We start from the raw sequence: 57,671 nt of genomic DNA, 5'->3' as shown, positions 1-57,671 counted from the left end.
GAGAAGTTGCAAGAACTGTTAAGAAAAAAGGAAAAGGAGTATTAGTTGCTTCTATCGATTACAGTTTCTTAGAACCATAAAATAGTATAATACTTATATACAGAAACCGCTCTTAGAGCGGTTTTTTATTTTTCAATCAGTTGCTGCTGTACCGCAAGATTGATCAGTTCTGTTGAGTTCTTTGCCTGAAATTTCTGAAGCAGATTCTTACGGTGGGTATCTACAGTAAGCGGGCTCAGGAAAAGTTCTTCGGCAATTATATTACTTGTTTTTCCCTGTGCTACCATCTGCAGGATCTGTTTTTCCCTTTTGGTAAGGCGGGGAATGGGTAGATCATGTTGAGAAGGACGGCTGATAATCTGTTTGGTTTCATTGCAGAAAACAATATCTCCGGAAAGAGCCCCTTTGATGCATATTACAAGCTCATCAATAGAAGTGTTCTTGAGAAGATAACCACTTGCTCCGTTTTGTATAGACTGCATAATAATGCTCCGTTCAGAGCGGTTACTGAACATAATCACTGAAGTATTGGGAGATATTTTTTTTATTTCTCTGCAGAGTTCAGTGCCGTTGGCATCAGGTAGAGTAATATCAAGAAGAATAATATCAACTATTTCTGATTGTATAAAACTGATCGTTTCTGCGCCGGAAGTAAAACTTCCCGCTATATTAAAGAAAGGCTGGCTGTTCAGCATCATTCTAAGACCTTCAATGACAATAGGATGATCGTCTACGATGATGATATTTATTTTCTCATTCTCCATGGGTGTTGAGTTCTATATTAATGGTAGTTCCCTGATTATCTGAATGTATTTCCATTTTCCCTTTCAGGTAATTGACCCTGTTTTTCAGGTTGCGGAGTCCCATACTTTTGGTCGTGTTTTCAATATTTTTATCAAAACCTTTTCCGTTGTCTTCAATGGTAATCAGAAAATTTTCACCGGATTGCGAGCATTGAAATAATATGCTACTGGCTTCTGCATGTTTTACTGCATTGGCTAGTAATTCCTGTACAATTCTGTAAATATTAAGCTGAATATTTAAAGGTAATGCCTTACTGATATCAATAGCCTGAAAATCAATTTCGAGGTTTTTCCTGATGTAAAATTCGCACAAATCATGTAAAGCGGTTTCCAGTCCAAAATTAAGCAGTGATTCAGGCATAAGATTTCTTGCTACATGCCGGAGCTCACTCACAGAGTTGTCCAGCTGGCCTAAGATTTTATAAAATTCCTGATCTTTTTCGGGTTGCAGATGATTGGAAGACCATGTAGAAAAATTGATTTTAACGCCTGCCAGCATTCCACCCAGGCCATCATGAAGATCTCTTGCAATACGCTCTCTTTCCCGTTCTTCACCATCAAGAATGGCTTTGGTAAGAGATAGTTCTTCCTTTTGTTTAATGTCTTCTATTTTCTGCTCATTTATTTTTTTATTTTTCCTGAAAATGATGAAAAGAAAGCCCAGAAGGCTTAGTGCGAGTAATAAAAAAAGACTCATTCCCCATAAGTAAGAGTTCTTCTTGTTGACCTCCAGATCTTTTTGATTTTTTTCAGCATTTAAAGTCGCTATTTTTCTTTCCTTTTCAGCAGTATTGAACTTAGATTCGAGTTTGTTAATTTCAAGCTTTACATTCTCAGTGTTCAGGCTGTCGTTGAGTTTAGAATATTTCTGCTCCCATAGAAGTGCTTCTTTGGTATTTCCTGTTTCTTCATTGAGTAAAGAAAGCTGTTTATAAAACGTTTTCCTGTTGTTAAGATCAATGGCCAAGGACTTTTCCGCTAAAACATCTTCTAATGTGGTTTTAGCTTCGTTATACCTTTTAAGTTTCTTTAAAATATCAAACTTATTAAAATAAAACATCTGAGCCAGAAGATTCTGATTGAACTTTTTTGCATAAAAAATTCCTTTTTCTATAACCGGGAGAGCTTCTGCATTTTTTTGCCGGGTAATATAGAAAAGTGTTTTACTGTAATAATAGAAAGCATTAGATGAAGACTCAGGATAAGGACTAATGAGGTTTTCTGCTTTATGCAAAAACTTTTCAGCCTCATCTCCATTGGCCTGATAGCAGAAATTGTTGGCAGAATTGAGGTAAGTGAAAAATAATTCAGCGGACCCCAGATATTGTTTTTCAAGAATTTTCAATGCTTTATTATTGTAATCTTCTGACTTTTTAAACTGTGCATTATAAGTAAGGATCACCGCAAGCTGAGTATATAAGAAACCTAAATTTCTGCTGTTTTCATATTTTTCAACCAGAGGAATACTTTTCTCAAGCATGATTTTGACTAAAGGAATATATCCCTCTTTATCTTTTTGGGTAACTCCATAGCTGTACCAGGCCAATGCCTGAAAAAAATCGGATTCTTCATTTTTAAATTTAGATAAAGATTTGATAGCCTGCTGATAAGAAATACCCGCTTTCCTTTTGTTCCTGTCCAGGTTATATTGTCCCTCGTAATAATAATATTTTGCTGAAAAGAAAGGATTGTTTCGGGCCTGTATCTTCCCATTTTCAAGATATTTTTTACTCAAAATAGAATCACTGTTTCTATAATAATTAGATAAAAGAAAAAAAGCCGTTGCTTTTGACGTATCCGGAAGATTTCCCTTTGTAATACTTTGTAAGCTGCCTACATAAGATTTCTCATTAAGCGGAATGATTTGCTGGGATTGCAATTTAAAAAATAAGAATAGGCTTAGTAGGACAAGTAATCTCTTCATTATGGATCAATTCTAAAAAATATTTTTTTAAAAGCTCAATTTAATTAAAAATTTTAGCATAAAAAATACCTGAATTTAGGTAGAAAAAATTACTGGTTTTTTAGGATTGATAGAGATAAGTGATGCTCATAGCTTTGCAAATATCAAATCATTAATCATAGAATATTCAATATAGTAACTAAAATTTAAACAAAAAGATTATGAAAAAAATGAGAATGAATCAGCTGTTAAGAGGTGCATTGGTTGCAGTAATGGCGGCAATGCTTATAGGATTTACAGCTTCATGCAGTAAAGATGATGATGACAATAATGTGAATGGAGCAGGGAAAAGTCATAAAGTGGTTTTTAAAGCAATTGCTTCTTCGGGAAGTAATATAGATGTAGCGGCTTACGGAATTGATGGTAACCCTACAACCGCAACAAGCCTTAGCGGAACTACCTGGAGCAGTCCTGAAGTGACATCAGAGCCGGGCGCATACAGTGCCAATGTTGCAGTAAATGCTATCGGGCCGGACGCTTCTGCTACGTTGAAGGTTCAGATCTGGGTAGACGGAGAACTTAAGAAAGAAGGAACTTCCAGCGGACAGTATTTATCAGCTTCTACAAGCTATACATTTTAATATCAAATTTTTAGGACATAAAACAGGCGCTGAGATTCATCTCAGCGCCTGTTTTTATTTTTATGTGGTATTTAAGATTAGCCTACCTTAACAATAAAGTAGCTTTTCTTACCTTTTTGCAACAATAGAAATTTACCGTCAATAAGATCAGTTTCATTGGCTGTAAAAGTATCATTTACCTTTTGCTTGTTGACAGAGATTGAGTTTCCTTTGATCTCTCTTTGTGCTTCACTCTTAGACTTTAAGAATCCTGATTTTTCAGAAAGAAGATCTACAATATTCACTCCTAAAACATCAGCTTTTGCAATTTCTTTCTGAGGAACCCCGTCAAAAACTTCAAGGAATATTTCCTCATCAAGGCTTACCAGATCTTCAGCAGTAGAACGTCCGAAAAGAATCTCAGAAGCCTTCAAAGCCTTTTCATATTCTTCTCTTCCATGTACCCAAACTGTAATTTCTTCAGCTAATCTCTTTTGAAGTTTTCTTTCGTGCGGAGCCGTTTTGTGGTCTTCAATTAGAGCTTCAATCTCTTCTTTGCTTAAAAAAGTATAGAATTTAATAAATCTTTCAGCATCATCATCAGTAGCATTCAGCCAGAACTGGTAGAATTTGTAAGGAGATGTTTTCTTTTTATCAAGCCAATAGTTTTCCCCGCTTTCAGATTTCCCGAATTTGGAACCGTCAGCTTTTGTAATCAAAGGAACCGTTAATGCAAAGGCTTCTCCTTGAGCTTTTCTACGGATCAGTTCTGTTCCTGTAGTGATATTTCCCCACTGGTCAGAACCTCCCATTTGAAGCTTCACGTTGTTATTTTGATATAAATGAAGGAAATCATATCCCTGAATTAATTGATATGTAAATTCCGTGAAACTCATTCCGTCAACACCTGCGTCTCCGGAAAGTCTTTTCTTTACAGAATCTTTTGCCATCATGTAATTTACAGTGATGTTCTTACCAATATTTTTAGCAAAATCAAGGAAAGAAATGTTCTTCATCCAGTCATAGTTGTTCACCAATTCAGCTTTGTTAGGCTCATTTCCATCAAAATGTAAGAACTTTGAAAGCTGGTTTTTTAAACAGTCAACGTAGTGTAAAAGAGTGTCCTCATCCAAAAGATTTCTCTCAGCTGATTTCCCTGAAGGGTCACCTATCATTCCTGTAGCACCTCCTACCAAAGCAATTGGTTTGTGGCCATGCTGCTGGAAGTGAGCTAAAATTTTTATCTGGATAAGACTTCCGATATGTAAAGAATCGGCAGTAGGATCAAAACCAATATATGCAGTAGTTACCTCTTTATTCAGTTGTTCATCGGTTCCTGGCATCATATCGGCAAACAGACCACGCCATTTCAGTTCTTCTATAAAGGAATTCATTGATTGTTAACTTTAAAATTTTAAGAAGCAAAGATAGTAAATTCAGAAGGAAGAGAAAAAGGCGAAACAGTAAATAAGCAAAATCGTAAAATCCATAAAATGCTTTGATGGTAACCTCGCAAACAGGAGCAGATACGTTATCTTTCTCTTTTGCAATTGTGCTTCAAATATTCTATATTTGTTATTAATGAACGACGAACAGCTATTCCTGCTCATACAGAAGGCCAAGGATAAAGATCAGAAGGCCCAGACTAAACTCATAAATGTTTTTTGGGTGGATGTTTTCTCTTTTGTTATGAAAAAGGTAAGGGATGAAAATGATGCCGATGAAATTACCGTAAATGTTTTTTCAAAAGTATTATCGAAACTGGATATGTTTGATCCTCATTTTCAGTTTAAAACCTGGATACTCACTATTGCCCAGAATACAGTAATCGATTTTTGGAGAAAGAAGAACCGTGACAATGAAGATGCCGTTGAAAACTTAGATGAGGTTAAAAATCAATACGCAAAATCTCCTGAGGAACTTCTGATTTCTCAAGAAGAACAAAAGAAAATCATCAAAACCATAGAATCTCTGGATGCCAATTATCAGGATATTATCAAATTGAGATTTTTTGAAGAAAAGAGCATCAAAGAAATTGCTGAAGAGCTGGGAATCTCTGTTGCCAATACCAAAGTACGGGTAATGCGTGCCAAAAAAGTCTTAGCCGAACTCTTGAAGAATAATGAGTTTGATGATAATTAAACGTCAGATAAATTAATGGTATTCAATAGAAATAGGCTTTAGTCCGTTTACTAAAAATTCAAATTCAAAATTGGCTGAAGCCAAAACTTAAATTTCAAAGGCATTAATTTAGAAATAAACTTCTTCCTTTGTTTTCGGAAGAATAATTTTCCGTTGCTTTTCCTGATTTCTGTTTTGGAGATTGATCTTTAATCCTTTCTGAATATAAGTTTCCTTTAAAGATTTACCATGCTCAGCTGTATTTTCCACCTCTTTTGAATAGTTCAGCTGTCCTGTGGAAAGGTTGAAATCTACCTCTTTCCAATAATCTCCGGGTCTTCCGGAAGTAGTGGATGTACCGATTAATTCAAAATGTCCGTTTTGAAATCTATATTTGTCTGTAACGTCCCATTTCCAGCTGCTTCCGCCATTTTGAGAGATAATCAGAATTCCTTTTTCTATTTGAGTTTCTCGATAAGGATCACCCATCATACCTCCGGCACTGCTTTCCATAACGGCATTTCTTGATTTTTCAAGAACCGTCCATTGTCCACCGACTTTTTTCAGGATTTGTATTTCACGAATTTTTCCCAGCTCACCCTCATCTTTTGTGGTGTAGATCATTACTTTTTCAGGAATTTTATCACCATCAAGATCTCCGTCTACTGTTTCAAGCAGGGTAGAACCCGCTGGCTGAAATTGTTTTTGAGCAAGACAGAATGTTCCGGCTGCCATACATAAAAGAAATACTGTTTTTCTCATAAAGAATTTTGAAAACTTAAATGTACAATGAAATTTTGAATTATCAGTTTCATCAATATCTCTGGTTGATGGTTTCCATTAAAAAATCCTTAACTTTGAACTTCAATTTTAGAAATGGAAAATTCAGTTCAAGACACTACCGTTCAAAAACCAAAATGGATCCGCGTAAAACTTCCTACCGGAAAGAATTACAGAGAGCTGAGAACTTTGGTTGATAAATATAAATTAAATACAATCTGCCAAAGCGGAAGCTGCCCGAACATGGGAGAATGTTGGGGTGAAGGTACAGCAACTTTCATGATTTTAGGAAATATCTGTACTAGAAGCTGTGGATTCTGTGGCGTAAAAACAGGAAAACCGCTGGATGTAAATTGGGATGAACCTGAAAAAGTAGCAAGATCAATCAAATTAATGAAGATTAAACATGCCGTTCTTACTTCTGTAGACCGTGATGATCTGAAAGATATGGGATCTATTCTTTGGGGTGAAACAGTGAATGCTGTAAGAAGAATCTCTCCGGGAACAACGATGGAAACGCTGATTCCGGATTTCCAGGGACTTACAAAGCATCTTGACAGATTAGTAGATGTAGCTCCGGAAGTGATCTCTCACAACATGGAAACGGTAAAACGTCTGACCAGAGAAGTGAGAATCCAGGCAAAATATGAAAGAAGCCTTGAAGTATTAAGATATCTGAAAGAAGCCGGACAAAGAAGAACCAAAACAGGAGTAATGCTTGGATTAGGTGAAACTAAAGATGAGGTATTTCAGACGATCGAAGATATCAGAAACGCTAATGTAGATGTTATTACCCTTGGGCAATATCTGCAGCCAACTAAAAAGCATCTTCCAGTAAAAAAATTCATCACTCCTGAAGAATTTGATGAGTTTGGAGATTTTGCAAGAAGCTTAGGTTTCAGACACGTTGAAAGTTCTCCTCTTGTAAGAAGTTCTTACCACGCAGAAAAACATATTCATTAAAATATAAACCGTTCAGCAATGAGCGGTTTTTGTTTTTTTAGATGGCAGGTAGAAGAAAACAGGTAGAGGGTTATAGGGATTAGGGAGTGAAAGTATTCCATTTGTAATAACGACTTCCATCATTCCCCTCCCTTGGAGGGGTGGCAAAAATTCTTTGAATTTTTGACGGGGTGGTGTAGTAGTTATCTTCAATGATTTACATTGCATCATTTACCTCCTACTTATTACAAGCCGTCTCCTTAGTAATTACCCCAATCCGGCCATTAATTTCAATAGGTTTAAAATGTTTCTTCTTAAATTCGGAAGGCGTTTCTCCCGTATGTTGTTTGAATAACTTATTAAAGTAAGAAAGGCTTTCAAACCCTACCTGAAAACAAACTTCAGTCACCGAATAATCTTTCAACAGAAATATTTTAGCCTGATTGATTCTGTAATTATTAACGAAATCTGTAAAGGTCATATTGGTCTGCTTTTTAAAATAACGGCAAAAAGCAGGAGTACTCAGGCTTACAATTTTTGCAATTTCGTTGACGTTTGGTTTACTGTCATAATTTTCATGGATGTAGTCGTAGATGGTTCCCATTCTGATTTTATCATTCAGAAACCATTTGATTCTTGTATCTTCCTTATTGAGTTCCTTCACTTCTGTTGAATCGGCGAGAATTTGTAGAATTTCAATTAACCCTACCAACGATTCAAAAGAGTTTTTATCTTTAATGATCTGGAGTTTTTCAACCACTGTATTTTTAGTTTCTCCTGAGAATGACAGTCCAAGATATGACCGTTCCAAAAGAATTTTGATGTTCTTAAATTCCGGAACAGGAAGAATAATATCCTGAAGAAAGCTTTCCCGCATTTGCAATACAAGCTGTTGGCATTCTGTCTGAATACCATAATCAAAATTAAGATGAGGAACATTTGCCCCAATCAACAGAAGATCGCTGTTTGTAAAGCCTGAAATATCTTTTCCAACGTGCCGGATTCCATTTACTGCTTCTACATAGACCAGTTCAATTTCCGGATGATAATGCCAGAAAAAACAGTTTTTCAGAGAAGGGGCAAACAGTTTGAATGATTTCCCTTTTTCAAATTCAATAATTTCTTTCTGGATTTTCATTTTGTTCTCATTTGATTGTTTCTGAATATAAAATTACATAAAAAGGTTAATATGGAGCAAGTTTTTATCATTCAAAGAGGTGTGAAATTCAAACTTTCTTGCGATTTTTGCACTTTCAAAATGAAGACACTCAGGTACTTTTTAATTTGAAAGAAATTAATTCAGAAAAAAGATTTAGATACAATGAAGATTGATAAAAGAATAATACCACTGGCCATCGGTGGTTTGGGAATAGGAACTACGGAATTTACCGTAATGGGACTGTTGCCGGATATTGCAAAAACATTACAGATCACGATTCCGCAGGCCGGACATTTAATTTCTGCCTATGCTATGGGAGTAGTTATCGGAGCACCAATTCTGATTGGGTACTCGGTAAAATTTCCGCCAAAAAAAGTTCTAATAGCGTTTATGATCCTTTTTGCAATATTTAATGGGCTTTCCGCTATTGCTCCTGATTATAACAGTATGCTGATTATTCGTTTTCTGTCCGGGCTTCCTCACGGAGCATTCTTTGGAGTAGGAACGGTAGTCGCTTCAAAAATGGCAGGAAAAGGGAAAGAAGCATTTTATATATCAATGATGTTTACAGGGCTCACGGTCGCCAACCTGGCCATGGTTCCGCTGGTCACCTACATTGGGCATACCTTCCACTGGAGACTGTATTTTGCTATTGTAGCAGTCATTGGTCTTTTTGCCATACTATTTTTGAAACTGTGGCTTCCTGCAATGGAATCTAACCAAAATACCCACTTCATGGAAGAGTTGAAATTCCTTAAAAATAAACAGTCGTGGATGGTACTTGCCATTACAGCGATTGGGTTTGGAGGTCTTTTCACGTGGTTAAGTTATATTACACCTTTAATGACTGTTGTTGCCGGAATCAAAAGCAGCCAAATGGCCTATGTGATGGTTCTTGCCGGAGCCGGAATGGTAGTTGGAAACCTGGTAGGAGGAATTGTTTCAGATAAATTAGGCCCCGAAAAAACATGTGCCCTTCTGATCTTTTTAATGATGATTTCTCTTGGAGGTGTTTTCTTCCTTGCAGAACATACGAACATTGCTTTGGTACTGACGTTTATGTGTGGCGCTTTATCTATGTCTATTGCATCACCTATCAATATTATGATGATGAAAGCCGCTCCAAAAAGTGAAATGATGGCGGCCGCTTTTATGCAGGCTGGTTTTAATATTGCCAATGCAATGGGAGCTTTCTTTGGGGGAATTCCTTTGGAATACGGTTATTCATTCAACTATCCTTCGCTGGTAGGAGTAGGAATGACTTTTATAGGAGTGGTTATAAGTATAAGATATATGTATCTGTACGGTTCAAAGGCTCAAAATGAAGAGGAAGTTGCTGCAGAATGTGTATCCTGTGATAAATAAAAGTGTAACTGATTAAAGTGAAAAATAAAAAAAGAGCCTGTTTCAATCAGAAACAGGCTCTTTTGTATAACATGAGTTTTATGCCTCTACTTCATCTCCGTTTTTGCACCAGTAGAGGGCATTGTATAAATTTTCTTTGGGGAAAGATTTAAACTCTCCCGGCATCAGAACACTGAAAATACTGGTAAAATTACGAATACCTTCTTTGTCAGTAACAATGGCTGACCGATTCCAGTTGGTAAGATTTTTCAATCCTAACAACAGGTCTTCAAGCCATGCTCCCATGGTAAAATTATCCAGATCGGTATCCAAATACAATAAGTAATTCAACTCACCGAATTGCTCTACCTTCTCTTTTACGCGCGGAATTACCAGTCTTTCAAAATCCTCTTTCGTTACTTCTCCCGTTGCATTGAATGCTGCAACATTTTCCGGGGCTTCTGGAATAATTGTTATCATAATGAATATTTTATGGTGGTTTGAGTTTAAAAGAACAACAATAATTACACCATAATTTGATGAAAAATTGTTAAAAAAGGTATAAATATTGTTAGTTTCAATGTAAAATATTAATATGGATCTCAAATCAAATGAACCTTTTTGGCTTTTAAAAAACGGATTGTTAGCATCTTATCCTTCTTTAAAATCAAATGAAAAATGTGATGTTCTCATTGTGGGAGCTGGCATTACTGGAAGTCTGATTGCCCATCAGATGATAGAAGACGGGTATGATACCATCCTTATTGATAAAAGAGAAATTTGTAATGGAAGCACTTCTGCTACGACTTCAATGTTGCAGTACGAAATAGATGTTCCTCTTTATGAACTGATAGAAAAAATAGGCAAAAAAGGAGCTGTTTTAAGTTATACAGCTTGTAGTGATTCTATTGATACACTGGAGAAACTTTCAAAAATGATTAAATCCAATGCAGGTTTTAAACGAAAGAAATCCTTGTATTTTGCTTCAAAAAAGAAAGATACAGCATGGCTGAAGAAAGAATATCAAGCGAGAAAAGAAAACGGATTTGAAGTGCAGTGGCTGGAAGCGGAACAGGTTTTGGGAAAATTTGAATTTGAGAACACATATGGTGGAATATTATCTAAACAGGGAGCCAGTATTGATGCTTTTCAGTTTGCTCATGAGCTTTTTATGCACAATGTAAAGAAAGGACTGAAGATCTTTGATAAGACAGAAATGGTAAAAGTGGAGGAGCATAAAGGTTTTAATCTGGTTACGGTAAACAGTGGATATCAGATCAAAGCAAAAAAGATCATTTACTGCATTGGGTATGAAAGTAAAAACCTCCTGAAAGAAAACTTTGTGAATCTGAAAAGTACCTATGCCGTTGTTTCTGAAATGGATAAAGACAAGTTTAAAAATATCAGCAGTACATTGGTCTGGAATACCGATGATCCTTATCTCTACATGCGGACTACCGATGACGGACGAATGCTTATCGGAGGAGGAGATGAAGACTTTTATGATGCTGAAAAACGGGATGCTCTCCTCAATAAAAAAGAAAAAGAAATTCTTAAAAATCTGAAGAAAATAAAACCTGATTATCATTTTTACCCTGATTTTGTCTGGGCAGGAACTTTTGGCGAGACTAAGGACGGTCTGCCTTATATCGGAGAACATAAAAAATTGAGAAATTCCTACTTTGTATTAGGTTTTGGAGGAAACGGAATTACTTTTTCAGTAACAGGAATGGAGATGGCCTCTCTATTTATGAAGAACAAAAAACATCCGTTATCAAGGTATTTTAAATTTGAGAGATAAAATTGGGATTTTTAACCACAAAAGTCTTTAACCACTTAAGTTGTTTTAAGCTGCTACTCAATGTTTAAGAAATATACTTAAGTTTTTGAAAGCCTTCGATTTTAAATCTATACATAAAAACTGTTTAGATTCCTGCGGAATGACAAACGACATGAATAAACCGGCCTTTCAATTGTGTCATTCCGTAGAAATCCTGATTAAATTACTTGAAAAAATGCGATAAATAAATACTCCAACAGATATTTCAATTGAAGTTGCTCAATTCCCATCCTCTGGAGGGGTGGCGAAAATTCAAAGAATTTTTGACGGGGTGGTTTTACACAGTATCCAGCATAAAAAAAGCGGGCCTCAACCCGCTTTACAACTACAAACTATACCCATTCTTTTTAGCCAGTTCAACAATAGAACTCTCAATTGCTTTTCCCAGATCGTCAGAATCATCAGTACCCCGTTTCTTCATTTCTCCGTCAATATAGGTCTGGCGCTTTTTGGAAAGCTCTTCAATTTCTTTCTGAATTTTATCGCGGGCAGCAGACTTTGCTGTGATCGTTTTTTGAATTTCTTCCTTGCTTTTCCCCTTCAGTTCGGCAGGAAGTTCACTTTCTTTTACGCTGGCAATAAATCCGGCATCCTTTTCTGCTTTATCCACCAGATCCCAGTGGTCATTTTTGTAGGCATTCTTTTTAGACTTGGCTACAGCTCTTTCCACTAGGTTGGATGCCGACTGTGATTCTGCATTTTTATCCTGTGTAATCTGCTTAAGTCTGTAATCCGAACCATGACTTCCATAATGAATGTAAGTGTCATTCAGTTTTGCATTGCATTCGGAAATTCTGATATCGTAAGGTGTTTCAATATAGAGTACTTTTCTGTCGCTGTCGATATTGAAATACTTTCCACCTCCCAATGAAGCTCCGTTTTGCCATGAAGTCTGAATACCTTCCTCGCGGCTTCCGCAGAAAATGGTGTTGGTATAGATATTTTTACCTTTTGCTTTTGAAACAACATCTTTATAATTTATTTTCCCCTGATCGAATGCTTCATTTCCTGCAATATAAATCAGTTTCATACTTTTATCATTGCCGTCCCAGTTCAGGTTGACAGAAGCATCACGTATAACAGCTCCGCAATATTCACTGCCACCATTAGTTCTTAAGGCAAATAGCTTTTCGGAAATAAGATCAAGATCCTGAGTAAGAGGAGCAACCTGGCGGATGTAATTTTCATCACGGATTCCATCATTTCCATATTCATACAAGGCAATTTCAATCTGGGCAGACTTTCCGTTGTATTTCAGAGTGGTCAACGTATTTACAATATTCCACAGTCTGGATTTTGCCTGATCAATCAGCCCGTCCATACTATTGGAAGTATCCAGTAAAAGAGCGACCTGAATTTTATTATCCTTTAAGGTTGAGCTTGCCGGAATCATTGTTACTTTTTGTATAGGTAAATGACTTTCAACATTACTTTTTATAGAGCGGTTGTCCGGAATAGTACCGGAGCTTAAAAAAGCTGTACCCGCTGCAAGTGCTAAGATTTTTAAAGTTGTCATATTGTTATTTTTTTATTGGTTATCTGCTGTAATACTGAATGTGCATCTCTTTCGGATACTTTACTTCATAGGAGAATATAATCTTCTCTGAACTTCCTGAACCGATATTCTTGTTCCAAAGGATACTGCCTGTTTTATCATCAAGGCTTCCATCACCAAGGTTCAGTGTTTTGACCAGAATTTTAGAATTTTCACTGATCGGAAGCTGGTCAAGGACTTCCAGTTCAATATTTTCTTTCGTATTATTTCGTATGCTGATCTGATAAGACTCTGTTTCCCATTTGTTGGAATTCATTGCCTTTTGAGACGTTTTATCTTCAAGCTTGATTCTTTTTACCGTAATTCTTTCATCTACTCCAAGAGAAATCGGGAATTCGTCTTTTACATAATTGCTTGTAATGTTGGTTTTTCCAATATAATTATCCTCAAAATAAATATTAGCTTCTCCATTGATGAGGTTGAGGTTCTGCCAGTTCTTTACAAAAGCCATCAGGAATACCTGATTATTAAGTTTCGGAACCGTGTGGTATTTGTAAGTGGCATCAATCTGTTTTTTATCCAGGATGACATACTGTTCTTTTTCCTGGCTTACAATGGTCTGGTTATAATTCAGCTCATAGATCACATTCATCTGGCTGTCAGAGACTGAAGCTACCGGAATCTGACTAGGTTTTGCGAGCACATCTTCTCTCATCTGATAAGCATTTGCCGCTGAAACTTCCTTTTTAGATTTATAGCCGGCTACTTCCATCTGAGAATTGTATGGCGTATATTCAGCTACATACAATGGAGATAAAATAGGTCTGTCCTGATTATATGAGGGTCTGTAAGTAGAGACAAACAGCTTTACATTTTTCCAGTCCTGTCCGGTTTTCTGATAAATTTTACCTTTATAAACCATTTCAAGAGGTTTCTTTACAGACTCAGCACGCAAATCATAAGAAGGAACCCATCCGGCATCAGAAACGATATAGCTTACTCCAAGATTCAGATTGGTTTCATTATCAGCAAGAATTTCAAGCAGAAGCTCTTTACGGTTGGTATTTTTATGAGTTTGCTCTTCCGCAGACTGTTTGTTGAGCTTTGCAATACTTTCATCCAGAACCGTTTTTTGCTCGTCAAGGAGAAATACCTGATTATCAATTTCCAGCATTCGTTTTCTGTAAAACTCTGTAAGTTTAATGAGCTGTTCCTGTGGAGTTGATTTATCATTGACAGACACTTTTAAATTATCATTAATGATCCGTTGTTCACCCGTCAGGTTTTTGATCTGAATATTCAGCAGGCTGACCTGTCTTTGAAGCTTTTTTGTCTCTGTTTCAAGTATCTTTTCACTGTCCGATAATTCATCATTCTTCAAAAAATTATTTTGGGGAGTAATGGAAAGGAGCGTTGTATTTTTTTCAAGATTGATTTTATACGTATTCTCATCCAGATTATTGGGAAGATTGACAATTCTTATGGTATTTCTGCCTTTCTGAAGACTTACATTTGTACTTCCGAAAACCTTTGCTCCCTGAAGAAATACAGTAGCCTGCTTTACTTCAATTTCTTTTTTTATTTCCTGTGCTTTACTAAAGGCAGCCGAAAATATGATTAATAGTAAAAAATAGCGTTTCATCGTTTATTATTTTGAATTCCTAGAGTAAAATTATTCTTATTTAAGGCTGGAAATTGGGAGACTTGGTGAAGTAACCTTTTGACTTGGTGAGTTTGCTGGAGGTAAAAAATAAAAACAGCTCCCAAAGGAACTGTCTTTTAAATCTGTTATTTTAAAGAATCTCGTATCGTGTTTTGATGCTGTATTTCAGTTTGATATTTTCAATGTTATCAAAAGAATAATCTACCGGAGCATCAGCTATTTCCATCTGTACACTGTTCATTCTGCCTTTGTAAGCGGCTGGCATGATCATATCGCTTGTATAGTCTTCTATTTCTACGATTTCGAGAGCATTCCCGGTCTTTTTACCCATACTTTCCAGTAAATAGTCTGCCTTTTCTTTAGCGGCTTTCAAAGCATTGATTTTTACTGCTTTTCTGAAATCTGCAATTTTAGTACTTTTTACCTCTGCGATGTTCAGGCTGCTTACCCATTTCTGGTTCAGGTCTTCAAAAATTTTGCTCAGACTTGATTTTGTGCTGGCTTTAAACTGATAGCTTTTAGTAAACTTGGCTGTTTTAGAATATAGATTCTGGTACATTGATTTGAACTTAATATCTTCGTTCTTTACTCCTGCATTCTTTAAGGTTTCAAATAACTTCTTCTCGTTATCTGCCAGATCATTTTTGTTATCTGCTTTTATTCCGATGCTGAAAATGATTTCATCCGGTTCTACTTCCATTTCTGCAACACCTGTTACTTCAATTGCATTTTTCTTTACTTCTTGTGTCTGAGCATTTACAAAACTTCCAAGAGTTAAAATTCCGATTAATAAAAAATGTTTCAATTTCATAATTTCCTGTTTTTAAATTTCTAATTACTGATGTAAAATTACGCTGATCAGAAGCCAGAAACCGGGAGACTTGGTGAAACGAAGCTTTCACTTGGTGAGTTCTGGGAAATGATTACTTTCCTTTATTCTTTTTCAGATCATATTTTACGTTGAGGTTCATAATATATTGTATGCCCACTTCAGGATTAGCATTATTGATCACTTTATCAAAGCCGGTATAATCTGTCCCATCATAATAAAAGGTTTTAGATTTTCTTTCTTCCTTTTTGACGTATCTGGTATCATATCCATAGGTAATATTAGCACTTTCAAAAGCCGTGTAATTCTGATATTGGCTTTTGGGGAAAACATAAGTAAAACCTGAAGAAGCGGTAGGGCTTCCGATAATTTCCTTTTTAAACAGTTTAAAATAATTGTCCTTTTTTTTGTCGAAAACGGTATAAGCCTCTTTGAGAAGTTCTTCCTGGATTTTATCAATATCACTGCTGATATAATCTACTTTAATAACATCGTAGATCTGGAAGTCTGAAGCTTCAGAGATCAGTTTTTCGATCATGGTGTGCTTGTTCACCGTAATAATGATATTTTTCTTAGTTTCAAATCCATCCATTTTCTGGACGGCGGTCTGTGAATCTTTATTGACGTTGTAATCATAGATTTTAGTCTGAGAGATAAAGTCCACAAAAATATCATCGTCTTTGATGCCCATTGAGGATACCCTTTTTATAAAACCGCTGATTCTCCTGTTGATATTTTCAATGGCAATTTTGGGAGTGGCTGCCTCTTCATTCAACCCCAGTGTAAGCTTATATCGGTCTGCCGTTTTGTTCATCAGTACTTTTACAGTAATAATTAAGGTTGAATCGGTTGCAAAATAGGTATTGGTGTTGATGAATTCAGGGAGATTTCTGGGGGTAGAATAGTCGTTGTTATTTCTGTCTCTGTAGATCTGGTTTCCTCCAACCTGTGCTTTTGAAAAACTTAAAAAAGATACTGTAATGAGTAAAAAAATAAGAGTTAGTTTTTTCATGATTTTTAAATTTGAATTATTATACTCCAAACTTAGCCTTACACTCACATTATCAAAGACTAAACTTGGTGAAAGGGGATTTTCGCTTGGTGAATAGTTTTTGACTACACTATATATATGTATATCTTTGTTTTATGAAAATGCTTACACTTCTTTCAATCTTTTTACTGATGCTTTGGGGAAATACAATGTCTGCCCAAACCACTAATACTACCGCTGCTGCTGTGGAAGATGTACAGGTGGAAACAAAGAAGCTGAAAAAAGCAATGGATACGAAAAATGAACCTGCTCAGGCAGATTCTTATTATAATATCGGTGAAACCTTTTTTAACAGCGGGAATTTTCCGAAGAGTGAAGAATATTATACCAAAGCCAAAAATCTGTATGAAAAACTTAATGACAAGCCAAATATTGAAAAAACAACCCGCAGATTGGCCCAATCACAGGAAAAACAGAATAAAATAACGCCTGCGATCAGTAACTATGGCAGAGCGGCACAAATGAATTATAGTGAAAAAAGTAAGGCCGTCAATTCTAATGATGTTACAAGGCTTTCTTCTCCTACGCCAGAGCTTAGGGCAGAAGCTATTCAGAGTAATATTAACTTAAGTAAAAAAGAAAACGAACAGGGTGATCTTGCGGAAAGCTACAGTCAGTTAGCTGATGTCAATCTTAGACAGAAAGACGTTTCCAGTGCTGAAGAAAATCTGAATACGGCCTATAAAATCTCTAAAAAAGAAGCACCTCAACAGGCATTGGCGATCAATCAAAAGCTGGCTGATCTTTATGTTGAGAACAAAAACTTTGATAAAGCTATTGAAGCTAAAAAAAAGGTACTGAAAGAAGATTTTGTAAAAGAAAATTCGCAGGAAAAAGTCAATCAGATTCAGGAGCTGGCAGATATTTATATTAAGAAAAATGACCCAAAAGAAGCGGTGGATCTTTTGAAAAATGCCTACGGAATTGCTTTAGATAAAGGGCATACATTAGAAGCACAGAAAAGTGTAAAAAAGCTGGACAGTCTGTATGCTATTTCAGGGAATATTGATGCTTCCGTTCAATTGTACAGAGACTTTTTGGGAAAACTTCCAAACCTGGTTTCCAAGGACAGAAGTCTGGTCGACAACAAAATCTTAGAAGATACAGAACAGCGAATTTCACAGCTGGAAAAAGAAAGGGAACTGAAAGACGAACTTATCCGCAAGAAAGATCTATTTAATTACAGCTTGATAGGTGCTTTGATTCTGCTGACCGGATTGATTATTTTTATTTTCAGAACACTGAAAAAGGTTCAGACGAAAAATAAGAAAATTGCTCTTCAGTCGCTGCGAAGAGAGATGAATCCGCATTTTATTTTTAACAGTTTGAATAGCGTTAATCACTTTATTGCAACCAATAATGAGCTGGAAGCCAATCAATATCTGACAAAATTCTCCAAACTGATGCGTGGCGTGATGGAAAATTCTACAGAAGATTTTATTCCTTTCCAGCAGGAGCTTGATCTTCTTCAAAACTATCTTGCCCTTGAAAAAACCCGCTTTGCCAATAAATTCGATTACGAAATTGAAGTTGATGAAAGTTTGAATATGCAAAACCTTCAGGTTCCTGGAATGCTCATACAGCCATTTCTGGAAAATGCAATCTGGCACGGGCTCCGTTACAGAACAGAAAAAGGATTTTTAAAAGTAAACTTTGAGAAAAGTGAATCTTACCTTAAGGTCTTTATTGAAGACAACGGAATAGGAATAGAGGAAAGTAAAAAGCAGAAAACCGAGCACCAAAAAACAAGAGAGGGCAGAGGAATGAAAAATACGCTGGAAAGAATTCAGCTGCTCAACGATTTGTACGAGAAAAATATTACCTGCTCTGTAAAAGATAAAGAAAATAGCAGCGGTGTTTTGGTAACCCTTAAAATCAATTTGAGTTAAGTGAAACTCAGGATGTGATCTGTATTTCTATTTGATCTACTATGTTTTCAAAATAGAAAATTTTTGATTTCTTATTATATGATCAAAGTCCCATAAATGCATGAAAGTTTAAGTTTTACAATACCTTTTAGATCTTATCTGCTACCTGTTACTTGAAAAAACCTGTAACCATTTTGAGAAAGTTGTTGTCTTAACAGATAAAGACATAACCAAAATGACTACAAATATTAAAACATTCAGACTTGCAGGTTTTTTTTATCTCATTGTTATCTTAACCGGATTTTTCAGCTTAATGTACGTTCCGTCAAAACTGATTGTCTGGGAAAACCCTGTATTGACCTTTCAAAATATTTCTTCCTCAGTTCAATTGTTCAGATTGGGTATTGCCAGCAGTATCATTTGCTATATCGCTTTCACATTACTTCCTTTAACGTTGTATCAATTGCTGAAAAACGTGGACGAAACCCATGCGAAAATGATGGTTATTCTTGTGCTGATTAGTATTCCCATTTCTTTTATCAATCTCCAAAGTAAATTTTCTGTACTCACCATTATTGAAGGTGCTGATTATCTGAAAGTGTTTGATGTAAAATATCTGCAAGCTCAGACGATGCTCTTTCTGAGTAGTTATAATAAAGGACTTTTAATTGCACAGATCTTTTGGGGATTATGGCTTTTTCCTTTTGGATATTTGGTCTATAAATCCGGCTTTTTGCCCAAAAATTTAGGTGTTTTCTTAATGCTGGGCTGCTTTGGATATCTGATCAATGTCTTTGGAAGAATTGTGATACCTCATTTTTCAGACTATTCTATATCAAATTTTATCACATTACCGGCAACAATAGGAGAGATAGGAACCTGTCTGTGGTTGCTGTTGGTTGGAGTACGAAATAAAAAATTAAATCAAAATTAAAAATCATAACTATGAGCAATTCTACAAAATTTGAAGATGTACAGATCAATGTGAAAATTATACTGGCGGGTCTTTGGGCTTCAGTTACTTTGTGCTATCTGTACGGTGATTATTTCGAGCTTTATACTCCTGGAAAGGCACGCGGTCTGGTAGAAGGAACCAATTTATTAGATTCTCCTCCGAAATTACTTCTTGCTTCAGCTGTTCTGGCGATTCCTGCTGTAATGGTATTTCTTTCTCTGATCCTGAAATCAGCGGTCAATAGGATTCTCAATATCATCTTTGGTACATTTTTTACTTTGATTATGGTGTTTATTGGTATTACTTCCTTTTCAGATTGGTATTTATTTTATGTTTTCCTTGCAATAGTAGAATGTATAATTACAATGCTGATCGTAAAATACGCCTGGTGCTGGAAGAAAGTATAGCCATAGATTGCGTGAGATTGTAGAGTTGAGGAAATATTCCTAATTTGCAACAGCAACCTATTCCTGCCACTTAATATCTGACCTCAATGAAAATAAAAGCCGTAATTGTAGATGATGAACTCATAGCAAGAGAAGTTTTACGAAGCTATCTTACCAAATACTGCCCGCAGGTAGAAATTCTTGGCGAAGCTGAAAATATCAAAGAAGCTGTTCCTTTAATTGCAGAAAAGCAGCCTCAGTTGGTTTTTCTGGATGTTGAAATGCCTTTCGGAAATGCCTTTGACGTATTGGAAGCGACAAAAGAGTTTTCCTATGAAACCATTTTCATTACTGCGTTTTCACAATATTCATTACAGGCTTTAAATAAATCGGCAAGTTATTATATTTTAAAGCCTATTGACATTCAGGAGCTGATTCTTGCAGTGAATAAAGTAGTAGAAAGTCTTGAGAAAAAAGAAGAGCTCAACCGAAATAAGATCCTGCTTGAAAACCTGAAATTAAAACCTGAAAAACAGCAGCTGATTCTTCCAACCCTGCAAGGATTTGATGTCGTAAAGACCGAAGATATTGTTAGATTACAGGCAGATGGAAACTTTACGCAGGTCTATCTTACAGACGGTTCCAAGAAAATGGTATGTCGGTTTTTGAAACATTTTGATGATTTGCTGGAAAGTCCGTTTGTGAGGGTTCACCGTTCTCATATTATCAATACAGGCTTTGTGAAATCCTATCATAAAAGTGGAACTGTAATGCTGTCTGACGATACAGAAATTGAAGTTTCGGGAAGCTTTAAGGATAATTTCCTGAAGGTTTTTTCATAGAATTTATTGTTCCTTAACAGGTTTAAGGCATTATTTTTGACGTTTTTATAGTAATCACACAAAATATTCCTGTCATGAAAACCATTCATAAAATTATACTTCCCGTTTCGTTGGGAGCACTGGGGCTTATTATTTTCAATTCATATTCTGTAAGGATTCCGAGAGGTGCTTCTGCGGTAAAGAATTTTGATCTTAAAAAATACCTTGGCAGATGGTACGAAGTTGCCCGTTTTGACTACAGGTTTGAAAAAAACATGGACAACGTCACTGCAGAATATACAGAGAATCCGGATGGGACAGTTCAGGTCAGAAATAAAGGGTACGATTATGTTAAAAAAGTATGGAATGAATCTATCGGGGAAGCAAAATTTGTAAAAGACCCGAAAGAAGCCCGTTTGAAAGTGTCATTTTTTAAACCGATCTGGGCTGGTTACAACGTCATAGATATTGATGAAGACTATCAATATGCTTTGGTGGCAGGAAGCAGTTTAAAATATTTATGGATTCTTTCCCGTACCACTAACATTCCTGAAAGTATCCGCCAGCGTTTCCTTCAGAAAGCAAAAAAAATAGGTTATAATACCGATGAGCTGATCTGGGTAAAGCATAATCAGTAAAAAATAAAAGGGCAAAATTGCAGAAAAGCTGATAGATTTAGATTTCAGTGATTTGCAGATTTGCCCTCATTCTTTAGTTTTTAATATATTCTTTCCATTCCTCAAAACGGTGATCAATGACCTGTTTCATCAGATCATAGTTTTCATAAGTATCCTCAATGTGATAGAACGTTTCGTATTCGTAATCGTTTTCCTCTGCTTTAGTATCAAAAATATTGACGTAATCATCAGCAAACGAGCTGTATCTGTTTCCGAAATCGGTATCGTCTGCATAATAATCCTTTGCAAAAAGATTTCCCAGCTCACTCAGGTCATACTCAGAAAATTTCCCGTCGCAGGAATCCATAATGAATTCTGCACCCGTAATTTCTCTACGTTTTAATTTTTCAATTTCCTCTTCACCATCTTCTTTCAGTTCATCAGAAATCAGATTATTATGAATGCACCAGTTCAGGAACATTCCTGTATGCGTTGCTCCGTTTTTCTGAGGAAGCTCCTCAGGGAAATCACCACCATAATGCCATGAAGCATCATCATATTTAGACATAATTCTTAATTGTAGTTTTAAATAAATTTCGTCAAAAATAGAAAAAATCAATTTATATTGCTGCAGCCAGAGAATTTTCCGTCATTTGCATAGAATTTTTTTCAACAAAATAATATATGGAAAAAGCTGTTCTGATTACCATTGGTGATGAAATCCTTTCTGGAAACACGGTAGATACCAATTCTAATTTTATTGCTGCTGAACTTAAAAACATAGGAATAAAAGTTACTCAGATTCTTACGATCTCAGACGAAATTGAAACCATTAAAGAAGAACTGAGCGTTGCTTTTGAATCAGGTGATTTAGTCATTACAACAGGAGGTCTAGGCCCTACCAGAGATGATAAAACCAAAAAAGCACTGGCTGAGTATTTCAATGATGAAATTGCTCTGGATGAGGTGACATTCAATCATCTTAAAAATTATATGGAAAGAAGAGGCCGCCTGGATATTCTGGAAAGAAATAAAGAACAGGCTTTTGTCCCAACCAAATCCATTGTTTTCCAAAACCATTACGGAACGGCTCCATGCATGATGATGGAACAGGATGGAAAACTGTGTTACAGCCTTCCTGGTGTTCCTTACGAGGTAAAACCGCTTATCAAAGATCAGATTATTCCCTATTTACAGGAAAGATTCAGCCTTCATTATATTCATACCAGGATTGTTTCTGTGGTGGGAATTCCTGAGAGTATTTTGGCAGACACCATTGAAGACTGGGAACTGGCGCTTCCGGAAAATATTGCACTGTCTTATCTTCCGGTAGGAACCCGTGTAAAGCTTCGTCTGACGGCTTCCGGTGATAATGAAGATCAACTGAAACAAATTACAGAAGAAGAAATTCAGAAATTACTTCCTTTAGTAGAAGGTCACGTAATCGCTGTATCTGAGGATAAAATTGAAAATATTCTCGCAGAAATGCTTACCGAAAGAAACCTGACAATTTCCACGGCAGAAAGCTGTACAGGAGGTGAGCTGGCAAAGATGATCACTTCAGTTTCAGGCAGTTCAAAATATTTCCTTGGCGGAATAGTGCCTTATGCTACAGAGAGAAAAATAAAGATTTTAAATGTTTCCAAAGAAACCGTAGATCAGTTTACTGTAGTGAGTGAAGAGGTAGCTCAGGAAATGGCAAAAGGTTGTCAGGAATTGTTTGAAACCAATATTTCTCTTTCTACAACAGGTGTAGCCGGTCCTGGAAAAGGGGAAGATGGCAAAGATATCGGAACGGTGTATTATACGATAAGAATTAATGACAAAGCAGAAACATTCAAATTATACATGCCGCATCTGGAAAGAGTAGATTTTATGAATTTCGTTTCACAGAAGGTGATTCAGGATCTTGTAAGCCTTCTTATAAACAGTTAGATACACTTTTTACTTTTTACTTTTTAATTTTTTTTTAATTAATTTTAATAGAGTTTTTCACACTTTTTGAGAGCCATTCCATAAATTTCGAAATTGTGGAAAATTCCAAACAGGTTTTTCAGACCAACAGCAAGAAACGCTGGAAAAGTGTACAGTGGGGAAGCCGTATTTTTATCTTTGTAGGAATACTGCTTTTGCTTGCTTTGGGGCTGATGATGACCCTGGACAGAAGTCCTAAAATTCCTTTTAAAGAAGATTATAAAGCCGTAATTACAGCCAACAAACCCTATCTTCAGGAGAATAAAATTTCCAAAGAATATAAAGGCTTCAGAAGCTTTATTTCTGAAAAAACAATCCATACCAGCCTTGACAAAATTGAGAAGGCGAGAGCAGAAAGATATAAAAATCAGAACAGAAACTGGGCTCAGTTTCCAGGTGGAATCCGGTCTGCATTTTATGTAGCATGGGATCCTCAGTCTCTGATGTCTCTGAAAAGAAATATCAGACACGTGAATCTTGTTTTCCCAGAATGGTTTTTCCTTGATCCTAAAACAGGAGATCTGAAGACGAATGTAGATCCGGAAGGATATAAAGTGATCAGAAGAACCGGAGTTGCTGCAATGCCGATGCTGAGCAACAATTCCAATCAGGAATTTCGCTCCGAAGGATTGGTGAAAGTGCTAAACGATCCGCAGAAGAGAACACATCTGATCCAAAAAATTGCCCAGCAGTGTAAAAAATATCATTTCAAAGGAATTAATATTGACTTTGAGGATATGAACCTGAACTCTGATGAAAACCTGATTGCCTTTATGAAAGAGCTTTCAGAAACTTTCAAAAAGAACCAGCTGCTGGTAACGATGGATATCATGACGGATAATGATGATTACAACATTCCAAGATTGAATCCTTATGTAGATTACTTTGTATTGATGGCTTACGATGAATATTCTGCAGGAAGTGATGCAGGACCGGTATCTTCCCAAAAATGGATCGAAGAGCAGACCGGAAAAATCGTAAAACAAACTTCTCCGCAAAAAATTATCTTAGGCCTTGGAGCTTATGGTTACGACTGGAGCTCCAATAAAGATGACAATACGTCCGTAACCTATATGCAGGCAATTACCAAAGCCAGTGCCAGTAAAGCTGTAATTGATTTTAATGACAATACTTTTAATTTAAATTATTCCTATACCGATTCTAAAAATCTCACTCATACAGTATTCTTCAATGATGCGGCTTCTATTTTCAATACAATGCGTTTTTCCTCAGAATATCCGTTGGCAGGAACAGCACTTTGGAGACTGGGAAGTGAAGACAGCAGAGTCTGGAATTTCTATGATAAAGATCTTACGTTTGCCGGTCTTTCCAAACTGAATCTGAAAACCCTGGAAAATGTAAAGGGTCAGACCATGGTGGATTATATCGGAGACGGAGAAGTACTGGATGTTCTGAATACTCCTCATGACGGAAAAATAGCACTGGAAATTGATCCGAAAGAAAAAATTATCACAGACGAAAATTACATCACTTATCCAAGTTCTTACGAAGTAAAAAAATACGGAGGCGCTCCCCAAAAAGAGCTGGTACTTACTTTTGATGATGGCCCGGACGAAACATATACTCCACAGATATTGGATGTGCTGTCCAAATACCATGTTCCGGCAGCTTTCTTTTTGGTAGGATTAAATGCAGAAAAAAATCTTCCGCTCGTTAAACGGATTTACCGTGAAGGACACGAGATCGGAAACCATACCTTCACCCATGAAAATGTAGCAAAAGTAAGCCCGGAAAGAGCTTTACTGGAACTGAAGCTGACAAGATTACTGATAGAATGTGTAACAGGGTACAGTACAATTCTGTTCAGAGCTCCATATAATGCAGATTCTGAGCCTACCACTTCAGAAGAGATTATTCCCGTAGCATTAGCAAGACAGCAGAATTATTTGGATATCGGAGAAAATATTGACCCTGAAGACTGGCAGCCGGGAATAAAATCAGATGAAATTGTAAAACGTGTAATGGCCGGAGTCAAACAAGAAAGAGGAAATATCATCCTTCTTCACGATGCAGGCGGAGATACCAGAGAAGAAACGGTGAAAGCTTTAAAAATTCTGATTCCAACACTTCAGAAACAAGGCTATCATTTTACAAACCTGACCAGTATTCTGCACAAAACCAGAAGTGAGCTAATGCCTGAAGTTCCGAAAACGAAGTCATATTATATCATGCAGCTTAACCTTGTACTGGCCACTGTAATTTATGGAATAAGCCATTTTCTGGTAGCTTTGTTTACCATTTTCATTGTGTTAGGATTAATCAGACTATTGCTGATGGCATACTGGGCTTTTAAAGAAAGAAAAAAAGAGAAAAAATTGGGTGAATTTCCAGTCTTGGAATCCTATCCGAAAGTTTCCATTATTGTACCCGCTTATAATGAAGAAGTGAATATTGTTTCTTCTCTGCAAAATTTATTGAAACAGACCTACCCGAATTTCAACATTATTATGGTAGATGACGGAAGTAAGGATTCTACTTATGAAAAAGTATTAGAAGCATTCCCTGATCACCCGAAACTCAAAATTTTCACCAAAACAAATGGTGGAAAGGCAACGGCCCTGAATTTCGGAATATCACAGACGGATGCAGAATATGTAGTGTGTATTGATGCAGATACCAAACTGCAGCAGGATGCCGTAAAATATCTGGTTGCAAGATTTTTAAATTCAGATCCGGAAGAAAAAATTGCTGCCGTAGCTGGAAATGTGAAAGTTGGGAACAGAGTCAACTGGCTCACCAGATGGCAGGCTATAGAATATACAACAAGTCAGAATTTTGACAGACTGGCCTATGCTCACATCAACGCGATTACCGTAATTCCGGGAGCAATAGGGGCATTCAAAAGATCTGCGATTATTGAGGCTGGAGGCTATTCATCCGATACTTTAGCCGAAGATTGTGATATTACCGTGAAAATCTTAAAAGCAGGATATACGGTTGCTAATGAAAACAGAGCGGTTGCTGTAACTGAAGCTCCGGAAACTGCCAATCAGTTTTTAAAACAGCGTTTCCGCTGGACCTATGGGATCATGCAGATGTTCTGGAAACAGAAACAGACTTTCCTTAACCCCAAATATAAAGGATTGGGACTTTGGGCAATGCCGAATATTTTATTATTTCAATATATTATTCCATTTTTCTCACCGCTGGCGGATGTGATTATGTTCTTTGGAATTCTGTCCGGAAACGGAGATAAAATATTTACCTATTATCTGATCTTTCTTCTGGTGGACGCTTCCTTAGCTTTAGTGGCATTCATCATGCAGCGCGAAAAATTAATCAATCTGCTGTATATTATTCCGCAGAGATTCGGGTACAGATGGCTGATGTATATTGTTTTGTTTAAAAGTTTAAGAAAGGCATTGAAAGGCGAAATGCAGTCCTGGGGGTTCCTGAAGAGGACTGGAAATGTAAAAGAGATAGCAACTTCTTAATATTTGTTTAAATTTGTTTTCTTAAGAAGTAACAAATTCGAAATAAATCATACATATTCTAAAAATTGTTATCATAATGAAAAAAATAACGCTTTCTTTGTTTTTAATAGCAGGGATCTGTACTCAGACTACCATGAGCGCACAAGCTAAAGCTGCTAAAGTAGCAGTGAACAACACAGACAAAGGCTTAGACCTTAGCTTGATGGACACTTCAGTGCGTCCTCAGGATGATTTTTACAACTATGTGAGTGGAACTTGGATGAAAACTGCCAAAATTCCATCAGATAAACCAACTTGGGGAAGCTTCAACAAACTGGCTGAGGACACGGATAACAATTCCATGACAATCCTGAACTCTCTTCTTAAAGATAAATTTGCTGACGGAAGTGAAGGTAAAAAGATCCAGGATCTGTATGCTACTTACATGAACATGGAGAAGAGAAATGCAGACGGAATCAAACCTATCCAGGAAAATCTGAATAAAATTGATGCCATTAAAAACATGGCTGATCTTCAGACTTATCTTACATCGGTAACCAAAGAAGGAGAAAATGTTTTCTACGGATGGGGTGTAGATGCAGACCTTAAAGATTCTAAGATGAATGCCGTTTACTTAGGAAACCCTTCTTTAGGTTTAGGAAGAGATTATTATCAGAAAGTAAACGAGAAAAATACAGAAGCTATTGCTGAATATCAGAAATATGTAGCTTCAATGCTAAAAGAATTAGGGTACAAAAATGCTGATGAAGCTGCAAAAGGTATCGTAAATTATGAAAAAAGCATCGCACAGACGTATCTGACAAACGAACAGAGCCGTGATAACACGCTTCAGTATAACCCTAAAACGATGGCAGAACTTTCTGCTTTGGTAAAAGGAGTTGACCTTCCAGCGTATCTTAAAAAAGTAGGAGTAAATACAGATAAAGTAATTATCAGTGAACTAGGATTCTATAAAGATTTCGATAAATTAGTAAATGCTCAGAATCTTTCTGTGATCAAAGATTATCTGAAATTCCACATGATCCACGGAAGTGCTTCTTACTTAAGTGAAAACTTAGGAAACATGAAGTTTGCTTTCTATGGTAAATACCTTAGAGGACAGCAGGAACAAAGAGCTCTTAACAAGAGAGGTTTTGAATTGATCAACGGTTCTTTAGGAGAAGCTTTCGGAAAATTATATGTTGAGAAATATTTCCCTGCTGAAGCTAAAGCTCAGATGGTAGAATTGATCGACTATTTAAAGAAAAGCTTCGCAGTTCATATCAATAACTTAGCTTGGATGTCTTCAACGACTAAGGAAAAAGCAATGCAGAAACTGAACAAGTTCACGGTAAAAGTTGCTTATCCTGATAAATGGAAAGACTATTCAAAATTAAATATCGTTTCTGAAGCAAAAGGTGGAAATCTATATAAAAACCTTCAGAACATCGGCGAATGGCAGTACAATAAAGATTTAGCTAAAATTGGTAAGCCAGTGGATAAAACAGAATGGGGAATGACTCCACAGACTGTGAACGCTTACTACAACCCGGTAAACAACGAGATTGTATTCCCTGCAGCTATTCTTCAGCCGCCATTCTTCAACCCTAAAGCTGATGCTGCTGTAAACTTCGGAGGTATCGGTGCTGTTATCGGTCACGAAATGAGCCACGGATTTGATGATTCAGGTGCACAGTTTGATGCTGATGGTAACTTAGTAGACTGGTGGACTCCGGAAGATAAAGCTAACTTCGAAAAAGCAACAAAAGCTCTTGCTTCTCAATATGACAAATATGAGCCTGTAAAAGGAACTTTTGTAAACGGTACTTTCACAAACGGTGAAAATATCGCTGACTTAGGTGGAGTAAACATTGCTTACGACGCTCTTCAAATGTATCTGAAAGACAAAGGAAACCCAGGGAAAATCAGTGGATTCTCTCAGGATCAGAGATTCTTCCTAAGCTGGGCAACGGTTTGGAGAACATTATCCAGTGAGAAATATATGGTAAATCAGGTGAAAACTGACCCACACTCTCCAGGATACTTCAGAAGTTTTGGTCCGCTTATCAACGTTGATGCCTTCTACAAAGCATTCGATGTGAAAAAAGGAGACAAATTATACAAAACTCCAGAAGAAAGAATTAAAATCTGGTAAAAATAACAACCGCTCAGCAATGGGCGGTTTTGTTTTTTAGGGGGCAGGTGGGAGATGTTAGGTAATAGGTAATAGGTAATAGGTAATAGGTAATAGGTGGTGGGAGTTATAGATTTGGGATTGGAAGAACTGTAATTGCAATAACGACTTCCATCATTCCCATCCTCCGGAGGGGTGGCAAAAATTCAAAGAATTTTTGACGGGGTGGTCTACCACAATCTCATTCTTTACCCACATTCCCAAAGACACCCAAAAACTTCAACCTTAAGCTATGAACCTTGAACTTTCAACTCAAAACTTTAAATTTTCAACCCTAAATCTCCATTCCTCTATAAATATCCCTCATCACGTATCATTAAAGTTTGTATATTTGATAAGTTTGTGTAAAATCAAAAATTATCTTAATGAAAAAGCTAAATATTGGAATACTTGCCCTTTCAGGTATTGTATTTCTTAATTCGTGTGGTGCAGCAAAGACTGCAGGGACAGAGAATAAAACTGAAGCTACAGCAAAAGTGGCTGAACCGGTAAAAGAAGAAGCAAAAGAAGAGGGAATCAATTTATCGTATATGGATACCAGTGTCCGCCCGCAGGATGACTTTTTTAGCTATGTGAACGGAAATTGGGTGAAAACCACTCAGATTCCTTCCGATAAAGCAAACTGGGGCTCTTTCAATGCTTTGAGGGAAAATGTAGATGATGCTTCATTAGATATATTAAACAAAATCCTTACAGAATCATATCCTGCCGGATCTGAAGGACAGAAAATCCAGAATCTTTACGCTTCTTTTATGGATACCAATAAGAGAAATGCAGAAGGTCTGGCTCCTATCAAAGCTGATCTTGCCAAGGTAGATGCCATTAAAAGTCTTAGTGATCTTCAGAAATACCTTTTGGAAGCTACAAGATTGGGAGACAACTCTTTCTACGGATGGAGAGTAGGTGCTGATATGAAGAATTCTAATATGAATGCGGTGTATCTTGGTGGTCCGGACCTAGGTTTGGGAAGAGACTATTATCAGAAAGTAAATGATGCCAATACTAAAACGTTGACAGAATACCAGGCTTATGTCGGAAAACTATTCGGAGTTTTAGGATATAAAAATTCTCCTCAGGCAGCACAGAATGTAGTAGATTTTGAAAAACAGCTGGCTAATTACTTATTGACTCTTGAGCAGAACAGAGATGCCAACTTAAGATACAACCCTAAAAATGTATCAGAATTGTCAGGACTTGTTAAAAATGTTGACCTTGCAAAATACCTGAAAGATGCTGGTGTAAATACTGACAGAGTGATCATTGGAGAACTGAAGTATTACCAGAATATGGACCAGTTTGTAACACAGAAAAATCTTCCTTTACTGAAAGACTATCTGAAATACCATATCATCAATGGAAATGCTAGCAATCTGAACGACAGCTTAGAACAGATCAGATTCGATTTCTATGCTAAATACTTACAGGGTCAGAAAGAGCAGCGTCCTATGGATAAGAGAGGACTTACCCTTGTAAATGGTGTTCTTGGAGAAGCTTTCGGTAAACTGTATGTAGACAAATACTTCACTCCTGAAGCGAAAAAGCAGATGGAAACATATATTGATTACCTTTTAAAATCATTCAAATCCCATATCGCCAATATAGACTGGATGTCTCCTGATACGAAAGTAAAAGCTCAGGAAAAACTATCCAAATTTACCGTGAAAATTGCTTATCCTGACAAATGGAAAGATTATACACAGTTGAAAGTAGAATCTCCAAAAGAGGGAGCAACACTATATTCTAACCTTCAGAATGTAGCAGCATGGCAGTATCAGAGAAGTCTGGACAAAGTAGGAAAACCTGTTGATAAAACAGAATGGGGAATGTCTCCACAAACTGTAAACGCTTATTACAGCGGATCAAACAACGAAATTGTATTCCCTGCCGCTATTCTTCAGCCGCCTTTCTACAACCCTAAAGCTGATGCAGCCGTGAACTTCGGAGGTATTGGTGCCGTTATCGGTCACGAAATTTCTCACGGATTTGATGACAGCGGTTCCCGTTTCGATGGAGATGGTAATCTTAACAACTGGTGGACAGATGCAGACCGTAAAAACTTTGATGCAAAAGTAGGTCAGCTGGCAGCTCAGTACAGTGCTTATGAACCTGTAAAAGGAAGCTTTGTAAATGGTAAATTCACAAGTGGAGAAAATATTGGTGACTTAGGTGGAGTAGCTGTTGCTTACGATGCCCTTCAGATGTATTTAAAAGATAAAGGAAACCCGGGAAAGATCAGCGGATTTACTCAGGATCAGAGATTCTTTATGAGCTGGGCAACCGTGTGGAGAACAAAAGCTACCGATCAGTATATGATCAACCAGGTGAAAACAGATCCGCATTCTCCGGGAATGTTCAGAGCTTTTGGCCCATTGGTCAACCAGGATTCATTCATCAAAGCGTTTGATATCAAACAAGGAGACAAACTATATAAAGCTCCTCAGGACAGAATAAAAATCTGGTAATTTTACCTTAAAATTGTTAGAAAAGAAAGAATCCGTCTCATGCAGGCGGATTCTCTTTTTTAATATTCTTTCTTATAATTCCGGATCACAAACTTTATTCCGGTTTCTATAATGTCTCCCATACTTTTACAATACTTAAAATTGACATCGTAGGTGAGTTTTTGTAAAGCAGTTTTTAGTTCTGTAACATTGGCTTCCGGCGCGATATTGTCTTTTTTCATAATAGAAATGAGTTCATCAAATCTGTTTTTACTGCTGGTCACTCTTTTTACGATTTGTGAACGTACTTCCTTACGGTATTGTTCTATGGAGCTGGGTTTCAGTTTTTCCAGTACCATATTGACCATCTGACTGTTTTCTTTGAAATACTGTGGAAGATAGACTTTCAGATTTCCCTCATAAGTTTGCTGATCAAAATCAATGGGACGGATTCTGTAAATAACCTGGTCAAAATCATGTATTGGAATAACAACATAATTATAAGATCTCATATCACCAAGAAGCCCAATGAGGCAGCGTTCATTGAATTTTACAAATTCCTTGGAAATCTGCGCCTTTTCCAGTTCCGTACAGTTGAGCAGATGTTTCTGAATAAAAACATCACCTGGAATTCCTAAAATATGCTCTTCAATCAGAGTATTCTTATAAACCAGAAAGTTGATCCGGTTGGGAGAAAGGAGATCTTCAAGCTCCAGTCCGAATATCCGGGAAGCATCAGCCTGTTTGATATAAAAATTAGTATAATTATCGTTCAGTATATTTCTCACCCGAACCCGAAACGGTTTAGAATTTCCGAAGGTACAAAAGTCAATGGTATCCACTTTCAGATAAGGTAGGGTGGCGGTATCTCCATCAGAATGAAGGAGGGTATAAATTTTATTTAAATTAGCCTCTATCTCTTTAAATTCATATTCAGGATACAATACCCCGAGCCACAAAGTATCCTTACCTTCTTTATCCAGAATATTCACACTGTCGCTAAACCTTAGCAGGTCTTCATACAGAAACTTAATCTTAGTGGTTCTGTTATATTTTTCCAAATATTGCTCTAATGCTTCTGAAACTGGAAATATTGGCTTTCTAAACGCTATTTTTACATCTTTCATGCCCCTTTTCACTTTGTTTAAATATAAAGAATATTTTTTTGTAACGTATGAAGAATTCTTGTTTTAACATTCATTTGATACATTTATGTAGGAGTAAAGCAGACAAAAATTTTATTTTATTTTTTCTTGAATGATTTTATTTATTTTTTCATAGCTTAGTGATATCGTAATGCGGTGATTGTATGTTGAATAAATATAAATAGATTTAGAAGATTCAAGAAAAATCTTAGTAAAATTTTGTATGTTACAGTTTTTTTTTAAATTTAAACACTGGATTGGTAATTTATTTGATTCATCTGTAAATTACTCAAAGACAGATCCAAACCAAAATAAGAAATCTCAAAATAATAATAATATGGCAATGTTTAATTATGGTGTTGGCGGAAACGAAGTAAAAGTGGACGCTAATGAAGCTATTCAGGAAATACAGGAAAATAAATCACTGATAGTAAGCCAACTTACAACAGAAGAGTCTTATACTCCTGAAATCATAACAGGATTAAAAACAGTGGAAGACGTTTTCAAACATTTTCAGCCTTCAATATCGGTACAACACGAGACAGAAGACGGAGGAGTGGTAGAAGAAGAATTCCGTTTTCAAAACCTTGGAGACTTTACCCCTAAAAGCCTTACTCAGAAGTCAGATTATCTGCAGCAGCTGAGCATGGAGCAGGAGCAGTACAATAAAATAGTACGTCAGCTGAAAACAAACAAAATTCTACGCAATATGCTGGAGAACGATCAGACAAGAGCGGCGTTCATAGATGTATTGAAAGAAGTGGCACAAGAACTTGAAAAATAATTAAAGACTTACATTAAATCATGGATAGCAAATTACAGGCACAAGAAAGCCAGCAGCAGGGTCAGCAGCAACACTCCGGGCAACCGAAGGGCAACCCACTTGCAGAGCTCAATAAAATGGGAGGATTTGGCTTTGTTGAATCCGTTGTAGACGGTATTGCCAATATGAACCCAACAAGAAAGGCAAGAAAAGAAATCTTCCTGAATGACAGCAATAAAGCAGACGAAAGAAAAGAACTTCTTCAGAAGATCAATCTTTGGGTAAACCTTTTAGAAGGTAGTGAGTCTGCAGATAAAATGGCCGATACGTGCAAAACTAAAGCACAACAGGCCGACCAAAACTTAAAGGTAAACTTAAAAAATACACTGGATACCGTTCGTATGTTGGAAACTAACTATAGAACAGTAGCTCAATTCTATAAAAATACAGAATTGGATAAAGTGGACAACGTAAGTATTGTAAACGCAAGCATAGAACAGGTTTCAGATTTGGACAATCCTTTGTTCATTGATGCAATCTCAGAAGAATTCAAAAACTACTATGACCGTCTTGACCTTAGAGATAACTATTCAATCCTTGCAATACCAGGATATCTAGGATCCAACAAGGTAATCGAGAAATGGGCAAAAATCTGTAACGAAAACAAAGTAATGATGGTTACAGACTTCGCCAACCTTGATAAGCCGGATGATGTGGTAGACTTATTCCACTCTGCAAACCTTACAGGGGGAGAACTTCACAGAAGTAACGTTATTATGACGTGTAATTGGCTGGTAGGACGTGGTAAAGCTGAAGAAGTAGGTGAAGAAGAAAACGTAGAACTTCCACCTTCCACTTCATTAGCTGGAAAAATCCACAAAACGCTGATGTCTCAGGTAGCAGCTGGTAAAAAACATGGTAATATCAACGAAGTAGACGCTGTAAAATTCGAATTGAAGAAAAGTGAAATTTCTCAGTTGGAAAAAATGGGTCTTGTACCAATGGTAAACGAGTACGGAAAAATTATGGCTTTCTCTGCGAAGACATTATTTACAGGAGACAATATCGGTCTTCAGACGTATTCCGTAGTTCGTGTATTCGATTACGTAACCAAAGTGCTTTTAGACTTCTTGAACAGAAGAGCTTTCGAAAACTGGAATGCTAAAAACGAAGACGATTTGAGAAGACAGATCGTAACTTTCCTTGATAATATCAAAGGACCAGACAAATTGATTGAAAAATTCAAGATTGTTCGTTTCGAGCAGGATAGAGTAAATAAAGACAGAGTGTGGCTGGATATCCGTATGACCCCTTATTTCCCTACGAAAAGTTTCGTTATTAAACTTGACGGACACAAAGGAGATGATGGTAACGAATGGGATGCAGAATATACTCAGGAATAACATACACCTACTTTACATAACAAAAACCGATGCAATTTTACATCGGTTTTTTTTCAACCAACACCTATGAAATTTAATATGAATAAGAAACTTATCATTGGCTTACCCGCTATATTGATGGTACTTTTGATAAGCTGTGAAAAAAAATACCAAAGTCCGGGGCAGTACGAAAATGATCTTTTTGCAGACGAGCGCCAGGAAGGGAAAGCATACATCATGAATAAAGATGAATGTTTTGATGGCAGTGAACTGGTCATTGCAAGCGCAGACGTAAAGTTGGCAGACAGCTCAAAAGGCCGTGGAAAATCATTCTTCCTCTACAAAGTAAGATCAGGAAAAGTATTGAAAACAGTAAGAGATTCTACCGTAGAAATGCCAATGCTATTTTTATCCCAATATAAATTAAAGATAAAAAATACTGATTCCATGTATGTCTACCTGAAAAACCTGGAAGGATACCGTTTTTTAAAGAAGGACAGAAACCTTAATTATCAGTGGCTAAAAGCTGCTCCCGTTTATTCTGTGAAAGCTGATAAATAAATTTTATCTTTGCCAATTGAAAATACTTCATAAACGATGTTCATGAGTATCTCATAAAAAACAAAACAAAAATTTTTGAAGAAGGATAGCAGAAATTCAGATTTTCTACACATTGGCAGCAAAATCCTGGGATGGTACAGTAATAATGCAAGAGATCTGCCTTTCAGACAGACAAAAGATCCGTACAAAATCTGGATCTGTGAAATTGTATTTCAGCAGACAAGGATCAATCAGGGGTTGAATCATTACAATAATTTCATTAAAAGATTCCCTGATGTAAAAACGTTGGCAGAAGCTGAAGAAAATGAAGTTTTATTATATTGGAAAGGATTAGGCTACTATTCCAGAGCCATCAATATCCATAAAGCTGCCCAGCAGATCATGAATGATTATCAGGGTGTCTTTCCTGAACCATACGAAGAAATTTTAAAACTTAAAGGAGTCGGGAAATATACAGCAGCAGCGGTTTCAAGTATATGTTTCGGTGGTAGAATGCCTGCTGTTGATGGTAATTTCTACCGCGTTCTGAGCCGTCTTTTTGCTGATGACTTTGATATTTCCAATTCAAGAGCCTTTGCCTATTTTTCTGAGCTGGCCACTTTGGTGATGCCGGAAAATGTAGGTGATTTTAATCAGGCGATGATGGATATAGGTTCAGAGATCTGTAAACCCAAAAATCCACTTTGCGGAGAATGCCCTGTTAATGAAGACTGCCTGGCATTTTCTATGTATAAAATTTCAGATTATCCCGTAAAAACGAAAAAGGTAAAAGCAGAAGATCTGGCGTTAACCTATTATTTTGTTCACAGAAACAACCAGTTTCTGATTCGTCAGAGAAAAGATGATTTTATATGGAAGAAGTTATTTGAGTTTCCTACAGCCATTTCCTCTGATATGGAAACCTTTATTACAGGTTCAAAAACGATTGCCCATAAACTGACTCATAAGAATTTAAGCATTGAAATATTGAATGTTGAAGTCACTTCAGAAAAGATATGGAATGATTTTATCGCTGAAAATCAATACCTGATAACAGATGTTGAAGGCTCTCACGAAAAATCGTTTCCAAAGCCTTTGGAAAATTACATTCAAAACTGTCTGAAAGACTGAAATTTGTCTTCCGAAATCTGAAATCTAATTTGTACTTTTGCAAAATGATTAAAAAAGTCATTTTTATTTTTGTATCACTGCTTTTAATTTCATGTGGAAAAGATCCTTCCCCAAAACCTTATGGAGAACTGCGTCTTGAATACCCTGCACCGAAATACCAAAAGTTTGAAAACGATTGTGCCTATACCTTTGAGTACTCGGATTTTGCTTCTATTGCACCCGCTAAAAAACCGTGCTGGTTCTATGTGAATTATCCTAAAATGAAGGCAAAGCTTTTCGTTACCTATTACCCGATACAGAATGACTTTGCAGAACACATCAAGGAAGCTGAAAAAATGGTATACGAACATACCATCAAAGCCAGTTCTATAGATACGAAATCTTTCGAATATCCTGAAAAGAAAGTATACGGGAACTTCTATGAACTGAAAGGACAGAGTGCTTCCAATCTTCAGTTTTACATTACAGACAGTACGAAACACTTCGTTACTGCTTACCTATACTTTAATACGAGACCGAAACCGGACTCTCTTGCGCCTGCAGTGAACTATATCAAAAATGATATGAAGCACATGCTGGACACTTTTGAATGGAAAAAATAATTACTTTTAATATACATTGAAAAATATATGAAACTTTTAGTTGTAGGAAGTGTTGCATTTGATGCAATTGAAACACCATTTGGTAAAACGGACAAAATTTTAGGAGGTGCAGCCACTTATATCGGGATCACTTCATCAATTTTAGGCGTTAAATCCGGAATTGTTTCTGTAGTAGGAGGAGACTTTCCACAAGAACATCTTGATATGTTCACAGACAGAGATGTAAACATCGAAGGAATTGAAATCGTAAAAGAAGGAAAAACATTCTTCTGGTCTGGAAAATACCACAATGATTTGAATACAAGAGATACTTTGGTTACAGAAGTAAATGTGCTGGAGAATTTTGATCCGAAAATCCCGGATTCAATGCAGGATGCCGAAATTTTGTTACTTGGAAACCTACACCCTGGAGTTCAGTTATCTGTACTTGAAAAAATGAACAACCGTCCGAAATTGGTTATCCTTGATACCATGAACTTCTGGATGGATTCTGCATGGGATATATTAATGGATATGATTGCAAAAACAGACGTAATTACCATCAATGATGAAGAAGCAAGACAGCTTTCAGGAGAATATTCTTTAGTAAAAGCAGCTAAAAAGATTCATACAATGGGACCTGAGTATGTGATCATCAAAAAAGGGGAGCACGGAGCTTTACTTTTCCATGACAATAAGGTATTTGCTATTCCTGCACTTCCGTTAGAAGATGTTTTCGATCCTACAGGAGCTGGAGATACATTTGCTGGAGGATTTGCTGCTTATCTTGCTAAAAAAGAGAAAATAGATTTCGAAACAATGAAATCGGCTCTTATCGTAGGATCTGCTATGGCTTCATTCACAGTAGAGAAGTTCGGAACAGAAAGAATAGAGGAGGTAAGCGAAGCAGATATGTTCAGTAGATTGAGACAATTCAAAGAATTAACGACTTTTGATGTTGAACTGCAGTAAATAAGTCTTTTTAAGAAATATTTATAATAAAAAATTGAGTGAAATTCGTTAAGAATTCTAAATTTGCAACTTGTTAAAATAGTAAAATGACAAATAAACTAAAAATCACTTTTCTTCTTGGGATTTTCATCATGATATTCTCTTCAAATATGATGAATGCCCAGCTTAAACAAGGAGATTTGGTGGATGGTATTTCAGCTGTTATCGGGAATGAGATTGTGTTGGAATCTGATGTACTCGAGCAGATGAATTATGGAAAACAACAGGGAGCTGCCAATACAGACAAATGTGAGTTCCTGGAAAACCTTATCAGCAACAAGCTTCTTGTATATGAAGCAAAAAAAGATACCCTAATTGAAAATCGTTCTGCAGCAATTAAAGAACAGGCTAATGCAAAATATCGTCAGATGCTTTCTCAATTTCCGGATGAAAAAACAATGCTTGCTGCCTACAAATTCAGAAATGCTTATGAGCTGAAAAATGCTATTGAAAAAATAGATACAGACCAGTATTACGGACAGGCAAAATACCAGAGAATAACTGAGAAGGCCGATGTAACTCCAAATGAGGTAACTGACTTTTATAATATGTATAAAACACAGCTGCCACAAGTAAAAGATGAGGTTACTTTAGCTCAGATTATGATCTATCCAACATTAACGGAAGCACACAAGCAAGACCTTATCAACAGATTGAAGAAGATCAAGAAGGATATTCTTGGTGGCGAGACTTTTGAGAGCCAGGCTAGAATTTATTCTGAAGATGAAGGATCAGCTGCTAACGGAGGATTGTACAAAAATATCAATAAAGGACAGATGGTGAAGCCATTCGAAGCTGCAGCATTGAACCTTCAGGAAAATGACATTTCAGATCCTATTGAATCTGAATTCGGTTTCCACATTATCCAGTTATTGAAAAGATCAGGTAAAGTATATGACGCAAGACATATCTTGTTAAAAGCAGTACCTACAGATGATGAGCTTAAAACAGCAAAAGCAAAACTAGACAGTATCAGAGGTCTTATCGCGGGTGGTAAAATGACATTTAAAGATGCTGCTTTTAAATTCTCAGATGATAAAAGAACAAAATTCAACGCAGGGGTAATTCCTGGAGCAGATGGTTCTGATAAAATTGAAAGAGAAAGTATTCCGGGAACAATCAGCTACGAATTGGCAGGATTGAATAAAGGAGACATTACTACCGCTTTTGAAGATGAAGAAAACAAGAGAAAGCAAATCAAAATCATTAAAATTGAAGATGTGATTCCTTCTCACCAGATTACCCTGGAAACAGACTTTAGCAGAATCAAACAGATGGCGCTGAATAAAAAGAAAAGTGAAATGATTGAAAAGTTTGTTAACTCTAAGTTACCTACAACTTTTATCTCCATTGACGGACGTTACAACAGTTGTAGCTTTAAGTCTAACTGGAAGAAACAATCCATGGCGAAATAAAATGAAAACCTTCAGAAGTTCTGAAGGTTTTTTTTTGTAGAAAAAGTAGAATATAAAATCCTCTATTTCGTTGTTAAATTTAAATGTTCTATTTCTATAAATTGAAACGGTCTATTCAATATCTTTACAAAAACGGATGATATGGATTATGCTTTTTATCTTAATAAGTTTCATCTTGCTGTAGCAAAAGTATCCAAAGAAAAATTTGAAATCGAAGGATTGGAATTCTCTGTTGATATTGTTCTGGAATCCGCAGCCCTTAAAATCTATAAACCTGAATGGTCAGGAAATCCACAGTCTCCATTGGATGCTGCAGGTAGAATTTTTTTTTCAATCTGGATAACTGATGAAACGATTCAGGAAGGTAGAATGTATTATAATATCCATGCTTTAAAGCTGAGAACGCTGAAAAGCTATATGATATCCAGTAGGAATTTTGCGCAGGATTTCCGGAATGAGTTTTTGAAATCTCAGGAAGATTGGCCTAATGTAAGTGTGAAATATGGTCCATTAACCTTAATGCAGGGCTGGGTTAATCTTAAAACAGAAGATATACAGGAAAATGTATACGAACTGGTTCAAAATTTTTTCAAAATAAGTTTTATTATAGATTCAGTTTTAGAAAAATATAAAAAAGATCGTATTTAGCTGCTTTTCTGTAATTTTTTTGATAAATAGAAACGCTTGGCAACCGTTGTTTTTAGTATTTTTACACATGAGCAATTTTATAGATTTCAACTCTGCAAAAAAACTTCATGATATGGAGGCTAGCCAAAACAAAATTTCACACCTTTTTACTATTAAATATCCCATTATCCAGGCAGGTATGATCTGGCACTCAGGATGGAGACTGGCTTCTGCGGTTTCCAATTGTGGTGGATTGGGCTTAATTGGAGCGGGAAGTATGTATCCTGACATTCTAAGAGAAAATATCCAGAAATGCAAGCAGGCTACAGATAAACCTTTCGGGGTAAATGTACCGATGTTGTATCCTAACATTGAAGAGATTATTCAGATCATTCTCGAAGAAGGAGTTAAAATTGTATTTACATCAGCCGGTAATCCGAAAACTTATACAGAAACCCTTCAGAAAGAAGGAATAAAAGTAGCCCACGTAGTTTCCTCTACAAAATTTGCTGTAAAATGCGAAGATGCAGGAGTAGATGCTATTGTTGCAGAAGGTTTCGAAGCCGGAGGCCACAACGGAAGGGATGAAACAACAACGTTCTGCCTTATTCCGAATGTGAAAAAGCATATTTCTAAGCCGTTAATTGCTGCAGGGGGAATTGCTTTAGGTTCGCAGATCAAAGCGGCAATGATTCTCGGGGCAGATGGTGTGCAGATCGGCTCCCGTTTTGCTGCCACTACAGAAGCTAGTGCCCACGAAAACTGGAAAAAGAAAATTACAGAACTGCAGGAAGGAGATACCCATCTTACACTGAAAGAACTGGCACCTGTGAGAATGGTTAAAAATAAATTTTTCAGTGAACTGGAAGATATCTATAAGATTGGGAGAGATAAAGATGCTTTGGTTGCTTCATTGGGAAGAGCCAGAGCAAAACGAGGAATGTTTGAAGGAGATATGGAAGATGGTGAGCTGGAAATAGGCCAGGTTTCTGCCCTGATTGATGAAGTTCTTCCGGTGGAAACTGTTTTCAATCATCTGTTAAAAGAATTTGAAGAAACAATAACACCTACATTATAAAAAAAAGGAACTCAGACCTGGGTTCCTTTTTCTATTAAAAATGAAGCTCCGTAGACTGCTTGATATGGCTCATAACAAATGAACTTTTAATCTTACTGATATGAGGAATAACGGAAAGTTTAGTCGCTATAAACTCACTGAAAGCTTCCGGGCTCTGTACTACAACTTTCAAAATATAATCAAAAATACCGCCTGTAACATAAGCTTCTACAACTTCGTCCAGCGTTGCTATTCTTTTTGAAAACTCCTCTACATATTCAATCTGCTGGCTGTTGAGAGATACGGTAATAATGACCGTGAAATTCAGGCCGACCTTTTTAGGATCAATCAAAGCTACATAATTGGTAATATAACCTTCGCTTTCCAGCTTTTTTATCTTATCATAAATAGAAGTTCGGGACATATTCAGCCTTTCGGTAAGGTCGGTAATGTCAAATCTGGAGCTCTTCTGAAGAATCCTTAATAATTCCAATTCTTGTTTTCCTAATGTGTCCATCCGGATTTTTTCCAATAAAGATATAAAAATTGATTGCTTTTTGACTGATGTTTTGTTTTAAATGGTATTTTGTGGATTTTTCACATATTTATTATTTGTATTTCGTACTTATTTTGCTATTTGGTATTTTTGTTCGGATTTAAATCAATAATATTTTGATATTGAACGATAAACTAATTAAGATGACAGAGAGTAAGATCATAAATGTGAAAGGGCAAAACCTTTATATAGAATATCATAATTCAAACGAAAAAAGGCCTACCATTGTTTTTCTGCATGATTCATTAGGTTCCGTGCAGCTTTGGAGAGATTTCCCAGCCAAACTATCCGAAATCACACAATGCAACACCCTGGCTTATGACCGTCTGGGCTATGGAAAATCAGATCCGATGCCGACCCATGAAAGACCGGTAAATTATATGGAGCTGGAAGCAGACATACTGAACGGTTTACTGGCTGAAATGAATATTCATAACGCTATTCTTTTCGGGCATAGTGATGGAGGAACAATAGCTTTAATTGCCGCTGCAAAATATCCCGAAAGAGTAAAATCCGTTATCTGTGAAGCAGGACATATCTTTGTGGAAGACGTTACTTTAAAAGGAGTATATGATGCCTGGGACGCTTATAAAACAACCAATCTTCCGGAACGCTTACAGAAATACCATGGTGATAAAGTAGAAACACTTTTCAGAGCATGGACAGAAACCTGGACAAGGGACGATTACAGAACCTGGAATATTGAACATCTTTTGAAGCATATCACTTGTCCGTTATTATTCATTCAGGGAGAAGCCGATGAATACGGAACATTGGATCAGGTAGAAAAAACAGTTACTCAGGTGAGTGGAAGTGCTGAGAAATATATCATTCCTAATATCGGGCATACACCCCATAAAGAAGCTCCCGATCTGGTACTGGAAAAAACTACAAGTTTTATTAATAAACATTTTTAATATAAAAAAACAAAAAAAGACACTTGTTAAAAAGTGTCTTTTTCGATTACAATAACCGAAGTTCAGCCGCAATATTTTCCTTTGCCTGAACCTCATATTTTTTCTTAAAATACTCTGTTTTAAAGATGCTTTCGAGTTCCAGGAAATGTTTGAGTACTTTTTTTCGTCCGGGTTTATAAAGGAAATCAGGATAAATAGAATATTCTTTTCTTATATTTTGGGTATATTCCAAATAGGTTTTAAAATCTTTCCCCAACACAGAAAGATCAGCATCTAAAAGATAATTGGTATCCTCATGACCAGACTTCTGGTGCGATTTTGTAGCAAGAATCTGCTCTGAAATTATTGAAATAGTATTCTTATCTAAATGAAGTTCGGCAAGCCTTTTTTCTGCTTTAGCCGCACTTTTCTCTTCGTTAATTTTGGAAGTTGCATCGTAGATAACATCATGGTAAAATACTGAAAAAGAAATAGCCGTAAAATCTGAGATATTACTTTTCACCGCTTCAAGTTCACTGAACATGTTTTCAAGATGAAGAAGATTATGATAATGTCTTCCTTTTTCAGAATATTTCGTTTCAATCTCCTTCCAAAGAATATTTATCAACTGTTGATCGTTTGTGAACGAAGAACAAAGCTGGTCAAATTGATTTTTCAGATTCATAGAAATAAGGGATAAAAAAAAGGAACTTTTAAAAAGTTCCCTGATTTGCTTCCAGAACAGCCTTCAGCTCAGCCCAGCCTCCGCCGTTAAAACCGTCCTTTAATCCTTGATTATTAAGATAATCCAATGCCTTTCCGCTTCTGTTTCCACTTCTGCAGAATAAGATTACCGGCTTTTCAATAGATAGAATCTCATCCTGTCTATCTTCTACCTCACCTAAAGGAATATTCTTAGCACCATCTATATTGCCGTCCATTTCAAGCTCCATTGGCTCACGAACGTCGATTAATTCATAGTTTCCGGATTGTATTACTTCTATTAAAGACATAGTTGTAGAGTTTAAATATTAAATTAGAAACGAAATTACGCAATTTTTTTTTGAAAAAAATCCTAATGAAAACATAATTTTTCAGAAAAGAAACCAGCTGTGGTATGAACTTCAGTAGAAATCAAAAGATTGATAAAATAATCTTAATTTTGCAGAGTGAAATTATGAATGCAGGCGCTGAAAAATATTCTCAACTTATAAAGTCCAAGGCAAAAAGTTTTGGATTCCAGAGTTGTGGCATTTCCAAAGCTGATTTTCTGGAAGAAGATGCGCCTCACCTTGAAAAATGGCTGAAGAACAACTATAACGGTGAAATGAAGTACATGGAAAATCATTTCGATAAAAGACTTGATCCCCGGCTTTTGGTGGAGGGTTCCAAATCTGTCATTTCACTTTCTTACAATTACTTTCCTGAAGAAAAAATTTCAATATTAGAAAATTATAAGATCTCAAAATATGCGTATGCAGAAGATTATCATGAAGTAATCAAAGAGATTCTCCGGGAGATGGTTGCAGAGCTGCAGGAGGAAATAGGGGAGTTCGGATTCCGCGTTTTTGTAGATTCTGCACCCATTATGGAAAGAAGCTGGGCTAGAAAATCAGGAATTGGCTGGGTAGGAAAAAATGCAAACCTCATTACCAAACAAAACGGCTCTTTTTACTTTCTTGCCGAAATTATCTGCGATCTGGAACTGATTGCTGATCATGCAACCACAGACCATTGCGGAAGCTGCAGGAAATGTATTGATGCCTGTCCCACAGATGCTATTGTTTCTGAGAAAATCATTGACGGAAGCCGTTGTATTTCTTATGCAACCATAGAACTTAAAAATGAAATTCCGGATCATTTTAAAGATAAAATGGAAGACTGGATGTTTGGCTGTGATATCTGTCAGGATGTCTGCCCCTGGAACCGTTTCTCAGCACCCAACAAACAAAGCCGTTTCAAACCCAATGAAGCCCTGAAAAACTTCAAAAAAGGAGAATGGAAAGAAATTACCCAGGAAATTTTCTCAGAAATCTTTAGAAAGTCCCCGGTGAAAAGGACCAAATTTGCAGGACTGAAGAGAAATATTGAGTTTTTACAGAAACCTTCTGACTGATTTTTTCCTGAACTTTTGGTGACAATCTCTCCTTTGGAATTTTTTGTAGTTCCAAACCAGAGCTGATAATCGACCATTCCTTAAATTTTTGGCTTTAAGGAGGTAAAGATTTATACCAATAAGTTGCTTGAAAAACCTTTCCTATAAAGAAAAATTGATTTTCAGGAGATCAGAATCTCACCGAAAATCAACGTTTTTTTTGTACTCTTTTAGGAGCAGTTTTTACTCTTACTTTAAACCTTTTTTGGGATTTGATAGTTTTACGCATATTTGTGAATATTTCGTAACTAAATATAGCTAATTTTTCGATTAAAACAAATACTTTTACTAAAAATTAAAGATTAAATTTTATTTAAAAACATGACTGTGAAAACGATAATAATGTATCTCCTGAAAGTGATAGGAATTATTTTGGGAATTGTGGTGATTTATGTAATTCTTGGATTGCTGATTCCCTATATTCCGGTTTCGGCTAAAGATGATGGCCAGAAGAAAGAAATCCCAATTTATATCTATACCAACGGAGTGCATACAGATATAGTAATGCCAGTGAAGAATGATCTCCAGGACTGGAGCATGAAAATTCCTTTCGCCAATACAAAATCAAAAAAAACAGATTATCAGTATATCGGAATTGGCTGGGGTGACAAAGGATTCTATCTGGATACTCCTACGTGGGCTGACCTTAAGTTTTCAACCGCTGTAAAAGCTGCATTCTGGTTAAGTGATTCTGCCATGCATTGTACGTATTATAATACTATGAAAGAAGGAGAAGACTGTAAAATGATCATGATCAGCAGAAGCCAGTATGAGAATCTTGTAAAATTTGTAGAAGATAAATTTGACAGAGATCAGAACGGTAATTTCATGCTGATTCCTACCAATGCCGTATATAGTGATAATGATGCCTTTTATGATGCAAAAGGTACCTACAGCTTTCTTTATACATGCAATACATGGTCTAATAATGCTTTAAAGGCTGCAGGTCAGAAAGCGGCACTTTGGACTCCGTCAGATTTCGGAATTTTTCAGCACTATAAATAATTCATGAAGAGGATTTATCTGTTTTTTATCACTCTTTGGCTCTGTTCATGTTCTCAGGAGAAAAAAGGCAGTATGATAAATACTGCTGAAATACCTGCTGTGGCTGAAAAGAAACCTGCTGCTGACTTTTCCAGAATAAAAATAAAAGCAGAAGAAGCGTTGACATTCTGTAACTCGAAGAACCTTAACAATGATTTCTGTATCCTTATTGATATGAGTCTTCATTCTGGGGTAAACCGCTTTTTTGTCTGGGATTTTAAAAATAATAAGATCTCAAAAAAATACATGGTTGGTCATGGCTGTGGTTCCAATTCATGGAGCAAAGATAATTCTAAAGCGAATCCGGGATTCAGTAATGAAGACGGAAGTCATCTTTCCTCTTTAGGGAAATATAAGCTTGAAGGAAGGGGTTACAGCGACTGGGGAATCAATATAAAATACCTGATGCACGGCCTTGAAGAAACAAACAGCAATGCTTTAAAAAGATTTATTGTCTTTCATTCCTGGGATAAGATGAGTGATAACGAAGTTTTTCCAAACGGATCTCCTGAAGGATGGGGTTGCCCTACCGTTTCCAACAATGCGATGAAGGAAATTGATCCGATGATTCAGGATTCAAAGAAACCCGTTCTGATGTGGATATATAATTAAATCTTTGTTATACATTTGTTTCACAACAATCATGTAAATTGATTCCGCCTTATGAAACATACGCTTTTCCGCGAACAACAGCTCAATTGTGATATAGAAACTGCCTGGAAATTTTTCTCTTCAGCCAATAACCTTTCAGAGATTACCCCAAAAGACATGGGCTTTATTGTATTGACAGAAATGGCAGATGATGAAATCTATGAAGGAATGCTCATCGACTATTATGTTTCCCCATTATTCGGTATTAAAATGAAATGGCAGACAGAAATTACCCACGTTGATTTTCAAAAAAGCTTTATCGATTTCCAGAAAAAAGGACCATACAAATTATGGAATCATCATCATGAATTTATTTCCAATGAAGAAGGCGTTCTGATGAGAGATACTATAGATTATGAACTTCCGATGGGTTTTTTAGGAGAAATTGCTCATCGTATTTTCGTCAAAAAGAAACTGGAACATATCTTTGATTACCGTTTCAGAGTACTCAGCAGATTGTTTTAGTTATTCAATAGCAACGAGATTGTCTCAAAAGTCAGATAATTTGGTTTTTGTCATTGACTTCGGATCTTCGATTTCTGACGAAGGAAGAATCTTATTGATAATAAAATACCTGAGATTCTTCACTACATTTCATTTCGTTCAGAATGACACTTTTGAGAGAGCTTAGTTTAAAAACAATAATCAAATTCAATTGGCTTTTTCCGAAACCTTTAATAATTTTATATAGATTTCTAAGGAATGACTGAGGCCATGGATAAACATAACGGTTTGATTGCCATTTCGTAGAAATCTAAATTCTAATTATTGAAATTATCCATTCATTGTTTAAGTTTTTTTAACAGTTCAATGACCGGATTTCCCAGTAGAAATCCCTATTTTTGCAGGAATATCGTTTTTACTAAAAAACTAATGTGTTCTGGTTGACATGGCAGGTCTGAGGTCATTTTTCTTATTTTATATCATACTGGTTTTTACCCTTTTCAATTCGAATTGGGCAGAAAAATCATTGCAGAATGTTCCTCACGTTCCCCATGTAACCAATATTCATCTTCTGGATGTTTATGAAGAGGCAGATATGAATACGCATGCATTGCCTGCTGCTGCCAAAATTGTAAAACATTCTATCAAGAAAAATGATCCCGCAATTGCAGATTTTTCAGGAATTTTAAAAGTGATTCCAAAAATCACCCTTCCGGAGATTGCTGTATCTACTATTTGTGGAGTTAAATCCTTTCTCCATCTTCTTCAGTTGTACTAGGTTTAAGTTATTCAAAATCAGATTACTTTAACGAAATTTTATAACTTAAACATTTAAAAATGTATTTTAAAACTGTAATAATTTGCCTTCTGGCAACATTATTCGCTGTGTCATGCAGTAAAGACAAGGAGAAAAATAATAACAAAGATAAAGACGTTCCCGTGCTGGAAATCAAAGAAAAAGATACATTGGTGAGCAACCAGTTTGTCACTGATATCCAGGCTAAAAAGAATGTTGAAATGCGTTCCAGAATTGGAGGCATTATACAGCATATTTATGTAAACGAGGGACAATTTGTACATCAGGGGCAGGCTTTATTTAAAATCAATGATGCCGAGCTGCAGATGGAACTTCTGAAAGCCAATGCGACCTTAAAGCAGACTGAAGCCGATGTCCGTATTGCAGAAGTGGAGCTGAAGCAGATTCAGAGTCTTCATGCTAAAAAATTTGTTGCCAATAACGAACTGGAGATGGTGAAGGCAAAGCTGTCTTCCGCCAAAGCAAAACATGCTTTCGCTGATGCAGAAAAGAAAACGGTTCTTCAGAAGATCAGCTTTACAAGAATCACTGCGCCTTTTGACGGGGTAATTGACGTTATTCCCCATAAAGACGGAAGTTTGGTAGAAAATGGTACATTGCTGACTACGCTGTCTCAGCTGAATGAAGTATACGCGTATTTCTCAATTCCCGAAAACCTATATTTTGAGCTTTTAGCCAATGATAAGATCGGAAGCCATCAAAAAATAGAACTGACACTGCCTAACGGGGTTAATTACCAGTTTAACGGAGCTTTAAAAACAGCTGAAGGGGAAATCGACAGAGCCACAGGTTCCATCCGTTATAAAGTACTGTTCCCGAATCCGGATCATCTGATCAAACATGGTACTTCCGGAAAACTTATCATTTCCGAACATCAGGCTGATGCGATCCTTATTCCACAAAAATCCACCTTCTCCATTCAGGATAAGACCTATGTTTTTGTAGTGGATAAAAAGAATAAAGTGAATATGACCAGTATTAAGATCGGAGCTACATTAAGAGATTCTTATATGGTAGAAAGCGGTCTTAAAAAAGGAGATTTAATCATTTATGAAGGAACTCAGTCTTTGAAAGACGGTGACATCATCAAAATCAAAAAGAAGTATTAACCTTTCATAATCTTTAAATCAATTTACTATGGTAGAAATGTTTATAAGACGGAAGGTTCTTTCGTTGGTTATTTCCATATTATTTGTCCTGCTGGGAATAATGGCTTTATTAAAGATGCCGATTACCCAGTTTCCGGATATTGTACCACCTTCAGTCACCGTTACAGCAAAATATACAGGAGCGAATGCCGAAGTGTCTGCCAATGCAGTAGCTCTACCTCTGGAAAGGGCAATCAATGGAGTGCCGGGAATGACGTATATGTCTACGGTTACCTCCAATGACGGTCTTACCCTTATTCAGGTTTTCTTTGAAGTGGGAACAGATCCTGATGTAGCAGCGGTAAACGTTCAGAACAGAGTGACAACTATTCTTGATGAACTTCCTGAAGAGGTGATCAGAGCCGGAGTTACCACTGAAAAAGAGGTGAACAGTATGCTGATGTACCTTAACATCACCAGCACAGATCCGAGCCAGGATGAGCAGTTCATTTATAACTTTACGGATATTAACGTTCTTCAGGAACTGAAACGTATTGACGGAGTAGGCCGTGCCGAGATTATGGGACAGAAAGAATACTCAATGAGAGTATGGCTGGATCCACAGAAAATGGCGGCTTACAATATCTCTGCAGATGAAGTGATTACTTCACTACAAAAACAGAATATTTCTGCAGCACCTGGAAAAGTAGGAGAAACATCTGGTAAAACTTCCAGTCAGCTTCAGTATGTAATCAAATATAAAGGAAAGTTTTTTGAGCCTAAACAATATGAAGAAATTCCCATCAGATCTGATGTGGACGGAACCATTTTAAAGCTTAAGGATATCGCTAAAGTTGAATTCGGAGCAATGAATTACGGAATGGTTTCCAAAACAGACGGAAGGCCCTCTGCATCCATTATGATGAAACAGCGTCCCGGTTCCAACGCTTCCGAAGTTATTGAAAGCGTAAAGGCAAAAATGGAAGAATTAAAAGTAACATCCTTCCCACCCGGAATGGAGTACAATATGGCTTATGATGTTTCCCGATTTCTGGATGCGTCCATCAGTGCGGTATTGACAACTCTTATCGAAGCCTTTATCCTGGTAGGAATTGTAGTATTTATCTTCCTTCAGGACTGGCGTTCCACATTGATTCCAGTGCTGGCAGTTCCGGTAGCACTTGTAGGAACCTTTGCCTTCATGAATATGATGGATTTCTCGGTCAACCTTTTGACTCTTTTTGCCTTGGTTCTTGCCATCGGAATTGTGGTAGATAACGCCATTATCGTCGTTGAAGCTGTCCATGTTAAGATGGAAGAAGGCATGAATGCCATGGATGCCACCATCAGTGCTACTAAAGAAATTGCAGGAGCGGTAGTGGCTATAACCATTGTAATGTCAGCCGTATTTATTCCGGTGGCTTTCCTTGATGGTCCTGTGGGAGTATTTTACCGTCAGTTTTCACTGACACTGGCAATCAGTATTGTGATTTCCGGAGTGAATGCATTGACGCTAACTCCAGCACTTTGTGCTATTATTTTAAAGCCTCACAATCATAATAAAAAGAAAACTATCATCTATAGGGCTTTCCAGAGTTTCAATACAGGTTTTGAAAGACTTACCAATGGTTATGTAGGTATTTTATCAAAGTTTGCGACAAGAACTACAGTTACTTTTGGGCTGTTGTTTCTATTTGTTGGATTGACTTTTGTGACCAGCAAATTCCTGCCAACCGGGTTTATTCCCATGGAAGATCAGGGAATGGTGTATGTGAGTGTGACTACTCCACAGGGAGCAACGGTAGAAAGAACTGAAAAAGTACTGGATGAAGTGACCGTTATTGCCAAAAAGATAAATGGAGTAGAAAACGTGACCACTCTTGCTGGCTACAGTATTGTAACGGAAATTGCAGGTTCATCATACGGGATGGCGATGATCAATCTTAAAGACTGGAAACAAAGAAATATTTCAGTAAATGATCTGATTGCAGAGCTGTCTGATAAAACAAAAAGTATAGCTGATGCCCAGATTGAGATCTTTGCACCGCCCACAGTTCCCGGATTCGGTAATACCAGTGGTTTTGAACTGCGTTTGCTGGACAGAACCGGAGGAACTATTGAAAATACAGATAAAATTACTAAGGATTTTGTTAAAAAACTGAATGAAGCTCCTGAATTACAGAACAGTTTTACCAGTTTTGATGCTACTTTCCCGCAATATATGATCAATGTGGATTATGATATGGCGGCGAAGAAAGGAATTTCAGTAGATAACGCGATGTCAACATTACAGACGATGCTGGGATCTTATTACGCTACGAATTTTATCCGTTTCAGCCAGATGTACAAAGTGATGGTACAGGCAAGTCCGGAGCACAGAGATACCCCTGAAAGCATTCTGAATTTATATTTAAAGAATGATAAGGGTGAAATGGTTCCGTTCTCTACCTTTATCACTATTGAAAAAGTGTACGGACCAGAAGTATTGACGAGGTACAATATGTACATGTCTGCGATGATCAATGGAGAACCTGCAGATGGTTATAGCTCCGGAGATGCCATTGCTGCGGTAGAACGTGTTGCTAAAGAAACACTGCCTAGAGGATTTGATGTTGAGTGGTCAGGAATGACACGAGAAGAAATCTTATCAGGAAACCAGACGGTTTATATTTTCGCGATCTGTCTTTTATTCGTCTACCTTTTACTGGCTGCACAGTATGAAAGTTTCCTTCTTCCGATGCCGGTATTATTAAGCTTACCAACGGGAATCTTCGGTTCATATATCGCATTGGTACTTGCGGGATTGGATAACAATATTTACGCGCAGGTGGCATTGGTCATGCTGATTGGGCTTCTGGCTAAGAATGCCATTCTGATTGTAGAATTTGCAGTCGCAAGAAATAAACAGGGGTATGATATCATCCCGGCAGCAATTGAAGGAGCCAGACAGCGTCTGAGACCTATTCTAATGACCTCTTTTGCATTTGTGGCAGGACTTATTCCATTATGTATTGCATCCGGAGCAGGAGCAATAGGTAACCGTTCCATTGGCACAGCTGCAGCTGGAGGAATGCTGATAGGAACCATCTTTGGATTGGTGGTGATTCCGGGACTCTATATATTCTTTGCAAAACTTGAAAATAAGAAGAAAGATGAAAAGATTAAATCATAGAAATATAATATACGGAATTGCATCCCTGAGTCTGGTTTCATGTGCTGTTCCCAAAGTAACCGAGTTGAAAAAAGCTCAGGAATTACCAAATGAACTGATCAAAACAGATCAAAATAAAAGTTCAGATGAATTTCAGCAGCTCAACCTGAAGGCCTACTTTACAGATCCGCAGCTACTGGAACTTTTTGATAAAGTAGTGCACGCGAATCCGGATTTCCAGATTGCCCAGCAAAGAGTGGAAATTGCCAATAGTTTCCTTCAAAGATCAAAGATGGATTTACTGCCTTCCCTTGAAGTGGGAGTGCAGGCTTCCGGTGACCGGTACGGAAAATATACGATGGAAGGCGTTGGAAACTATGATACCAATCTTTCTCCCAATATTACGGAAGATCAGAAAATCAACCGAAATTTCACTCCTAATTACTGGGTAGGAGCTAGAAGCAGCTGGGAAATTGATGCGTGGGGCAAGCTGAAAAACAAAAAGATTGCTGCCCAAAAGAAATATCTGGCTTCCACAGAGGGTTTGAGGTTGCTTCAGGTAGAGCTTTTTACAGATATTGCCAATCTGTATTATCAGCTGGTGACTTTGGATAACCGTCTTGCCATTTATCAGAAGAATTATAACCTTCAGCAGAGGGCATTTGAGATTGTTCTGGCGCAGCGTGAAGTAGGAAAAGCTACAGAACTAGCTGTGCAGCAATTCAAAGCACAGAATAACAACTGGCTGGCGGAGATCGAACATATAAGAGTAGAGATCGTTACGGTAGAACAGGCGATCACTACGTTGACGGGAAGTTACGGCGGAGATGTAAAACGTGGGAAAATATTGATGCCTACCAATATGGAGGTATTAAATAAAACCATTAATGTAGAAGGTGTCATTCATTCCAGACCGGATGTAGCGGCGAACTATTATGTTTTAGAAGCTTCCCAGGCTGATGCGAAGGCTGCAAGAGCTGCTTTTTACCCTAAGATTGATCTTGGTGCCGGTTTCGGACTGAATTCTTTTTCTGTAGAGACTTTCTTTAAGCCAAGTTCTCTGGCCGGGCAGCTATTGGGTGGACTGATGGTTCCTGTTTTTAATAAAGGACAATTGAAGTATGAATTCAAAGTAGCAAGCAAAGAGCAGGAAATTGCTTTTTTAAACTATCAGAAAAGCATTACGACTGCTTTTAACGAGCTTCAGTCGATCCTGAAACAGACTAAGATCTATGAACGTGTTTTGAAACTGAAATCAGAAGAAGTAGGTTTTCTTGACCGTGGTGTAGAGGTTTCCAACGATCTCTATCTAACGGGATATGCCAATTATTTTGAACTGATCAATTCTCAGAAGAGCAAACTGACCGCTGAACTGGATTTATTACAGTTCCAGCACCAGAATACCAGAAATAACGTCTTGCTGTTTAAAGCATTGGGCGGGAAACTGGATTGATTTTTACTTTTTTTTTACGATGAAGGAAGCTGTCTTTTAGGCAGCTTCTTTTATTTTTTAATTATGCTCTACGGATTCCCGTAATCATCATTGAAATAATTTCAGGATATTTATCTAAGTAAAACAATAACCATGAAAATTTGAAGAAGATCTCAAAAGAGTATTTAAAATCAATAGAGGAAGAGGAATTCTGGATTATCCGAAATATGGATTCAGAATAGAATTAAGATGTTGCTTTATTGAGTGTTATAATCCTGGATTGACAGATTGTTGCTCATGTGTTTGCATCAGAATCTAACTTTTAATAAGTTGAGATATTTTTTTATATGATTAAAAAAAGAGACTGTCCAAATGGGCAGTCTCTTTCTGTATTGTTTAAAACATATCTGCCGTAAAGCAGGATTGTTTTATGCGTAAGTATTATTTAACAATCTGAATTTCAACAGCGGAGAATCCTTTAGGAGACTTCTCTTTTTCGAAAGATACTTTGTTTCCTTTTTTTACCGGTTCTACACAGTTGTTGTTGTGGAAGAAGATATTTTCTTTAGAATTGTCTTCAGTGATGAAACCATATCCTTTTTCACTCAGGAAAGTAACAATTCCTGTTTTTCTTGGATCTTCCTCAATAATAGGAGCTGCACCCAGTTGAATATCATCAAGGTTTACTTCCTGTCTTTGTTCAGGTGGAGTAGAAGTTAATCTTCCGAATTCGTCCACATACATATAGACGTCCTCCGCTCCTTTGTTGTTGTTCGTTTTACGTTCTTCGCGTCTTAGCGCCTTTTCTTTTTGCTTTTGAATTTTTTTCTTGAAATTTTCCTTTTTAGAAAAAGAATCTGCCATAAATTATTTTTAGTATTTAGTTTCTATAAATTAATTGGTTCAATCTGGTCTGTTTTAGACCCCTATAAAGCCTGGTTGTGTTTTCTGTCTTGGATCACTCCAATCATACAGAGCTTTAAAATTCCGACAAGTATTGTTCTTAGTAGAAAAATAAAAGTTTAAAATATGGCTGCTCAAAAAGCAAAGACTGAATAAAAAATATTCGGGTCGTTACAGAAAACAAAGTATAGACTTGGTTATTTAATGTACAAATATACAACAATAAAATGAATAATCAGGTTTTAAATGATTGATTATCAGAAATGGTTTTACAGCAGATCTGGCGGAATCCCTTTATAGTCTGAGTGTAAGACGATAATAAGAGCTTGAACATAGACATAAAAAAATCCTCAGAACACTGAGGATTATAAAAAAAATATATTATAAAAATGAAGTGGTGTATAATATGGCTGGAAGAGCATCAAATGTTATGCCTAAAATTGAAGCGTATTAGTGAATTATATGGCTTTGTTTAATAGAAGAGGAGCGTTTCAGATCATATCTGGCTGGAAAATAGCATTCTATTAAAAAATATTGTTTATATAAAAAAAATATTAATGTTTTTTTGCTTCAGTTTAAAATTAAATTTCAAAAAAAACTGATAGTCATTTGAATTTTAATACAATTCCCGAAAACTTCACCATGTTAAGGATGTTTTTATTATCCATCTTTGCCTCATTAACATTTAAAAATAAAAAACAATGTCAACACAAAATGTAAAAGGAAAAGTTGTTTTAATTGCTGGAGGCGGTAAAAACCTGGGAGGACTTTTAAGTAGAGATTTTGCAGCGAAAGGAGCAAAACTGGCAATACATTATAACAGTGAAAGCTCAAGAACAGATAGTGAAAAAACACTTGCTGAGGTACAGGCATTAGGGGCAGAAGCATTTTTGTTTCAGGGAGATCTTACCAAAGTAGAGAATCTTACAAAGTTCTTTGATGAGGCAATTTCCCGTTTCGGAGGGATTGATATTGCAATCAATACGGTGGGAATGGTACTGAAAAAACCATTTTCAGAGACTACGGAAGCAGAATACGATACTATGTTCAATGTCAATTCAAAATCTGCTTACTTCTTTTTGCAGGAAGCGGGTAAAAAACTGAATGATAACGGGAAAATCTGTACCATTGTTACTTCCTTGCTGGCGGCTTACACAGGACTGTATTCTACGTATGCAGGAGCAAAAGCACCGGTAGAGCATTTTACAAGAGCTGCTTCTAAAGAATTCGGAGCAAGAGGAATTTCAGTAACTGCTGTAGCACCTGGCCCAATGGACACTCCTTTCTTCTATGGACAGGAAACAGATGATGCCGTTGCTTATCATAAATCAGCTTCAGCACTGGGTGGACTTACCAATATTAAAGATATAGCTCCACTGGTAGAATTTCTGGTAACAGAAGGCTGGTGGATTACCGGGCAGACTATTTTTGCTAACGGAGGATATACAACAAGATAATTCGTTGGACAATCCATTAAAAAAGAAACTCACTGAAAACAGCTTTCAGTGAGTTTTTTATTTTATAAGAAATAAGGAAATTAAGTGGTTTTCACCTTCACTTTTTCCAATATACTTTTGATGATAAAGAATAGACCGAGAAGAACAAAAGGAATACTCAATAATTGTCCCATATTCAGGCTCATTCCGTGTTCAAATTCTACCTGATCTACCTTGATGAACTCAATCAGAATTCTCATGATGAAGATCAACAGAATACTGATTCCAAAATAAAATCCTTTTCCAATCTTAAATATGTTTTTCTTATAAATAAAATAAACAGAAAGGAAAATAACAAAATAAGAGATAGCCTCATAAAGCTGAGCAGGATGCCTCGGAAGATTATCTACCTGACGGAAAATAAAAGCCCATGGAACATCCGTAGGAACTCCAATAATTTCAGAATTCATAAGATTGGCGAGCCTGATGAAAGTGCCACCCAATGGAAGTACAATCGCTATGGCATCTAAAACGGTCATGAACGGGATAGAAAATTTTCTCGCATATATAAGAAGCATGATCACCAATCCGATACCACCACCATGACTGGCAAGTCCTGCAAATCCTGTAAAATGGTAACTTCCGTCCACTCCCTTTTGAATCGGTAACAAGATTTCAAGAGGATGCTGGGAATAATAATCAAAATCATAAAAAAGACAGTGTCCAAGTCTGGCTCCTACTAAAATTCCTATCAATGCATAGGAAAATAAAGCTTCATGAGCCTGTGAACTAAGGCCTTCTTTTTTATAAATACGTTTTAAAATATTTAAACATAAAACAAGTCCTGTAAGAAATAGCAGTCCGTAATATTTTAAAGGAAATCCTAAGATATTGACGATTTCGGGATTAACGTCCCAGTTGATATATAATAAATTCATTCCTGCAAAGATAAGAAAATAGGAATTTCCGGACCGAATGGAAATATTTCTGTGTTTTTTAATTTGATTTTCAGGAGAGTACAGTTGGGTTTTTTGTGTGTGATAGAATTTTATTTCTGAGCTGAATAGGTCTTTATACGGGATAAAAATGAACATAATTTAAAATGATTCTTGATGAAACATTTGGTAACTTTAGCCTACCACCAAAACAAAAGCTATGCATCATCAGTTGGAGAAACATTATGTAAACAGGGTAGGCTGGCTCCGGGCAGCTGTATTGGGAGCGAATGACGGGTTATTATCCACTACAAGTGTTGTTATCGGGGTTGCTGCTGCAGAACCGGATCGTCATATCATTATTCTTGCAGCACTTGCAGGGATGATTGCCGGAGCAATGTCTATGGCAGCAGGGGAATATGTTTCCGTAAGTTCACAGGAAGATACGGAGAAAGCAGATTTACTTCGTGAAAAACGTGAGCTTGAAGAAATGCCGGAAATAGAACTTAGAGAACTTGCCAAAGTATATGAGAAACGAGGCTGTACCAAAGAAACAGCGATGCAGGTAGCTATGGAACTTACAGAACACGATGCCCTTGGGGCACATGCCCGTGATGAATTAGGAATTAATGAAATAACACAGGCGAAACCTTTGCAGGCAGCAATGGCTTCTTTCGGGTCATTTGCAGTAGGTGCTTTATTGCCGTTTAGTGTTTCTCTTTTGGCACCTCTTAAACAAATGGTGTATTTCCAATACGGATTTTCAATTATATTTTTAATGTTTTTAGGAGCAGTCTCTGCCAGAGCCGGAGGTTCCAGTATTAAAGTAGCCGTCTTGAGGATCTGTTTCTGGGGAACTGTTGCAATGGGAATTACAGCATTCGTAGGTCATATTTTCGGAGTCAATGTAGCGTAAAGGCTGTACTACTTCTGTCTGAGCTGGAAGTGAAAAGAGATGAAAAATTATTTACATCTTATATGTCTTAAAAAGTGTATTTTACATCGCAAATTTAAATAAATGAAGAATATTTTTATTTTGTTTTTTGTGATTGCGATTCAGACTACAGTTCATGCTCAAAAAGATCGTTATCCTTATTTTATGAAGACCTGGAATTTCATAAAATATTACCATCCTGATGTTGCCAATGGTAAAAAAGATGCCGACAGTCTGTTTTTGGAGACTATTGGAAAAGTGAATGAACAATCAGATGAAAATGCAGTCATTACCCTTTTATCAAAAAATCTGAACAATAAATTCTCCGGTGCTCCGG

The 57,671-nt window shown here is 36.7% G+C and carries 53 protein-coding genes (1 of these 53 running past the window's edge); 36 read left to right on the top strand and 17 right to left on the bottom strand.

All coding sequences use genetic code 11. The features are described 5' to 3' along the window. Positions 1–80, top strand: partial view of a hypothetical protein gene (locus GFU89_RS22790; RefSeq protein WP_223601703.1) — the final stretch only. 352 nt of this gene lie to the left of the window's left edge; the window shows 80 of its 432 coding nt (coding positions 353–432); the start codon falls outside the window, past its left edge; it ends in the stop codon at positions 78–80. 45 nt (positions 81–125) lie between these two features. Here GFU89_RS22790 and GFU89_RS22785 read toward each other — a convergent pair whose 3' ends face one another. Together GFU89_RS22785 and GFU89_RS22780 are read right to left on the bottom strand one after the other, a co-directional pair. Continuing rightward, positions 126–764: a response regulator transcription factor gene (locus tag GFU89_RS22785; RefSeq protein ID WP_318849307.1), complete on the bottom strand. Its 639-nt coding sequence runs from the start codon at positions 762–764 to the stop codon at positions 126–128. Then, positions 754–2,727 (bottom strand): ATP-binding protein, encoded by a 1,974-nt coding sequence (locus GFU89_RS22780; RefSeq protein ID WP_318849306.1) that lies wholly within the window; start codon positions 2,725–2,727, stop codon positions 754–756. Before GFU89_RS22780 ends, GFU89_RS22785 begins: the two co-directional genes overlap by 11 nt. A 200-nt stretch (positions 2,728–2,927) precedes the next feature. Between GFU89_RS22780 and GFU89_RS22775 the strand changes: the two genes are divergently transcribed. Then, positions 2,928–3,347, top strand: a complete 420-nt coding sequence (locus GFU89_RS22775) for a hypothetical protein (protein WP_318849305.1) — start codon at positions 2,928–2,930, stop codon at positions 3,345–3,347. Positions 3,348–3,424: 77 nt separating this feature from the next. On the opposite strand, the gene tyrS is transcribed toward GFU89_RS22775, so the two are convergent. Further along, entirely contained in the window at positions 3,425–4,720 is a 1,296-nt protein-coding gene (gene tyrS / locus GFU89_RS22770; RefSeq protein WP_318849304.1) for a tyrosine--tRNA ligase, read from the bottom strand. Between the two features lie 187 nt (positions 4,721–4,907). Here tyrS and GFU89_RS22765 point away from each other — a divergent pair, with 187 nt between their 5' ends. Further along, complete coding sequence (locus tag GFU89_RS22765) at positions 4,908–5,468, top strand: sigma-70 family RNA polymerase sigma factor (RefSeq protein WP_318849303.1); 561 nt, start codon at positions 4,908–4,910, stop codon at positions 5,466–5,468. 108 nt (positions 5,469–5,576) lie between these two features. Here the strand turns inward: GFU89_RS22765 and GFU89_RS22760 are convergent, their stop codons facing one another. After that, positions 5,577–6,209 carry a hypothetical protein gene (locus tag GFU89_RS22760; RefSeq protein WP_318849302.1) on the bottom strand — a complete coding sequence of 211 codons (633 nt, stop codon included), beginning with the start codon at positions 6,207–6,209 and terminating at the stop codon, positions 5,577–5,579. A 114-nt stretch (positions 6,210–6,323) separates the two neighbouring features. Between GFU89_RS22760 and lipA the strand changes: the two genes are divergently transcribed. Next, on the top strand, positions 6,324–7,190 hold the full coding sequence (lipA, locus tag GFU89_RS22755) for a lipoyl synthase (RefSeq protein WP_034692098.1): 867 nt from the start codon (positions 6,324–6,326) through the stop codon (positions 7,188–7,190). 217 nt (positions 7,191–7,407) lie between these two features. On the opposite strand, the gene GFU89_RS22750 is transcribed toward lipA, so the two are convergent. Then, positions 7,408–8,307, bottom strand: a complete 900-nt coding sequence (locus tag GFU89_RS22750; protein WP_318849301.1) for an AraC family transcriptional regulator — start codon at positions 8,305–8,307, stop codon at positions 7,408–7,410. A gap of 183 nt (positions 8,308–8,490) precedes the next feature. On the opposite strand from GFU89_RS22750, the gene GFU89_RS22745 reads away from it, so the two are divergent. Next, entirely contained in the window at positions 8,491–9,693 is a 1,203-nt protein-coding gene (locus tag GFU89_RS22745) for an MFS transporter (RefSeq protein ID WP_318849300.1), read from the top strand. 78 nt (positions 9,694–9,771) lie between these two features. On the opposite strand, the gene GFU89_RS22740 is transcribed toward GFU89_RS22745, so the two are convergent. Beyond that, positions 9,772–10,152: an STAS/SEC14 domain-containing protein gene (locus GFU89_RS22740; RefSeq protein ID WP_223600550.1), complete on the bottom strand. Its 381-nt coding sequence runs from the start codon at positions 10,150–10,152 to the stop codon at positions 9,772–9,774. Positions 10,153–10,267: 115 nt separating this feature from the next. On the opposite strand from GFU89_RS22740, the gene GFU89_RS22735 reads away from it, so the two are divergent. Further along, positions 10,268–11,473 carry an FAD-binding oxidoreductase gene (locus GFU89_RS22735; protein ID WP_318849299.1) on the top strand — a complete coding sequence of 402 codons (1,206 nt, stop codon included), beginning with the start codon at positions 10,268–10,270 and terminating at the stop codon, positions 11,471–11,473. Positions 11,474–11,837: 364 nt separating this feature from the next. Here GFU89_RS22735 and GFU89_RS22730 read toward each other — a convergent pair whose 3' ends face one another. The 4 genes from GFU89_RS22730 to GFU89_RS22715 all read right to left on the bottom strand — a co-directional run bounded on the left by GFU89_RS22730 (position 11,838) and on the right by GFU89_RS22715 (position 16,511). Then, entirely contained in the window at positions 11,838–13,028 is a 1,191-nt protein-coding gene (locus tag GFU89_RS22730) for a VWA domain-containing protein (protein WP_318849298.1), read from the bottom strand. Between the two features lie 19 nt (positions 13,029–13,047). Further along, positions 13,048–14,649: a DUF4139 domain-containing protein gene (locus GFU89_RS22725; RefSeq protein WP_318849297.1), complete on the bottom strand. Its 1,602-nt coding sequence runs from the start codon at positions 14,647–14,649 to the stop codon at positions 13,048–13,050. 151 nt (positions 14,650–14,800) lie between these two features. Next, the gene (locus GFU89_RS22720) at positions 14,801–15,481 is read right to left on the bottom strand and encodes an SIMPL domain-containing protein (protein WP_318849296.1); all 681 of its coding nucleotides are present in this window, start codon (positions 15,479–15,481) and stop codon (positions 14,801–14,803) included. Positions 15,482–15,593: 112 nt separating this feature from the next. After that, a complete protein-coding gene (locus GFU89_RS22715) occupies positions 15,594–16,511 on the bottom strand; it encodes an SIMPL domain-containing protein (protein WP_318849295.1) in 918 nt (305 codons plus the stop codon). A 134-nt stretch (positions 16,512–16,645) separates the two neighbouring features. Here GFU89_RS22715 and GFU89_RS22710 point away from each other — a divergent pair, with 134 nt between their 5' ends. The 5 genes from GFU89_RS22710 to GFU89_RS22690 all read left to right on the top strand — a co-directional run bounded on the left by GFU89_RS22710 (position 16,646) and on the right by GFU89_RS22690 (position 21,218). Beyond that, positions 16,646–18,439 carry a histidine kinase gene (locus GFU89_RS22710; protein ID WP_318849294.1) on the top strand — a complete coding sequence of 598 codons (1,794 nt, stop codon included), beginning with the start codon at positions 16,646–16,648 and terminating at the stop codon, positions 18,437–18,439. A gap of 214 nt (positions 18,440–18,653) precedes the next feature. Then, complete coding sequence (locus GFU89_RS22705; RefSeq protein ID WP_318849293.1) at positions 18,654–19,352, top strand: DUF4386 domain-containing protein; 699 nt, start codon at positions 18,654–18,656, stop codon at positions 19,350–19,352. Positions 19,353–19,363: 11 nt separating this feature from the next. Beyond that, on the top strand, positions 19,364–19,780 hold the full coding sequence (locus GFU89_RS22700) for a DUF6326 family protein (protein ID WP_318849292.1): 417 nt from the start codon (positions 19,364–19,366) through the stop codon (positions 19,778–19,780). An 86-nt stretch (positions 19,781–19,866) separates the two neighbouring features. Then, positions 19,867–20,601: a LytR/AlgR family response regulator transcription factor gene (locus GFU89_RS22695; RefSeq protein ID WP_149834412.1), complete on the top strand. Its 735-nt coding sequence runs from the start codon at positions 19,867–19,869 to the stop codon at positions 20,599–20,601. Between the two features lie 74 nt (positions 20,602–20,675). Continuing rightward, on the top strand, positions 20,676–21,218 hold the full coding sequence (locus GFU89_RS22690; RefSeq protein WP_318849291.1) for a lipocalin family protein: 543 nt from the start codon (positions 20,676–20,678) through the stop codon (positions 21,216–21,218). Between the two features lie 73 nt (positions 21,219–21,291). Here GFU89_RS22690 and GFU89_RS22685 read toward each other — a convergent pair whose 3' ends face one another. Next, positions 21,292–21,765 carry a hypothetical protein gene (locus GFU89_RS22685; RefSeq protein ID WP_318849290.1) on the bottom strand — a complete coding sequence of 158 codons (474 nt, stop codon included), beginning with the start codon at positions 21,763–21,765 and terminating at the stop codon, positions 21,292–21,294. A 116-nt stretch (positions 21,766–21,881) separates the two neighbouring features. Between GFU89_RS22685 and GFU89_RS22680 the strand changes: the two genes are divergently transcribed. From GFU89_RS22680 to GFU89_RS22665, 4 genes are all read left to right on the top strand, one after another. After that, positions 21,882–23,132, top strand: coding sequence for a CinA family nicotinamide mononucleotide deamidase-related protein (locus GFU89_RS22680; protein ID WP_318849289.1), 1,251 nt, complete (start codon positions 21,882–21,884; stop codon positions 23,130–23,132). Positions 23,133–23,227: 95 nt separating this feature from the next. Further along, entirely contained in the window at positions 23,228–26,626 is a 3,399-nt protein-coding gene (locus tag GFU89_RS22675) for a polysaccharide deacetylase family protein (protein WP_318849288.1), read from the top strand. Positions 26,627–26,702: 76 nt separating this feature from the next. Beyond that, entirely contained in the window at positions 26,703–28,760 is a 2,058-nt protein-coding gene (locus tag GFU89_RS22670; RefSeq protein ID WP_413228618.1) for a M13 family metallopeptidase, read from the top strand. Positions 28,761–29,164: 404 nt separating this feature from the next. Then, positions 29,165–31,261, top strand: a complete 2,097-nt coding sequence (locus tag GFU89_RS22665) for a M13 family metallopeptidase (protein ID WP_318849287.1) — start codon at positions 29,165–29,167, stop codon at positions 31,259–31,261. Positions 31,262–31,320: 59 nt separating this feature from the next. Here the strand turns inward: GFU89_RS22665 and GFU89_RS22660 are convergent, their stop codons facing one another. Further along, positions 31,321–32,367 carry a hypothetical protein gene (locus GFU89_RS22660; protein ID WP_318849286.1) on the bottom strand — a complete coding sequence of 349 codons (1,047 nt, stop codon included), beginning with the start codon at positions 32,365–32,367 and terminating at the stop codon, positions 31,321–31,323. Between the two features lie 355 nt (positions 32,368–32,722). Here GFU89_RS22660 and GFU89_RS22655 point away from each other — a divergent pair, with 355 nt between their 5' ends. The 9 genes from GFU89_RS22655 (at position 32,723) to GFU89_RS22615 (ending at position 40,913) form a co-directional block, all read left to right on the top strand. Next, entirely contained in the window at positions 32,723–33,169 is a 447-nt protein-coding gene (locus GFU89_RS22655; RefSeq protein WP_318849285.1) for a type VI secretion system contractile sheath small subunit, read from the top strand. 20 nt (positions 33,170–33,189) lie between these two features. Beyond that, positions 33,190–34,551, top strand: a complete 1,362-nt coding sequence (locus GFU89_RS22650) for a DUF5458 family protein (RefSeq protein WP_318849284.1) — start codon at positions 33,190–33,192, stop codon at positions 34,549–34,551. Positions 34,552–34,629: 78 nt separating this feature from the next. Continuing rightward, positions 34,630–35,091 carry a hypothetical protein gene (locus GFU89_RS22645; RefSeq protein ID WP_318849283.1) on the top strand — a complete coding sequence of 154 codons (462 nt, stop codon included), beginning with the start codon at positions 34,630–34,632 and terminating at the stop codon, positions 35,089–35,091. Positions 35,092–35,166: 75 nt separating this feature from the next. Then, positions 35,167–36,201, top strand: coding sequence for an A/G-specific adenine glycosylase (locus tag GFU89_RS22640; RefSeq protein WP_318849282.1), 1,035 nt, complete (start codon positions 35,167–35,169; stop codon positions 36,199–36,201). A 44-nt stretch (positions 36,202–36,245) separates the two neighbouring features. Beyond that, the gene (gldD, locus tag GFU89_RS22635; RefSeq protein WP_318849281.1) at positions 36,246–36,803 is read left to right on the top strand and encodes a gliding motility lipoprotein GldD; all 558 of its coding nucleotides are present in this window, start codon (positions 36,246–36,248) and stop codon (positions 36,801–36,803) included. Positions 36,804–36,830: 27 nt separating this feature from the next. Continuing rightward, a complete protein-coding gene (locus tag GFU89_RS22630) occupies positions 36,831–37,754 on the top strand; it encodes a PfkB family carbohydrate kinase (protein ID WP_318849280.1) in 924 nt (307 codons plus the stop codon). An 86-nt stretch (positions 37,755–37,840) separates the two neighbouring features. Next, the gene (locus GFU89_RS22625) at positions 37,841–39,208 is read left to right on the top strand and encodes a peptidylprolyl isomerase (protein WP_318849279.1); all 1,368 of its coding nucleotides are present in this window, start codon (positions 37,841–37,843) and stop codon (positions 39,206–39,208) included. 141 nt (positions 39,209–39,349) lie between these two features. Further along, positions 39,350–39,856 (top strand): hypothetical protein, encoded by a 507-nt coding sequence (locus GFU89_RS22620; RefSeq protein ID WP_318849278.1) that lies wholly within the window; start codon positions 39,350–39,352, stop codon positions 39,854–39,856. Between the two features lie 67 nt (positions 39,857–39,923). Continuing rightward, positions 39,924–40,913: an NAD(P)H-dependent flavin oxidoreductase gene (locus GFU89_RS22615; RefSeq protein WP_413228617.1), complete on the top strand. Its 990-nt coding sequence runs from the start codon at positions 39,924–39,926 to the stop codon at positions 40,911–40,913. Positions 40,914–40,947: 34 nt separating this feature from the next. On the opposite strand, the gene GFU89_RS22610 is transcribed toward GFU89_RS22615, so the two are convergent. Continuing rightward, positions 40,948–41,409, bottom strand: coding sequence for an Lrp/AsnC family transcriptional regulator (locus GFU89_RS22610; RefSeq protein ID WP_318849277.1), 462 nt, complete (start codon positions 41,407–41,409; stop codon positions 40,948–40,950). A gap of 182 nt (positions 41,410–41,591) precedes the next feature. Between GFU89_RS22610 and GFU89_RS22605 the strand changes: the two genes are divergently transcribed. Further along, the gene (locus tag GFU89_RS22605) at positions 41,592–42,365 is read left to right on the top strand and encodes an alpha/beta hydrolase (protein WP_318849276.1); all 774 of its coding nucleotides are present in this window, start codon (positions 41,592–41,594) and stop codon (positions 42,363–42,365) included. Between the two features lie 46 nt (positions 42,366–42,411). Here the strand turns inward: GFU89_RS22605 and GFU89_RS22600 are convergent, their stop codons facing one another. Both GFU89_RS22600 and GFU89_RS22595 read right to left on the bottom strand, forming a co-directional pair. Further along, a complete protein-coding gene (locus tag GFU89_RS22600) occupies positions 42,412–42,972 on the bottom strand; it encodes a hypothetical protein (RefSeq protein WP_318849275.1) in 561 nt (186 codons plus the stop codon). Positions 42,973–43,057: 85 nt separating this feature from the next. Next, positions 43,058–43,357: a rhodanese-like domain-containing protein gene (locus tag GFU89_RS22595; RefSeq protein ID WP_318849274.1), complete on the bottom strand. Its 300-nt coding sequence runs from the start codon at positions 43,355–43,357 to the stop codon at positions 43,058–43,060. A 164-nt stretch (positions 43,358–43,521) separates the two neighbouring features. Between GFU89_RS22595 and queG the strand changes: the two genes are divergently transcribed. From queG to GFU89_RS22555, 8 genes are all read left to right on the top strand, one after another. Then, on the top strand, positions 43,522–44,460 hold the full coding sequence (gene queG / locus GFU89_RS22590) for a tRNA epoxyqueuosine(34) reductase QueG (RefSeq protein ID WP_318849328.1): 939 nt from the start codon (positions 43,522–43,524) through the stop codon (positions 44,458–44,460). A gap of 360 nt (positions 44,461–44,820) precedes the next feature. After that, positions 44,821–45,504, top strand: coding sequence for a TIGR02117 family protein (locus GFU89_RS22585; protein WP_318849273.1), 684 nt, complete (start codon positions 44,821–44,823; stop codon positions 45,502–45,504). A 72-nt stretch (positions 45,505–45,576) separates the two neighbouring features. Next, the gene (locus tag GFU89_RS22580; RefSeq protein ID WP_318849272.1) at positions 45,577–46,155 is read left to right on the top strand and encodes a murein L,D-transpeptidase catalytic domain-containing protein; all 579 of its coding nucleotides are present in this window, start codon (positions 45,577–45,579) and stop codon (positions 46,153–46,155) included. Positions 46,156–46,206: 51 nt separating this feature from the next. After that, positions 46,207–46,659: an SRPBCC family protein gene (locus tag GFU89_RS22575; protein ID WP_318849271.1), complete on the top strand. Its 453-nt coding sequence runs from the start codon at positions 46,207–46,209 to the stop codon at positions 46,657–46,659. A gap of 424 nt (positions 46,660–47,083) precedes the next feature. Then, complete coding sequence (locus GFU89_RS22570) at positions 47,084–47,416, top strand: hypothetical protein (protein WP_318849270.1); 333 nt, start codon at positions 47,084–47,086, stop codon at positions 47,414–47,416. Between the two features lie 59 nt (positions 47,417–47,475). Then, positions 47,476–48,564: an efflux RND transporter periplasmic adaptor subunit gene (locus GFU89_RS22565; RefSeq protein ID WP_318849269.1), complete on the top strand. Its 1,089-nt coding sequence runs from the start codon at positions 47,476–47,478 to the stop codon at positions 48,562–48,564. A 28-nt stretch (positions 48,565–48,592) separates the two neighbouring features. Next, positions 48,593–51,715: an efflux RND transporter permease subunit gene (locus GFU89_RS22560; protein ID WP_318849268.1), complete on the top strand. Its 3,123-nt coding sequence runs from the start codon at positions 48,593–48,595 to the stop codon at positions 51,713–51,715. Further along, positions 51,696–53,147 (top strand): TolC family protein, encoded by a 1,452-nt coding sequence (locus GFU89_RS22555; RefSeq protein ID WP_318849267.1) that lies wholly within the window; start codon positions 51,696–51,698, stop codon positions 53,145–53,147. The genes GFU89_RS22560 and GFU89_RS22555 overlap by 20 nt, the downstream gene beginning before the upstream one ends. Before the next feature lie 420 nt (positions 53,148–53,567). Here the strand turns inward: GFU89_RS22555 and GFU89_RS22550 are convergent, their stop codons facing one another. Then, the gene (locus GFU89_RS22550) at positions 53,568–53,990 is read right to left on the bottom strand and encodes a cold shock domain-containing protein (RefSeq protein WP_318849266.1); all 423 of its coding nucleotides are present in this window, start codon (positions 53,988–53,990) and stop codon (positions 53,568–53,570) included. A 740-nt stretch (positions 53,991–54,730) separates the two neighbouring features. Here GFU89_RS22550 and GFU89_RS22545 point away from each other — a divergent pair. Continuing rightward, positions 54,731–55,486, top strand: a complete 756-nt coding sequence (locus GFU89_RS22545; RefSeq protein ID WP_318849265.1) for an SDR family oxidoreductase — start codon at positions 54,731–54,733, stop codon at positions 55,484–55,486. A gap of 80 nt (positions 55,487–55,566) precedes the next feature. Here GFU89_RS22545 and lgt read toward each other — a convergent pair whose 3' ends face one another. After that, positions 55,567–56,403, bottom strand: coding sequence for a prolipoprotein diacylglyceryl transferase (gene lgt, locus GFU89_RS22540; protein WP_318849264.1), 837 nt, complete (start codon positions 56,401–56,403; stop codon positions 55,567–55,569). 217 nt (positions 56,404–56,620) lie between these two features. On the opposite strand from lgt, the gene GFU89_RS22535 reads away from it, so the two are divergent. Further along, positions 56,621–57,316, top strand: a complete 696-nt coding sequence (locus GFU89_RS22535; RefSeq protein WP_318849263.1) for a VIT family protein — start codon at positions 56,621–56,623, stop codon at positions 57,314–57,316. 102 nt (positions 57,317–57,418) lie between these two features. Then, positions 57,419–57,671, top strand: a 253-nt coding sequence (locus tag GFU89_RS22530) for a hypothetical protein (RefSeq protein WP_318849262.1), incomplete at its 3' end; no start/stop codon positions are given.

It is taken from the genome of Chryseobacterium sp. JV558, assembly GCF_033712365.1.
Lineage (GTDB): Bacteria > Bacteroidota > Bacteroidia > Flavobacteriales > Weeksellaceae > Chryseobacterium.
Note: the sequence above shows the minus strand (reverse complement) of the source record. Positions and strands in the feature narration are given on the sequence as shown.

Bases quoted from the DNA above. Each gene is read 5' to 3' on its own strand.
- GFU89_RS22695 (WP_149834412.1), top strand. From the start codon at position 19,867: ATGAAAATAAAAGCCGTAATTGTAGATGATGAACTCATAGCAAGAGAA.
- GFU89_RS22570 (WP_318849270.1), top strand. From the start codon at position 47,084: ATGGCAGGTCTGAGGTCATTTTTCTTATTTTATATCATACTGGTTTTT.
- GFU89_RS22655 (WP_318849285.1), top strand. From the start codon at position 32,723: ATGGCAATGTTTAATTATGGTGTTGGCGGAAACGAAGTAAAAGTGGAC.
- GFU89_RS22595 (WP_318849274.1), bottom strand. From the start codon at position 43,357: ATGTCTTTAATAGAAGTAATACAATCCGGAAACTATGAATTAATCGAC.
- GFU89_RS22665 (WP_318849287.1), top strand. From the start codon at position 29,165: ATGAAAAAGCTAAATATTGGAATACTTGCCCTTTCAGGTATTGTATTT.
- GFU89_RS22715 (WP_318849295.1), bottom strand. From the start codon at position 16,511: ATGAAAAAACTAACTCTTATTTTTTTACTCATTACAGTATCTTTTTTA.
- GFU89_RS22685 (WP_318849290.1), bottom strand. From the start codon at position 21,765: ATGTCTAAATATGATGATGCTTCATGGCATTATGGTGGTGATTTCCCT.
- GFU89_RS22780 (WP_318849306.1), bottom strand. From the start codon at position 2,727: ATGAAGAGATTACTTGTCCTACTAAGCCTATTCTTATTTTTTAAATTG.
- GFU89_RS22650 (WP_318849284.1), top strand. From the start codon at position 33,190: ATGGATAGCAAATTACAGGCACAAGAAAGCCAGCAGCAGGGTCAGCAG.
- GFU89_RS22660 (WP_318849286.1), bottom strand. From the start codon at position 32,367: ATGAAAGATGTAAAAATAGCGTTTAGAAAGCCAATATTTCCAGTTTCA.
- GFU89_RS22585 (WP_318849273.1), top strand. From the start codon at position 44,821: ATGACTGTGAAAACGATAATAATGTATCTCCTGAAAGTGATAGGAATT.
- GFU89_RS22670 (WP_413228618.1), top strand. From the start codon at position 26,703: ATGAAAAAAATAACGCTTTCTTTGTTTTTAATAGCAGGGATCTGTACT.
- GFU89_RS22550 (WP_318849266.1), bottom strand. From the start codon at position 53,990: ATGGCAGATTCTTTTTCTAAAAAGGAAAATTTCAAGAAAAAAATTCAA.
- queG (WP_318849328.1), top strand. From the start codon at position 43,522: ATGAATGCAGGCGCTGAAAAATATTCTCAACTTATAAAGTCCAAGGCA.
- GFU89_RS22735 (WP_318849299.1), top strand. From the start codon at position 10,268: ATGGATCTCAAATCAAATGAACCTTTTTGGCTTTTAAAAAACGGATTG.
- GFU89_RS22610 (WP_318849277.1), bottom strand. From the start codon at position 41,409: ATGGACACATTAGGAAAACAAGAATTGGAATTATTAAGGATTCTTCAG.
- GFU89_RS22740 (WP_223600550.1), bottom strand. From the start codon at position 10,152: ATGATAACAATTATTCCAGAAGCCCCGGAAAATGTTGCAGCATTCAAT.
- GFU89_RS22730 (WP_318849298.1), bottom strand. From the start codon at position 13,028: ATGACAACTTTAAAAATCTTAGCACTTGCAGCGGGTACAGCTTTTTTA.
- GFU89_RS22605 (WP_318849276.1), top strand. From the start codon at position 41,592: ATGACAGAGAGTAAGATCATAAATGTGAAAGGGCAAAACCTTTATATA.
- GFU89_RS22575 (WP_318849271.1), top strand. From the start codon at position 46,207: ATGAAACATACGCTTTTCCGCGAACAACAGCTCAATTGTGATATAGAA.
- GFU89_RS22705 (WP_318849293.1), top strand. From the start codon at position 18,654: ATGACTACAAATATTAAAACATTCAGACTTGCAGGTTTTTTTTATCTC.
- GFU89_RS22545 (WP_318849265.1), top strand. From the start codon at position 54,731: ATGTCAACACAAAATGTAAAAGGAAAAGTTGTTTTAATTGCTGGAGGC.
- GFU89_RS22625 (WP_318849279.1), top strand. From the start codon at position 37,841: ATGACAAATAAACTAAAAATCACTTTTCTTCTTGGGATTTTCATCATG.
- GFU89_RS22765 (WP_318849303.1), top strand. From the start codon at position 4,908: ATGAACGACGAACAGCTATTCCTGCTCATACAGAAGGCCAAGGATAAA.
- GFU89_RS22775 (WP_318849305.1), top strand. From the start codon at position 2,928: ATGAAAAAAATGAGAATGAATCAGCTGTTAAGAGGTGCATTGGTTGCA.
- GFU89_RS22615 (WP_413228617.1), top strand. From the start codon at position 39,924: ATGAGCAATTTTATAGATTTCAACTCTGCAAAAAAACTTCATGATATG.
- GFU89_RS22555 (WP_318849267.1), top strand. From the start codon at position 51,696: ATGAAAAGATTAAATCATAGAAATATAATATACGGAATTGCATCCCTG.
- GFU89_RS22710 (WP_318849294.1), top strand. From the start codon at position 16,646: ATGAAAATGCTTACACTTCTTTCAATCTTTTTACTGATGCTTTGGGGA.
- GFU89_RS22750 (WP_318849301.1), bottom strand. From the start codon at position 8,307: ATGAAAATCCAGAAAGAAATTATTGAATTTGAAAAAGGGAAATCATTC.
- GFU89_RS22620 (WP_318849278.1), top strand. From the start codon at position 39,350: ATGGATTATGCTTTTTATCTTAATAAGTTTCATCTTGCTGTAGCAAAA.
- GFU89_RS22630 (WP_318849280.1), top strand. From the start codon at position 36,831: ATGAAACTTTTAGTTGTAGGAAGTGTTGCATTTGATGCAATTGAAACA.
- GFU89_RS22560 (WP_318849268.1), top strand. From the start codon at position 48,593: ATGGTAGAAATGTTTATAAGACGGAAGGTTCTTTCGTTGGTTATTTCC.
- GFU89_RS22565 (WP_318849269.1), top strand. From the start codon at position 47,476: ATGTATTTTAAAACTGTAATAATTTGCCTTCTGGCAACATTATTCGCT.
- gldD (WP_318849281.1), top strand. From the start codon at position 36,246: ATGATTAAAAAAGTCATTTTTATTTTTGTATCACTGCTTTTAATTTCA.
- GFU89_RS22785 (WP_318849307.1), bottom strand. From the start codon at position 764: ATGGAGAATGAGAAAATAAATATCATCATCGTAGACGATCATCCTATT.
- GFU89_RS22580 (WP_318849272.1), top strand. From the start codon at position 45,577: ATGATAAATACTGCTGAAATACCTGCTGTGGCTGAAAAGAAACCTGCT.
- GFU89_RS22700 (WP_318849292.1), top strand. From the start codon at position 19,364: ATGAGCAATTCTACAAAATTTGAAGATGTACAGATCAATGTGAAAATT.
- lipA (WP_034692098.1), top strand. From the start codon at position 6,324: ATGGAAAATTCAGTTCAAGACACTACCGTTCAAAAACCAAAATGGATC.
- lgt (WP_318849264.1), bottom strand. From the start codon at position 56,403: ATGAATTTATTATATATCAACTGGGACGTTAATCCCGAAATCGTCAAT.
- GFU89_RS22725 (WP_318849297.1), bottom strand. From the start codon at position 14,649: ATGAAACGCTATTTTTTACTATTAATCATATTTTCGGCTGCCTTTAGT.
- tyrS (WP_318849304.1), bottom strand. From the start codon at position 4,720: ATGAATTCCTTTATAGAAGAACTGAAATGGCGTGGTCTGTTTGCCGAT.
- GFU89_RS22760 (WP_318849302.1), bottom strand. From the start codon at position 6,209: ATGAGAAAAACAGTATTTCTTTTATGTATGGCAGCCGGAACATTCTGT.
- GFU89_RS22645 (WP_318849283.1), top strand. From the start codon at position 34,630: ATGAATAAGAAACTTATCATTGGCTTACCCGCTATATTGATGGTACTT.
- GFU89_RS22745 (WP_318849300.1), top strand. From the start codon at position 8,491: ATGAAGATTGATAAAAGAATAATACCACTGGCCATCGGTGGTTTGGGA.
- GFU89_RS22690 (WP_318849291.1), top strand. From the start codon at position 20,676: ATGAAAACCATTCATAAAATTATACTTCCCGTTTCGTTGGGAGCACTG.
- GFU89_RS22535 (WP_318849263.1), top strand. From the start codon at position 56,621: ATGCATCATCAGTTGGAGAAACATTATGTAAACAGGGTAGGCTGGCTC.
- GFU89_RS22680 (WP_318849289.1), top strand. From the start codon at position 21,882: ATGGAAAAAGCTGTTCTGATTACCATTGGTGATGAAATCCTTTCTGGA.
- GFU89_RS22720 (WP_318849296.1), bottom strand. From the start codon at position 15,481: ATGAAATTGAAACATTTTTTATTAATCGGAATTTTAACTCTTGGAAGT.